Raw genomic sequence first — 57,671 nt, 5'->3', positions numbered from 1 at the left:
GGCGGCGGCGTACATGATCACCCGGGCAGAGAGGTTGATCCACACCAGCAGGCCGACCACCACGGCGAACACCCCGTAGACGGGGTTGTTCAGGGTGCTGGACAGCACCAGCGCGGCGAGCTGCTTGAGCAGGGCGAAGCCGATCGCGCCGAACAGGGCGCCGCGCAGCAGCACCGGGAACGGCTGCCGGAGGCGTCCCAGCCAGCGCAGCAGGATCAGGAAGACCACGACGTCGGCGAGCACGCTCACCGCCAGGCCGACCAGCCAGATCGTGGTGGTGGCCACCACCGACCCCGACAGCCCCACCCATCCGGCCACGGTCCCGCTGGCCTGGGTGGCGAAGCCCGCGACCAGCACCGAGGCCACCATCGTGGTGCCGACCAGGACGAGCCCGGCCAGGTCCCTGAGCTTGGCCATGGCGAAGCCGAGCGGCGCCTCGGTGGTCATGGAGATCTCGCGCAGCGCGCCGCGCAGCGCGTCGATCGCGCCGAGCCCGGCGTAGAGCAGGCCGAGCAGGCCGATGATCCCGGCGCTGGTCCGCGAGTCGGCGATCTCCTGGATCGGCAGCTTGTCGGCCAGGCCCGGCAGGTACTGGTCGATGGCCCTGCGCAGGGTGCCAGGGGCGTCGGGGGTGACGGAGAGGAAGTAGCCGAAGACCGCGAAGGCCAGCGCGACGATCGGGAAGAACGACAGGAAGGCGAAGTAGCTGACCGCCCCGGCGAGCCGGTCACCGGACTGGATCTGGTAGCGCTGGAAGGTCCTGACCAGATGGTCCAGCCAGTGCCACCTGACCCGGGCCGAGCCGAGCCGGGCCCCGAACCGTTCCTGGGCCGTCCGCACGCGTTCCCATGCACCTGTCACCTGCGCCCCCTACCCCGTCGCCGCCGTCTCGACCGCGTACGGCGACGGAAAGACCGCCGTCCGTGCGCGTGCCCGCGAGGCGGGCGGGGCAGGCCCACGGGACGGGCCGCGCGGGCTCACGGGACGGGCGGGGCGGGGTGCGATCGGGCGAGGCGAGGGGAGGACGGGACGGTGGAGCGGGATGTGACGGGCGTGACGGACGTGACGGGTACGGCGAGGCGACGACGGACCCGGGACCGGGCCCGGGACCTTCGCGGGGGTCGGGCGGGACGGGACCGCCGATCACGGGGTGGGCAGGAACCCCACCCGGTCGCGCACCCTGGCCATGGTCTCGGAGGCCACCGCGCGGGCCCGCGCGGCGCCGACGGCGAGCATCCGGTCGAGCTCGGCCTCGTCGGCGAGCAGCTTCTCGGTCCGCTCGCGGATCGGGGTGAAGGTGTCGACCACCAGCTCGGCGACGTCCTTCTTGAAGGTCCCGTACCCCTGACCGGCGTAGCGGGCCTCCAGCTCGGGGATGGGGACACCGCTCAGCGCGGACTGGATGCGCAGCAGGTTGGTGACGCCCGGCTTGTTCTCGTCGTCGGCCAGGACCTCGGAGCCGGTGTCGGTGACCGCGCGCATGATCTTCTTGCGGAGCGGCCCCGGCTGCTCCAGCAGGTCGAGGATGCCCGCGGCGGAGGAGGAGGACTTCGACATCTTCGCCGTCGGCTCCTGGAGGTCGGTGATCTTCTCGACCCCCTTGACGATGTGCGGCTCGGGCAGCGTGAAGGTCTCGCCGAAGCGGTGGTTGAAGCGCTGCGCCAGGTCGCGGGTGAGCTCCAGGTGCTGCTTCTGGTCGGCGCCCACCGGCACCCTGTCGGCCTGGTAGAGCAGGATGTCCGCGGCCTGCAGGATGGGGTAGGTGAACAGCCCCACGCTGGCCGAGCTCTCGCCCTGCTTGGCGGACTTGTCCTTGAACTGGGTCATCCGACCGGCCTCGCCCATGCCGGTGAGGCAGATCAGCACCCAGGCCAGCTCGGTGTGCTCGCGGACGTGGCTCTGCACGAAGACCGTGGAGCGCTCCGGGTCCAGGCCCGCGGCGAAGAGCTGGGCGGCGGCCACCCTGGTGCGCCTGCGCAGCTCCTCCGGCCGGTAGTCCACCGTGATCGCGTGCAGGTCGACGACGCAGTAGAACGCGTCGTGGCCCTCCTGCATGGCGACGTACTGCCGTACGGCACCGAGGTAGTTGCCCAGGTGGAAGGAGTCGGCGGTGGGCTGGATTCCCGACAGGACGCGAGGACTGGCCATGGCACACAATTGTGTCAGCTGTCCGGAGTGATCGGTGCCCCGGGCGGAGACGCCCACCGGCCACCCGGGTCCCCCGCCTCCCGTCCCCGGGTCCCCGGGCACGAGCACGGGCACCGCCCACGTTCCCCCGCGGGCGCGTCCGCGTCCGGGAACGGGCGCGGCCCCGGGTCAGTCCTCGGGGGCGGCCTTCGCGTCCTGGCGGGAGGTGTTCCGCTTGATCCTCACCCGGGAGACCCTGCGGCCGTCCATCTCGGTGACCGTCATGTCGAATCCGGGGACCTCCACCCGCTCCCCCAGCACCGGGAGGTGACCGAGGGAGGACATCAGGAACCCGCCCAGGGTCTCGTACGGGCCGTCGGGCAGGCGGACGCCGCTGGAGGTCGCCACCTCGTCGAGGGTCGCCAGCCCGTCCAGCTCCGCCTCCCCCGCGGGCAGCGCGACGTGCTCGTCCTCCACGTCGTGCTCGTCGCGGATGTCGCCGATGAGCTCCTCGACCAGGTCCTCCAGGGTGACGATGCCGGCGGTGCCGCCGTACTCGTCCACCACGATCGCCAGGTGGTGGCCCTCCTTGCGCATCTCCGACAGGGTGGCCATCAGCCGCTTGCTGGTGGGGACCAGCTTGACCGGGCGGATCGGCACCAGCTCGCTGATCGGCTCGATGGACCCGGTCAGCACCGGGTCCAGCAGGTCGCGGATGTGGACGAAGCCCACGATGTCATCGTAGGAGTCGCGGTAGACCGGGAAGCGGGAGTGCGGCATGGCCGCGGCCATGACCGCCGCCTCGGCCAGCCGCGTGTCCGCGGACATGAACTCCACCTCGGTACGCGGCAGCATGACCTCGCGGAGCTGCCGCTTGCCCGCCGCGAAGACCTCCCCGATCAGGTGGCGCTCGTCGGCGGTGAGCTCCTGGTGGCCGACCACCATGTCGCGCAGCTCCTCGGTGGAGATCTCCTCGCGGTCGGCGTCGGGGTCGCCGCCCAGCAGCTTGACCACCCCGTCGGTGGACTTCGACAGCCCCCAGATGATCGGCCGCGACAGCGCGGCCATCCGGTCGAGGAACGGCGCGACCAGCAGGGAGATCCCCTCCGCCCGCTGCCTGGCGATCCGCTTGGGGGCGAGTTCGCCCAGCACCAGCGAGGCGTACGAGATCGCCAGCGTCACCAGGACCAGCGCGAGCGGGGCCGTCACGGCCTCGGGGACCCCCCAGCCGGTCACCACCGGGATGAGGTCCTTGGCCAGGGTGTCGGCGCCGAAGGCCGCCGAGAGCATGGTGGCCACGGTGACGCCGATCTGCACCGCGGACAGGAAGCGGTTGGGGTCGCGGGCGAGCTTCGCGGCCCTGGCCCCCCTGCGGCTCTGAGCGTCGAGCCGCCGCACCTGGCTCTCCCTCAGGGAGACCATGGCCATCTCTGCTGCGGCGAAGAACCCTCCGATCAGTACGAAGATCATGACCAGGGCGATGTTCGCCAGGACGCTGTTCACGAGGTCGTCTCCGTCATGGCGGCCGCCCGTTCCGGCGGTGGCCGATATGTGATGTGCCAGCATATGCTGGCGCTAGACTTACAAAAGTCAACAAGTCCAAACATCATCCAACAGGAGGATCCGTGAAGCTGCTCGTCACCGGCGGCGCCGGATACATAGGCAGCGCCGTGGCGGCGCAACTCGTCGAAGCGGGCCACGAGGTCACCGTGCTGGACGATCTGTCCACCGGCCACGCCGACGCGGTCCCGCCGGGCGCCCGGTTCGTCGAGGGGTCGATCACCGACGCCGCCGGGGTGCTCGACGGCGTGGAGGGCGTGCTGCACTTCGCGGCGAAGTCGCTGGTCGGCGAGTCCGTACAGCGGCCGGACCTGTACTGGGCGCACAACCTCGGCGGCACCCTCGCCCTGCTCGACGCCATGCGGAGCGCCGGGGTGGGCCGGATCGTCTTCTCCTCCACCGCCGCCACCTACGGCGAGCCGGAGCGCTCCCCGATCAGGGAGACCGACCCCACCCGGCCGACCAACCCCTACGGCGCGTCCAAGCTCGCGGTCGACACCGCGCTGAGCGCGTTCGCCGGGATGTACGGGCTGGCCGCGGTGAGCCTGCGCTACTTCAACGTGGGCGGCGCGTACACCGACCGGGACGGCCGCGTCTACCGCGAGCGTCACACCGTGGAGACCCACCTGATCCCTAACGTCCTCGCCGTCGCGCTCGGCGGGCGCGAGCCGGTCAGCGTGTTCGGCACGGACTACCCGACCCCCGACGGCACATGCGTGCGCGACTACATCCACCTGGCCGACCTGGCCGGCGCCCACCTGCTGGCGCTGGACGCCTGCACCCCGGGCGAGCACCGGATCTACAACCTGGGCAGCGGGACCGGCTTCTCGGTGCAGGAGGTGCTCTCGGTCTGCCGCGAGGTGACCGGTCACGAGATCCCCTCGGTGGTACGCGAGCGCCGCGCCGGTGACCCGGCCGTGCTGGTGGCCTCGTCCGAGAAGATCCGGGACGAGCTGGGCTGGAAGCCCGAGCACCCCTCGGTCCGCGACGTCGTCGCCGACGCCTGGGCCGCCCTGACCGGCCGGGACTAGAGCCGGAAACGGGCCGTGTTGTTGGCGGGACGGCGGTCGCCCACCCGTGCCGAGTGGACGGTCGCCTCCGCCCGCCCCCCGCGGTCGCGGGCCGCGAAGGCGAGCAGCAGGCTCGCCCTCCCGCCCGCGCCGAGCGCGCGCAGCAGGCAGCCGGTGCGGCCCGGGCGGGAGTCGCACCGCGCGCCGCGCGCCGCCAGCAGCCGTGCCCCGCCGGTGTCGAGGAGGATCCCGGCGTCGTGGACGCGCCGCGGCCCGCGGTTGCGCACCACCGCGGACATCACGACGAGGCGACCGGCCCGGACCCGGCGCGACATCGTGACCGCCAGGTCCGTCCCCTCCCCCACCTCGGTCAGCGTCCGCGTGGAGTTGTTCGTCTCGTCGTCGTCCACGACCCCGGAGGAGAGCGTGGCGCTCGCCTCCAGCGGGCCCCGCGCGCCGGGCCGCACCATCGCGTCGATCCTCACCCCGCCGGACGTCCCGGCCGGGACGTCGGCGGACGAGGCGCAGACCACCTCCCCGGCCGCGATGCCGGGCAGGCACTCGGCGACGTCGGCGCCCAGCACGTCCACCTCGTCCGGCATCCGGACGGTCAGCACGGGCAGCACCGCGTCACCGGGCCCGGCGTTGCCCACCTCGGCCCGGTAGCTCAGAAGGCGGCCCGGCTGGGCCCTGGCCGGGGAGACCAGCAGCCGCACCGACAGGTCGGCGCCACCCCAGCCGTCGCCCTCCGGTGAGGCGAGCGCCGCCCGGGGCAGCGCCGCGAGCACGAGACAGAGCACACCGGCGGCGACCCGCGCCGCGGCGTGCCCCCGGACCATCGATCCCCCGACCACAAGTGATCATTGAACGACGGGACGCGCCGCCCGGCGATGAGCGACACGCCGCCTTTCCCGCCGGGCCGGGCCCGCACCGGATCGGGCCCGTACCGGATCAGGCCGGGTCCGTACCCGGATCGGGCCGGTCGCGTCAGATCAGGCCGAGCTCGCGGACCGCGGAGCGCTCCTCCTCCAGCTCGGCCACGGTGGCGTCGATCCTCTCGCGGGAGAAGGCGTCGATCTCCAGCCCCTGGACGATCTCCCACCTGCCGCCGCGCGAGGCGACCGGGAAGGACGAGATCAGACCCTCGGGCACGCCGTACGAGCCGTCGGAGGGGATGGCGGCCGAGGTCCAGTCGGTGCCGTTGACCCAGTCGAAGACGTGGTCGATCGCGGCGTTGGCGGCCGAGGCGGCCGAGGACGCGCCCCGGGCCTCGATGATGGCCGCGCCGCGCTTGGCCACGGTGGGGATGAAGGTGTCGCGCAGCCAGGTCTCGTCGACCAGCTCGGCCGCGACCTTGCCGCCGACCTCGGCGTGGAAGAGGTCCGGGTACTGGGTGGCGGAGTGGTTGCCCCAGATGGTCATCTTCTTGATCTCGGTGACCGGGACCTGGAGCTTGGCGGCGAGCTGGGACAGCGCCCGGTTGTGGTCCAGGCGGGTCATCGCGGTGAAGCGCTCCGCCGGGACGTCGGGGGCGTTCTGCTGCGCGATGAGCGCGTTGGTGTTGGCCGGGTTGCCGACCACCAGCACGCGGACGTCGTCGGCGGCGTTGTCGTTGATCGCCTTGCCCTGCGGGCCGAAGATGCCGCCGTTGGCCTGGAGGAGGTCGCCGCGCTCCATGCCCTTGCTCCGGGGACGGGCCCCGACCAGCAGCGCCACGTTGACGCCGTTGAACGCCGTGTTCGGGTCGTCGGTGACCTCGATGCCGCGCAGCAGCGGGAACGCGCAGTCGTCGAGCTCCATCGCGGTGCCCTCGGCGGCCTTCACGGCCTGCGGGATCTCCAGCAGGCTCAGCGTGACCGGGACGTCGGCGCCCAGCAACTGGCCCGAGGCGATGCGGAAGAGCAACGCGTAGCCGATCTGACCGGCGGCACCGGTGACGGTGACCTTTACGGGAGTCTGGGCCATGACCTTCCCCCACTCGAAGGATGAACTGTGACGCTCGGATGTTACCCGTCCGTCGCCGACGGCCGTCCGGCGAGTACCCCGATCGGCCCCCGGGCCGGTGGGACGGGCCTCAGCCGCAGGCCGCCATGGCCGGGAGGTCGTTCTCCCGGCCGGGGAAGCCGACCCTGGAGAAGTGCCGGTCGAGCAGCCTGCGGACCGTGCCGTTCCGGTGGAGCTCGGCGATCGCCCCCCTGACGGCCTCGCAGGTGCGCTCGTCGCCCCGCTTGAGCGCCACCGCGTAGCGCTCGTCGGTGAGCTCCAGGCCCAGCAGCCGGTGCCGGACGCTCTCCCGGTCGCCGTAGCCGGCCAGCAGCAGGTCGTCGCCGGGGACCGCGTCGACCCGGCCGTCCCGCAGCATCTCCATGCACTCGGCGTAGGTCCGCGCGGGCAGGAGCTCCAGCCGTCCCACCGCCTTCTGCAGCACGGCGACCGAGGCGCTCGCCTCGGGCCGGCACATCCGGCTGCCCTCCAGGCCCTTCACGGTCCGGATGGGCGATTCGTCCTTGACCAGCACGTCGACGTGCGCGAGGTAGTAGGGCCCGGCGAAGGTCACGTCGTCGACCTCGTTGATCGGGTAGGTGGCCAGCACCATGTCGACGTCCCCGGCCGCCAGCAGCCTCGGCCGTTCGTCACGGGCGGTGCCCCGGAAGGTCACACCGCTCTTCGGCACCCCCAGGGCCTCGGCGATCTCCAGGGCCAGGTCGACCTCGAAGCCGCTCCACCTGTCGCCGTTCCGCAGCGCGACACCGGGCAGGTGGTCGCGCATGCCGACGACGAGCCTGCCGGTCTTGGCGGCCTTGTCCACCACGGAGGTGAACACCTCGCCGGATGGCTGCACGGGCGTGCCCCCGGAGGGGGACCGCGGCCACCAAACGACGGCGGCGGCGGCCGCCCCCGCGAGCAGCAGCAGGGCCAGCGCGGCGGCGATCCGGCGTTCCCACCGCGAGCGTCCGTGCCCGTCCGGCCCTCCGGTGCGCGCGGGCCCCTGCCAGCTCGGCGGCGACACCGGGGCGCCGTGGCCGGGGTGACCGGCGTACCCCGGGTGACCGCTGTACTCGGGACCGGCGTACTCGGGACCGGCGTACTCGGGACGGGCGTACTCGGGACGGGCGTACTCGGGACGGGCGTACTCGGGACCGGCGTACTCAGGACGGGCGTACTCGGGACGGGCGTACTCGGGACCGGTGTGCTCGGGACCGGTGTGCTCGGGGTGGCCGGTCCACTCTGCGGGGTCGGGGAGCGGCGTGGTGTCCCGCAGGGGGGAGGAGAACCCCTGGGCGGCGGGAGCGCGCCGGGTGTCCCGGCCGGGCCGTGCCTCCGGGGCCGGGCCGTACCGGTCCTCCCTGCCGGGACGCCCGGCTCGACCGGGCCCGTCGAACCCCCCGGGCATACCGGGCGTGCCAGGCCGGCCGGGTCCGTCGAACGCGCCGTGCCGGTCGGACCCGCCCGACCGGTCGGGCCGGTCGGGCCGGTCGGGCCGGTCGTCGTGGGGACGCTCGGCCCGGAAGCCGGTGGACGGCGGCGGCCCGCCCGCGCCTCTCTCCGTGCCTGTCTCCGCGCCTTTCTGAGCTCCCGCACCCGGCCGGGGCATCGTCCCGGAGCCGGGAAGGCGGAGCTGGCTGGTGGCGTCGCCGTCGTCCAGGTCCGCGGCGAGGCGCGCGGCGGGGTCCGTGCCGGGACCGGTCCCCGGGCCGCGCCGGTCACCGGCCCGGGGCTCGTCGGGGGCGGCGACCTCGGCCCCCTGGGTGAGGATCGCCGGGGAGGCGCTCCCCGCGTCGGGGTGGCCGAGCAGCCGGAGCAGGAGGCGGTCGGCGGAGGGCCTGCCCGCGGGGGACTTGGCCAGCGCCGCCCCGACCACGCCGCGGAGCGGCTCCGGCAGCACGCCGAGGTCGGGCTCGTGGTTGAGGATGCGGTTGAGCACCACGGCGATCGACCCCCCTTCGAAGACCGTCTCGCCGGTCGCGGCGAACGCGATGGTCGCGCCCCAGGCGAAGACGTCGGTGTGCGGCCCGACGTCGGCTCCGGCGATCTGCTCGGGCGCCATGTACGCGGGGGTGCCGATGGCCCGGCTGGTGATCGTGCCGGTGGAGTCGAGGATGCGGGCGATGCCGAAGTCGACCACCCGCGGGCCGTCGGCGGCGATGAGCACGTTGTCCGGCTTGAAGTCCCGGTGCACGATCGAGGCGTGGTGGATCGCGGTCAGCGCGGTGGCGGTGCCGATCGCCAGCCTCTGCAGCGGGGCTCCCCGCAGGGGGCCGTCGCTCTCCACGACCTCCCGCAGCGACCTGCCCTCGATGTACTCGCTGGCGATGTAGGGGGTGTCGCCCTCCAGGTCGGCGGCGAGCACCCCGGCCGTGCAGAACGAGGCGACCCGCTGGGCGGCCCGCGCCTCCCGGGCGAACCGCGACCGGGCGACGGCGTCGCCGGAGAACTTCACGTGCAGCAACTTGATCGCCGCCCGCTCCCCGGCGGCGTCGACCCCGAGGTAGACGATGCCCTGCCCGCCCTCGCCGATGCGCCCGAGGACGCGGAACGGCCCGAGCCGGTCCGGCTCCCCCGCTCCCAGTGGGGCGATCTGCGGCATCATCGTCCTTGGGGTCTCGTAATCTTCGACGTGGCAAACTTTACGGCGCCATGACCCGCCCACCCCCACCGTTACCCCGACGTGACCGCGCACCCCTTACCCCAGGGCTCGTTCCCCGTCCGTGCCACGGCCGGGATGACGGGCGAACACGACCCCCCGATTTCCGACAATTGCCCCAATTTTTCGTTAAAGCCGCTTAGATCGCTACCGTCGTACGTCCCTTAGGCAAGCCGGAGCAAAAACGTCCATGCGCCGATATATCGGTTATCGCGAGTTCGTGCAGCGCGATCAGCGTTCCCTCGTCGGCACCGCACTGCTCCTCACCGGTAGCCACGAGCAGGCCATCCGCCTGGTGCTGCGGTCCTTCCACACCGTGGCCCTCTCCTGGCCGCCACCGGTCTGGGAGAACCCCACCACGCACGCCCAAATCGCGCTCTACCGCCGGTTCCTGCAGCGGCCGAGCGCCGCCGGGGCCACGGCGCTGGTGCGGCTCCCGGCCCGGCAGCGGCTGCTGGTCGTGGCCTGCCTGCACGACGGCAGGACCCGGGCGGAGATGGCGGCCGTCCTCGGGGTGCCCGAGGAGACCGTGCGGACGGAGATCGCCGAAGCCGTCGAGACCCTCACCAAGGGCGACGAGAAGCGCCTGGTCGCGAGGATGGCCACGGCGGCCGGGGAGGCGTCCGTCCCCGACCTGAGCGCGCTGTGCGTGCGCACGCTCAAACGCCGCCGTGCCCGCGGGGTGCTCCTCACCGTGGCGGCGGCGCTCGTCCCGGTCGCCCTCATCGTCGCCTTCACGGTGCTCCAGCGGGGCGAGGTGCTGAACTCGGCGCTGAGCGGCCGCGGCGGCGTCGAGGCGATCGAGGGCCACGAGCCCGTACGGGCGATCGCCACCCCGACGCCCGCCCCCTCCCCGTCCGGCTCCCCGGCGGAGAACGGCGCCTCCCCCGGCGCCTCCCCCGGGACCACGCCCTCGAAGGCCGCGTCCCCGAAGGCCGTCCCGCCCGGCACGACCGCGTCCCCTGCCCCGTGGCGGGCTCCGCGGACCTCCTCGGTGATCCGGTACGCGGTGCCGGCCCGCTGTCCCGGCGAGGACGTCCCCGCGCGGGACGGTGACGTGGTCTGCGCGGGCTGGACGCTGCGGCTGGCCCCCGGGGCCTCCGCGAGCGCGGCCGCCGGGGACTGCGAGGGCGGCGGACCCTGCGAGTCGACGGTCAGCGTCCCCGACGCCGCCCAGCGCCTCGCGCACGGCGACGGGAAGCGTCCCCGGCTGGATCCGGCCATCAGCCGTGACGGGCGTCGCATCGCGTACCTCAGCGCCGCGGAGCGCCGCTACGTCGCCCACGACCTCAGCAGCGGCGTGAAGCGCTACCTGTCACCGGTCCTCGTGCCGGCCGACACCGAGAAGGGCACGCTGGTGAGCGTCTCCCCCGACGGCCGCCACTTCACCGTCGTGCTCGGCGGGCGGCGCTTGCGGACCGACTTCACGACCGGCGCCCTGACCCCCGTGCCCGCGACGCGGGAGCTTCCCGCGGACAGGGCCGCCCCATGGCTCGGCGAGCGGTACGGCACCTGGGCCGGCTCCCCGAACGGGAGGTACGCCGCGGCGGTGGGCGGCGGCAAGGCGGCGCACCGGGACGCGCGCGGCCCGCTCGGCCTGCACGTGATCGACACCGCGGCGCGGCGAGTCCTGCGGCGGCTCCCGCTCCCCGACGCGGGACGGCCCGCCGAGGGGGCCGTGGTGAGCTGGCTGAACGGCCGCGAGGTGGTCGTCAGGATGAGCGCCGCGGACGGGGGCGAGCCCCTCGGCCTGTTCCGGGTGAACGCCGTCACCGGCCGCGCGCACCGGCTGGCCGGCCTTCCGGCCGACGCCGCCCTCGTCCTGGGGGCCGCGAAGGCCCTGTGACCGGCGAGCCGGTGCGCGCGGCCCCGTCACGGGAGAGCGGCAAGTCACGGGAACGCGGGAAGGGACCGCCGTCGGGCGGCCCCTTCCCGGGACGTCAGGGCGTGGTCAGCCCATCTTCTTCTTGAGGTTCTCGTCCAGCGCCGCCAGGAAGTCCTGGGTGGTCAGCCACTGGGCGTCGCCGCCGACCAGCAGGGCGAGGTCCTTGGTCATCTGGCCGCCCTCGACGGTCTCGACGCAGACCTGCTCCAGCTTGTCGGCGAAGTCGGACACCGCGGGGGTGTTGTCGAGCTTGCCGCGGTGCTGCAGGCCCCGGGTCCACGCGAAGATCGAGGCGATCGGGTTCGTGGAGGTGGGGTTGCCCTTCTGGTGCTCGCGGTAGTGGCGGGTCACCGTGCCGTGGGCGGCCTCGGCCTCGACGGTCCGGCCGTCGGGGGTGAGCAGCACCGAGGTCATCAGGCCGAGCGAGCCGAAGCCCTGGGCGACCGTGTCGGACTGGACGTCGCCGTCGTAGTTCTTGGCGGCCCAGACGTAGCCGCCCTCCCACTTGAGCGCCGCGGCGACCATGTCGTCGATCAGGCGGTGCTCGTAGGTGATCCCGGCGGCGTCGAAGTCGGCCTTGAACTCCGACTCGAAGACCTCGGCGAAGATGTCCTTGAAGCGGCCGTCGTAGGCCTTCAGGATCGTGTTCTTCGTGGAGAGGTAGACCGGGTAACCGCGTGAGAGGCCGTAGCGCATGGAGGCGCGGGCGAAGTCGCGGATCGAGTCGTCCAGGTTGTACATGGCCATCGCGATGCCGGGGCCGGGGAAGTCGTAGACGTCCAGCTCGACCGGCGCGGAGCCGTCCTTGGGGGTGTAGGTGAGGGTCAGGCTGCCCTCGCCGGGGACCTTCAGGTCGGTGGCGCGGTACTGGTCGCCGAACGCGTGACGGCCGATGATGATCGGCTTGGTCCAGCCGGGGACGAGCCTCGGCACGTTGGACATGATGATCGGCTCGCGGAAGATGACACCGCCGAGGATGTTACGGATGGTCCCGTTCGGGGACTTCCACATCTTCTTGAGGCCGAACTCCTCGACCCTGGCCTCGTCGGGAGTGATCGTGGCGCACTTGACGCCGACGCCGTACTGCTTGATGGCGTTGGCGGCGTCGATCGTCACCTGGTCGTCGGTGGCGTCGCGGTGCTCGATCCCGAGGTCGTAGTACTTCAGGTCGACGTCCAGGTAGGGAAGGATCAGCTGGTCCTTGATGAACTGCCAGATGATCCGGGTCATCTCGTCGCCGTCAAGCTCGACGACGGGGCCCTCTACCTTGATCTTGGGCATGCGTATGGTTCCCCTTCTGAACTAATTTGACCAGCACAGTCCTTTTTGAGGCTCACTGGCCGTTGAGGCTATCGGACGGGGTCGATCACCTCGCGGCGCACCCGGTCATCCGACCTATCGCATCGGCATGAGGTCCTTGAACTCCAGGATGATCCCGGCCACCATCAGCACGACGCCGAGGCCGCCCAGCGTGACGACGTCGGTGGCCTTGCGGCGGACGGCGAGCCGCCCGCCCCCGGCCAGCCGGGCGAGCGCCCCCAGGGTCATGACGGCGCCCATGGCGATCCCGCCCCAGTAGGGCAGGCCCAGCACCAGGGCGAGGACGAGCGCGACGAGCGCTCCGCCCAGCACCAGGGGGTACGCCCCCCAGCGTTCCTCGTTCACCTCGGCCGCTCGCGCGTTCACCGGTCCATCACCCGCTCCCGCCCCTGATCCCGGCTCATCGCTCGGAGATCGGCTTCCACTTCTGGTCCCGCTCGCCGATGTACTCGCTGTCCGGCCGGATCAGCCGGTTGTCGGCGTGCTGCTCGATGACGTGCGCGGTCCATCCTGACATGCGGCTGACCGAGAAGACGGGAGTGAACAGGTCCGTCGGGATGCCCAGGTAGTGGTAGACGGTCGCCGCGTAGAAGTCGACGTTCGGGTAGAGGCCCTTGGTCTCGAAGACCACCTCCTCCATCTCCTTGGACATCCGGTAGTAGGTGTCGTCGCCGGACGCCTCGCCGAGCTCCTTCGACATCTTGCGCAGGTGCGTGGCGCGCGGGTCCTCGGTCTTGTAGACGCGGTGCCCGAAGCCCATGATCTTCTCACCGGCGGCGAGCCGCTCGCGCACGTTCGCCGCGACGCCGCCCGGGTCCATCGACTCCAGACCGCGCATGACCTGCTCGTTGGCCCCGCCGTGCAGCGGGCCCTTGAGGGTGCCGATGGCGGCCACGACGGCCGAGTGCATGTCCGACAGGGTCGCGGCGCAGACCCGGGCGGCGAAGGTGGAGGCGTTCATCGTGTGGTCGGCGTGCAGGACCAGGCAGGCGTCGAAGATCTCGACCTCGCGCTCACCGGGGGTACGGCCGGTGATCTGCAGCAGGAAGTTCGCCGCCACGCTCAGCTCGGGGTCGGGATCGGCGACGGCGGCCCCGGTCCTGGCCGCGTGGTAGCGGGCCACCAGGATCGGCTGCTGCGCGGTCAGCCGGGCCGCCTTGCGCAGGTTCGCCTCGGGCTCGTTGGAGTTCTTGTCCGGATCGTCGCCCCCGGCCAGCGAGACCAGCGTGCGCAGCGCCTCCATCGGGGCCTGCTTCTCGGCGATCTCCGCGATGTTGGCCTCGGCCAGGGTGCCGAGCGTACGCCCCCGGACCAGCTCCTGCCCGTAGGCGGCCAGCTGCTCCGCGGTGGGGAGCGTGCCGTACTGCAGCAGGTGCGCGGTCTCCTCGAAGCTCGTACGGCCGGCCAGATCGTGGATGTCGTATCCGCGATAGAAGAGGCGACCGGCCTGACCGTCGATGTCGCTGAGCGCTGTTGACGCGGCTACGACATCGGCGAGACCTTTGGTGGGCTTGTCCGCCATGAGTGTTTCCTCCGCTTATCTGTGAGCGAAGTCTACCCGTGAGCAGGGGAAACCCTCCCAAGTGGTACAGGCCAATTTCACCGGGGATTCTCCTTCTGGCAAAGGCGATTCCCCATCACCTCGTTTGGGTAAGCCGGAGCTGTAGGAATAGTTACGGCGGGCTACCTGGGGAGGAACTGCCGTGGAGGGGCCGTTCATACGCATCGAGGACACAGGCGAGGTGGTCCCGTTGCGCCCCGAGATCACGACGATCGGACGTGGCCGGGGAGTGGACATCCGGCTCACCGATCCGAGTGTTTCCCGGCTGCACGCGGAATTCGTCCGGCGCGGACCCTACCTTTACGTCGTTGATCTGGGCCTGTCCCGCAACGGCACGCGGGTCAACGGCCGGCCGATCGCCCGCAGGGTGCTGGACGACGGTGACGTGGTGTCCTTCGGCGCGGCACGAGGCAGGATCGGCGGGGTCCCGCGTGAGGACTTCGCCCCGGAGGTCGAGCTCCGCCGCGCCGCGGCACCGGAGCTGACCAGGCGGGAGGTGGACGTCCTGACGTCGCTCTGCCGTCCGGCGCTCTCGGACGAGGCGTTCGTGGCACCGGCCACGGCGCGGGAGATCGCCGACGACCTGGTGGTGACGGAGGCGGCCGTCAAGCAGCACCTTCTGCGCCTCTACCAGAAGTTCCGGATCCCGGAGGGGACCAACCGGCGCACCAGGCTGGCGAACGAGGTCGTCGCCCTGGGGCTGGTCAGGCCCACCCCGGTGGTGCCCCCGCAACGGGCCTCCGGCGCGGCGGAGCCACAGACGGCGAGCAGCGGCGCCAACCGCAGGGCCTCGTAACCGGCCCCGCCCGCGGGACGGTTCGCCCGCGGGCCCGGATCCACCCGTCACCCGGCCGAGCCCCTGACCCGGCCGGGAACCTGCGGCCCGCGAGCCCACGGCGAGCGCGGTCCGCGAGCCGGCCCGACCGGACTCACGACCCGGCCGGACACGGGTCGGCCGGACACGGACCGCCGATCCCATCGGCCGCGTCCGCCCGGGACGGCTCCGCCCGGTGGTCAGCCCTGCGCGCGGACGCGCCTCTCGGCGGCCTCGACCACGTTGGTGAGCAGCATGGCCCGGGTCATCGGGCCCACGCCTCCGGGGTTGGGGGTCAGGAAGCCCGCGACGTCCCCGACACCGGGCGCGACGTCACCGGCGATCTTCCCGTCGACCCGGGAGACGCCGACGTCGAGCACCGCGGCCCCGGGCTTCACCATGTCCGGGGTGATCAGGTGCGGCACCCCCGCTGCGGCGACGACGATGTCGGCGCGCCGGGTGTGGGCCGCCAGGTCCCGCGTCCCGGTGTGGCAGAGGGTGACCGTGGCGTTCTCCGAACGGCGGGTCAGCAGCAGGCCCAGCGAGCGGCCCACCGTGATCCCCCGGCCGACCACGACGACCTCGGCCCCCTTGATCGGCACCCCGTACTCCTGCAGCAGCGCCACGATCCCGTACGGCGTGCAGGGCAGCGGCGCGTCGACCATGTGGACCAGGCGGCCCAGGTTGACCGGGTGGAGGCCGTCGGCGTCCTTGGCCGGGTCCATCCGCTCGATCAGCGCCTGGGTGTCGAGGTGACGGGGCAGCGGGAGCTGGACGATGTAGCCGGTGCACTCGTCCGAGGCGTCGAGCTCGTCGACGACCGCCTCGACCTCTGCCTGGCCGGCGTCCTCGGGCAGGTCCCTGCGGATGGAGGAGATGCCCACCTCGGCACAGTCGCGGTGCTTGCCCGCCACGTAGATCTGGCTGCCCGGGTCGGCCCCCACCAGCACGGTTCCCAGCCCCGGGACGACGCCCCGCTCCGCCAGCGCGGCCACCCGCACCGCGAGGTCCGCCTTGATCTTCGCCGCCGTGGCCTTGCCGTCGAGAATCCGCGCGCTCATAGGGGCCACCCTCTCACGGGATCAGCCGCGCTCCGCTTCCCTGCGCTCGATGATCCTGCGGGTGAACGGGATGAGCTCCATGGCCCGTCCGCTGAGGTAGGCCGCGCCGAGCGCGATGACGATCATCATCAGGGGACTTCCCCAGAGGCCGTGCATGATCACGAAGGCGTACAGGGCGTGGTCGAGCAGCGGCATAGGGGGACTCCACGATTCGGACGAAAGAGGATGCTTCACCCTAACCGCGTTTCAAACCAATTTCAGCTGACCAGTCCTGTCCAAACGGCCACTTTCCTATCTCCCGTGTACGGCCGCCACGGTGACGCGACGGCCGTACCCCGGTGCAGGTCAGTGGAAGAAGTGACGGGTCCCGGTGAAGTAGAGGGTCACCCCGGCGGCCTCGGCCGCGGCGACGACCTCCTCGTCCCGGATCGAGCCGCCCGGCTCCACGATCGCCCTCACCCCGGCGTCGATGAGGATCTGCGGGCCGTCCGCGAAGGGGAAGAACGCGTCGGAGGCCGCCACGGCCCCCCGCGCGCGCTCCCCGGCCCGGGAGACCGCGAGCCGCGCCGAGTCGACCCGGTTGACCTGGCCCATGCCGACGCCGACGCTGGCCCCGTCCGCGGCGAGCAGGATCGCGTTGGACTTCACCGAACGGCACGCCCTCCAGGCGAAGGCCAGGTCGGCGAGGACCTCGGCAGAGGCGGCCGATCCCGCCTTCAGCTCCCAGGAGGACGGGTCGTCCCCGGGCGCGTCGATCCGGTCGGCGGCCTGCACCAGCAGCCCGCCGTCGATCCGGCGGAACTCCGAGGGGTTGGACGGCCCGCCCGGGCAGGCGAGCAGCCGGATGTTCTTCTTGGCGGTGAGCGTCGCCAGCGCCTCCTCGGTGAAGGAGGGGGCCACCACGACCTCGGTGAACACCTCGGCGATCTGCGCGGCCAGCTCGCCGTTCACCTCGGCGTTGACCGCGATCACGCCACCGTACGCCGAGACCGGGTCGCAGGCGTGGGCCTTGCGGTGGGCCTCGGCGACGTCCGCGCCGACCGCGACGCCGCACGGGTTCTGGTGCTTGATGATCGCCACGGCGGGCCCGTCGAAGTCCCACGCCGCCCGCCAGGCCGCGTCGGCGTCCAGGTAGTTGTTGTAGGACATCTCCTTGCCGTGCAGCTGCTCGGCCGCGGCCAGGCCGTCCTTCTGGTCGGCGTACAGGGCCGCGCCCTGGTGCGGGTTCTCGCCGTAGCGCAGAGGCGAGCGCAGCTCCCAGGCGGCGCCCATGTAGCGCGGCCAGGCGCCCTCCTCGGCCGCGTAGACCTCGGCGAACCAGGAGGCCACCGCGGTGTCGTAGGCGGCGGTGTGGGCGTACGCGGCGGCGGCCAGGCGGCGGCGGTCGGTGAGGGTGAAGCCGCCCGCCTCGATCGCGGCGAGCACGTCTCCATAGGAGGCCGGATCGACCACGACCGCTGCGGTGGCGTGGTTCTTGGCCCCGGCCCGGATCATCGCCGGACCGCCGATGTCGATCTGCTCGACGCACTCGGTGTCGGAGGCGCCGGAGTCGACGGTCTGCCGGAACGGGTAGAGGTTGACCACGACCAGTTCGAACGGCTCGATCTCCAGCTCTTCGAGCTGCTTGACGTGCGAGGGGTTGCCGCCGTCGGCGAGCAGGCCCGCGTGCACCCGCGGGTGCAGCGTCTTGACCCGGCCGTCGAGGCACTCGGGAAAGCCGGTCAGGGACTCGACGGGAGTGACGGGGACGCCGAAGGAGGCGATCCTCGCGGCGGTGCCCCCCGTGGAGACGATCTCCACGCCCGCGGCGTCGAGGCCGCGGGCCAGTTCCTCCAGCCCGCTCTTGTCATACACCGCGATCAACGCGCGCCGGATGGCGATGCGGGTCACTTCGTGCTCCTCATGGTCGTTTCCGGGTCTCTCCCGGGGATCCGGCTCATTCGCCGGTGCGTCCGAGTCGGACGGTTCTGCCGGTCACGGTCCAGCCCTCGCGGGCCATCCGTCCGACGGTGTCGACGAGCAGGTCGCGCTCGACGGTCTTGATGCGTTCGTGCAGGGTGGCCTCGTCGTCGCCGTCCAGCACCGGCACGGCCTGCTGCGCGATGATCGGCCCGGTGTCGACGCCGGCGTCGGCGAGCATCACCGTGCAGCCGGTGACGCGCACGCCGTACGCCAGCGCGTCCCGAACGCCGTGCGCGCCCGGGAAGGAGGGCAGCAGCGCGGGATGGGTGTTCAGGACGGGGAAGGCCCGCAGGGTCGGCTCGCCGAGGATCTTCATGAAGCCCGCGCAGACCACCAGGTCGGGCCGGTGAGCGGCGATGCGTCCGGCCAGGGCCAGGTCCCACGCCCCGCGGTCCGGGTGGTCGGCCAGCCGCTCCACGAAGGTCGGCACCCCCGCCCGCTCGGCGCGGGCCAGCCCTTCGATCCCGTCGCGGTCGGCCCCCACCGCCACCACGCGGGCGCCGTAGGTCTCGTCTGCCACGGCGTCCAGCAGGGCCTGTAGGTTGGTCCCAGAACCGGACACGAGGACCACGAGCCGAACGGCCTGGGATGACACCGACGCTCTCCATTCGGACGGGGACTCACGCCGCTGCAAGGGTATCGGCTGTCCGTACGAACGATACAAGGAGGTCAGGTGACACTACCGGTCCAGGTGCGGCCCGCCGAGAGTGCCGGCCGCAGGGCGCTGTGGCTCGCCGTCGCCGCGGTGGTGATGACGCTGGTGCTCCCGCTGGCGGGGGTCGTGATGGCGTTCTTCGCCCTGGTCACCTCGGTACGCGCGATCCGGACGCTGCGTTCCGTGCCCAAGCCCGCCGGCATCGCCGTGGTGGGCGTCGTGCTGTCGGCCGGCGCGCTGGTGGTGTCGGTCGCGATGTCCGCGCTGCAGTTCTACTTCAGCGACGAGCTGGCCGCCTACGCCGAGTGCGGCAGGGGCGCGGGCACGGTCGCGTCGCAGAACGAGTGCGTCGAGCAGCTCGAACGGGCCCTTGAGAAGAAGATGCCCTTCGTGCGGCCGGGGCAGATGCAGTTCCCCTTCCCGCCCTGAGAACCGTCCCGGACGGCCCCGCGGGAGCCGTCCGGAGCACCGGGGACGTCGTGAGAACCCCGCGCGCCCGCGGGAAGGCCCTCCTGGACGACCACCTCCGCGGCCGACGACGGACGCGGGCGGTGGGTCGTCCGGCGGCTCCGGCCGCGAGGTCGTTCAGTCGCGGTCCCAGGCGTAGGGGTCGACGTAGATGACGTGGCCGCCCTTGTCGTCGGACTCGTCGACGATGTCGCGCCGGGGCGGGCGCGGCGGGTCGGGGCGGCGGGTCGCGAGCGTGTCCTCCGCGGCGGCCGAGGCGTGCTCGTCCTCCCAGTCGTCCCGGATGACCGGGATCGGCTGGGTGTCGCACTCGGTGGCGTCCAGCCAGTGACCGGGAAGCCTGCGCAGCTCCTCGGGCTCGGCGAGACCGGCCTTGCCTGCCACCGACCCGGCGGCCCGCGCGAGCTTGACGCCGGCCTTGCGGACCGGCGCGGTGGCCGTGCCGACCTTGGCAGCCGCCTTGGTGACGGCCGTACCGTGCCCGCGGAAGAGCAGCCACCAGTTGGCCAGCCCGGCCGCGATCCCGGCCGCGACGCCCACCTCCAGCGTCACCGAGAGCATCACCTCCCAGGCCGCCGGGCCCACCTCGGAGAGCCGCGCGCCACCGAGCGAACCGCCCGAGAGCGCCGCCAGCAGGCCCGCCGCGGCCCCGGTGCCCAGCCCGCAGGCGAGCCCCCACAGCGGAGCCCCCTCGTACGAGGAGGAGGGGGAGATCCGCACGACCAGCACGCCCGCCACGGCACCGGCCACGAACGGCACCGCGACCACCGCCATCACCCAGGCCGGGGTCGGGCCCGCCTCCGGCAGCGCGCCCAGGATCGGCAGGCTCGGCACCGTGCCCAGCTGCACCCCGGTCGGCGCGACGAGCGTGCCGGTACCGACCGCGAAGCCGGGACCGGCGATGTAGGCCATCGCCCAGATGACGGCGTTGAGCAGGTAGAGCCCCTGGATCAGCAGGAGCAGCAGCCCGCCCACGAATCCCGGGGCCAGGATGCCCGACAGCTCACCGACCTGGCCGAAGTTGGCCACGGTGGCCCCGGTCACCAGGATCGCGCCGGCCACGAGCATGATCGTCAACGCGGCCGACGTGCCGGCCACGACCGAGCGCAGCCGCTCGGGCAGCAGGCGCAGCATGGACCGCCAGGGTCCGATCGTCCTGGCGACGGCCACCGAGCCCGCGATGAAGGCCAGCACGAGATGGCTGATCAGCACGTCGCCGAGGAAGGGCTGGGTGATCTCGTTCCTGGTGATCAGCGCGATGAGCCCGGCCAGCAGCGCGTACGGCGCCGCCAGCGAGATGCCCGCCTGGGCGACCAGGACCAGCTGGGCCCTGCGGCGCGCGTTGGACACCTCCCTGGGGGTGTTCTTGGGCAGCCGGGCCGGAAGGCGGAGCCGCAGGTCCGCGTCGCGGGCCATCCACATCCCGGCGCGGTACAGCAGGAAGGCGGGCAGGATCGTCAGGCCCAGGGGGAGCAGTCCCACCGAGCCGCCCGGGATCGCGAAACCCGCGTGATGGGCGGCCAGCCAGAGCTGGGACGCGGTCCGGAACACCGCCGGCAGACCGACTCCCAGCGCGCCACGCGGAGCGGCGATCCAGCCGACCAGGGTGAGCGTGGTGAGCACCGCCAGTCCCACGCCGAGCGTCCAGGCGGCGGCGAGCATCCCGGAGACGGGAAGCGGCCGGCGGACGTCGTCGTCGTCACCGGTGAGGCCGGGCAGGGGGATACGGCTGAGGACGTTGCGGGGAGCCGTCCGTAGCTGATCGAAAAGGGCCGTCACAGTAGTCGATGGTCTCAGCATCTCCGGTGTGGAAGGGACTCCTGCGCCCCGCGTGTCGCGCACCGCCCCTCGGCGGGGACGTGTGGTATCCGGGCCGTGGCCGGAACCGGGAGCGGGAGCGGGAGCGGGAGCGGGACCATGGTCGGGGGCTGTGGCCAGGACCGTGGCCATGGTCGGGACCGGGACCATGGTCGGGACCGGACGGCGAAGGGCGCCCGGCGAGATGCCGGACGCCCTTCGGTGGTACGCGATCCCCGCGCGCGGTTTCCGCGCGGTCTCTCTTGCGCTTCTCGTGCGCGTTTCTCATGCGCTCCGGCGCGCGGTTCTCGTGCGCCCCGGTGCGCGGTGCCCGCCCCGGTACGGCTAGAGCGCCTGGACGACCTCGCGCATCAGCCGCGCGGTCTCGCTCGGGGTCTTGCCGACGCGCACGCCGACCTTCTCCAGGGCGTCCTTCTTGGCCTGCGCGGTGCCGGCCGAGCCGGACACGATCGCGCCCGCGTGGCCCATGGTCTTGCCCTCCGGAGCGGTGAAGCCCGCCACGTAGGCGACGACCGGCTTGGTGACGTGCTGCTCGATGTAGGCGGCGGCCCGCTCCTCGGCGTCGCCGCCGATCTCGCCGATCATCACGATCGCGTCGGTGGCCGGGTCGTCCTGGAACGCCTGGAGCGCGTCGATGTGGGTGGTGCCGATGACCGGGTCACCGCCGATGCCGACCGCGGTGGAGAAGCCGATGTCGCGCAGCTCGTACATGAGCTGGTAGGTCAGCGTGCCCGACTTCGAGACCAGGCCGATACGGCCCGCGCTGGTGATGTCGGCCGGGATGATGCCCGCGTTGGAGGCGCCGGGCGAGGCGATGCCGGGGCAGTTCGGCCCGATGATCCGGGTCTTGCCACCCTTGGCGACCGCGTAGGCCCAGAACTCGGTGGTGTCGTGGATCGGGACACCCTCGGTGATCACCACGCAGAGCGGGATCTCGGCGTCGATGGCCTCCTTGACGGCGTCCTTGGTGAACGCCGGGGGCACGAAGACGACCGACACGTCGGCGCCGGTCTCCTTCATGGCCTCGGCGACGGCGCCGAAGACGGGCAGGCCCTCGTGGACGGTACCGGCCTTGCGGGCGTTGACCCCGCCGACGACGCGGGCACCCGAGGCGAGCATGCGCCGGGTGTGCTTGGTGCCCTCACCGCCGGTCATGCCCTGGACGATGATCTTGCTGTTCTCGGTCAGCCAGATGGCCATTACGCACCTACCGCGGCGAGTTCGGCGGCCCGCTTGGCCGCATCGTCCATCGTGTCCACCAGTTCGACGCCGGAGAGCTTGGCGTCGGAGAGAATCTGACGCCCGAGTTCGGCGTTGTTGCCGTCCAGCCGGACGACCAGCGGGCGGCTCACGCTCTCGCCGCGGGTCTGCAGCAGCTCGAAGGCGGAGACGATACCGTTGGCGACCGCGTCGCAGGCGGTGATCCCGCCGAAGACGTTGACGAAGATCGACTTGACCGCGGGGTCGGAGATAATGATCTCCAGGCCGGCCGCCATCACCTCGGCCGAGGCGCCGCCGCCGATGTCGAGGAAGTTGGCGGGCTTGGGCTTGCCGGGGAACGCCTCGCCGGCGTAGGCGACGACGTCGAGGGTCGACATGACCAGGCCCGCGCCGTTGCCGATGATGCCGACGGAGCCGTCCAGCTTGACGTAGTTGAGGTCCTTGGCCTTGGCCGCGGCCTCCAGGGGGTCCTCGGCCGCCTTGTCCTCGAAGGCCTCGTGGTCCGTCTGGCGGAAGGCCGCGTTGTCGTCGAGGGTCACCTTGCCGTCGAGGGCCTTCACCTGGCCGTCGGCGGACAGGATCATCGGGTTGACCTCGACGAGGGAGGCGTCCTCGTCGACGAAGGCGCACCAGAGCTTCTCGATGAGCTCGGCGGCACCGTCGAGCGCCACCTCGGGCAGCCCGCCGGCCTGGGCGATCTCACGGGCCTTGGCCCGGTCGACGCCGTCCAGCGGGGAGATCGGGACCTTCGCCACCTTCTCGGGCGTGCTGTGCGCGACCTCTTCGATGTCCATGCCGCCCGCGGCGGAGCAGATGGCGAGGAACGTACGGTTGGCGCGGTCGAGCAGGAAGGAGAAGTAGTACTCCTCCGCGATCGCGCTGGCCTCCTCGATCAGGACCTTGTGGACCGTGTGGCCCTTGATGTCCATGCCGAGGATGTCGGTGGCCTTCCGCTCGGCGTCGGCCGCGTCGTCGGCGACCTTCACGCCACCGGCCTTGCCTCGACCACCGGTCTTGACCTGGGCCTTGACGACGACACGGCCGGTCAGCTGCTCGGCTGCCGCCCGTGCCTCCTCCACGGTGTGCGCGACGACGCCGCGCGGCACCGGGATGCCGTACTCCGCGAAGAGCTCCTTCGCCTGATGTTCGAACAGGTCCACGAGGGTCCGTCCTTGCTTGTCCGGCTGGTGTACAGATGTGAGCGGGCCGGCTCCACGATCCAAGGGGGAGCCCGGCGGTTTTGCGCCAATGAAGCCTAGCCCGCCTGATGACATGACCAGGCAACCGGGTCCATGATCGCCTGGCCGAATGTTGTTCGTGACCTCGCGGGGGTGCGAGGGACGCGAGAAACCGCCCGCGCCGGTCCGCCGGAGACGTCCGCGACGGCGTGGCCGATCCACGCGCCGATCCACGCGCCGATCCGCCGGAGACGTCCGCGACGCCCCGACGGGTCCACGCGCCGCCTGACCCCGGCAGGTCCGTGCGCCGTCCGGCCCGGACGGGTCCGCGCCGGTCGTCAGACCGGCGAGGGGATCGCGCTCCGGACCCAGTCGACGATCTCCTGCGTGGTGGCGCCCGGTGTGAAGATGCGCGCGACGCCCATCTCCTGGAGCGCGGGCATGTCGGCCTCGGGGATGATCCCGCCGCCGAAGACCACGATGTCGCTCGCGTCGTTCTCCTTCAGCAGCTCCAGCACCCTGGCGAAGAGCGTCATGTGCGCGCCGGACAGGATGGACAGGCCGATCGCCGCGGCGTCCTCCTGGATCGCGGTGCGCACCACCTGCTCGGGCGTCTGGTGCAGGCCGGTGTAGACGACCTCCATCCCCGCGTCCCGCAGCGCGCGCGCCACGATCTTCACTCCCCTGTCGTGACCGTCCAGCCCCGGCTTGGCGATGACGACGCGGATCCTCGGCACGGCATCCATACAGACCTCCTTGTCTGCGCTCCCCCGCAACATGGGAGCTGTCGGCAGCGTAACCGGCCCCGTCCCGGTACCGTCCAGCGACCGGTTCGATTCTCCCTCCGGGCCCTTCCCCGGCGCGCGCCACGGCCCGGCGTCGCCACCTCCGGAATCCCACCGCTTTCCCGGTACGGCGAACGCGCCGTGAATTCCACGGAACGGCGAAAGAAAGCCGGGCTCCCATCACGTTCGAAAAACGGGAAAACAACGTTCCGTGATCGCGTGGAAACAAGAATGCCCATCCCGGCCCTCCGGACGGAATCCCGGAACACGAGGAGGCGTTCTGCACGGAATATGCACGATTAATTCAAGACGAACGTCCGCATGCGCTATCTTTTCGTGATCTAGCACTGCGAGAGTGTGCAGACCCTTCGCCGTCAGGGCGCGGGGCACCATCAGGAGGACTTCCCTTGAAGCGATACATCGCCGGGCTGGCGTGCGCCGCAACGGCCGTGCTGGGCGTCCCGGCGCTGGCATCGACCGCGCACGCGCAGGTCGCCGATCCGGTCACCGCGCTGAAGAGCCAGTTCAAGAACGGACGCGGTGTCACCTACACCGACACCATCAAGATTCGTCGGCAGCAAAAGACCGAGGTCCTCGGCAAGCGCGTCGGTGAATTGCAGTTCGGCGCCTCCGGGGTGATCGCGTCCGACCACACCACCACGCTGCGCATCAAGGAGGGCGACCTCGGGCTCGGCCTTGAGTCGAACGACGAGGAAGACAGCCCGGAGAGCAAGCGGTTCAACAAGCTGATGGCCGGGCTGGCCGAGCCCGAGCGGGTCGTCCGGATCGGGAACAAGGCCTACATCTCAGGCGGGGCGTTCAGCCGGTTCATGCCGACGGACAAGCCCTGGCTGCAGTATCCCGAGGACACGCACGGCGTGACCGGCTCGATGGGCCAGCCCGTCAACGCGGCCGAGCCCGCCACCCTCAAGGCCCTGCTCGCGCACGCCACGGTGAAGCAGACCTCCGCCTACGCGGGGAAGATCACCTACGGTGAGCTCTACAAGATCTCACCGTGGTTCCGGGCGTTGGCGGAGAAGAAGCCGTCCGACCGTCTGATCAAGATGAAGCTCAACTGGAAGCTGTTCCTGGACGGCCGCGGGCTCCCCGCCAGGCTGACCACGTCGGTCGGAAGCGGAGCGGCGGTCCACACCGCCTACACCAACTGGGGTGCCCCGGTCGCGATCACCGCTCCGCCGGCCGACCAGATCGCCACCGTCAAGGACGCCCAGGCGGGCTTCGAGGCCGTCGAGGCCATCCCCCTGCTCAGCGGCAAGTGAGCTCCCTCGCCCCCGGCAGGTGCCACCTGCCGGGGACGGGGCCGTCCGGGCGTCCGGGCGTCCGGCCCGGCGCCTTCACCGATTCTTGATCCGTTGTTTCGCCGTATAGGCAAGAATCTTTTCCTCCTCCGCGACGACGCGCGGACACCTACGGGAGGACCCCCTCGATGAGGCGAACGCTCGCCGCCCTGACCGGCGCGACCCTGGCAGCCCTGATCGCCCCGCTGCCCGCCCTGCCCGCTCCGGCCGAAGCCGCGAGCGGACCGGCCGCCCTGACCCCGGAGGCCGGTCGGTCGGCCTCGGCGGCCGACCCGGTCTCGGCGCTCACCCGCCGGTTCAAGGCCCACCGGGGCGTGAGGCTCGCCGAGAACACGAAGATCATCGGTGAGGGGAAGAAGTACCGGACGATCTTCACCCGGCGGTCCGGCGTGCTGGAGTTCGGCGGGAAGGGCCTGGTCGCCTCGGACCTGACCACCCGGTTCACCGTTCCCAGCAAGGGCGAGGACGGGCTCGCGGGCGTGTTCGCCCCCTCGCGGACCATCTCGGTGAAGGGCACCGCGTACACCTCGGGCGGCATCTACGCCGACTCGATGCCCGAGGGCAAGAAGTGGCTGCGCACGCCCGGCGACACGGGTTCCCTGGTCAGCGCCGTTCAGCAGATCATCAGCACCGTCGAGCCGGGCACGCTGCGGGCGACCCTGGCCCGCACCGCCGCCAGGCGTCCGGGAGGCACCTGGGACGGCACCCGGACCACGGTCCACTCGGGCACGATCACGCTGGGCGAGCTCTTCAGGGTCTCCCCCGCGGTGCGCGCGATGCTCGGCACGAAGCCCACCGGCAGGTCCGCCACGCTCCCGGTGAGCTGGAAGATCTACCTCGGCTCCGACCTGCTGGTCCGCCGGGTCGTGTCGTCGTACACGGAGTCGACCAGGGGCCTGAACAGCACCGAGCTGACCTACGTCAACGACACCCGCTACACCGGATGGGGCACCAAGGTCACGATCAAGGCGCCGCCCGCCGACCAGGTGGCCGACTTCGACGAGCTCACCGTCGGCGCCGACGAGGCCCGGGGGGCCCAGGACCCGGTCCGGGGGTTCTTCGAGAACTGACCGGGCCGGTCCGGCCCGCGCCACGCCTCCGGGGAGCGGCACCGGCCGCTCCCCGGACGCCCGGCGACGGGACCCGCTTCTCGGACGTCCCCGCTGTGATCCGCTTCTCGGACGTCCCCGGAGCGACCCGCTTCTCGGACGTCCCGGGGCGACCCGGATGGCCCCTTCCCGGCCCCGCTCACGGCAGGACTCAGAGCTTCTCCAGCGGCGCGTACGCCAGCAGCAGGGTCTTCTCCCCGCCACCACCGAAGTCGATCTTGACCTTGGTCTTCTCGGCGACGCCGTCCACGGACACGACCGTGCCCAGGCCGAACGCGTCGTGGGTGACCCGGTCCCCCGGGGTGAGGTTCGGGATCGTCCTGCCGCCGGGCCTGCGGGCCGGGGCGGGGCGGGACTCGCGGCGGGTGGCGGCGCCCCAGGCGTTCTTCTCCGGGTCGCTGCGCCAGTCGACCAGCTCGGCCGGGATCTCCGAGACGAACCGGGAGGCCGGGTTGAACGCGGGCGAGCCCCAGGAGCTGCGGACGGCCGCCCGGGAGAGGTAGAGGCGCCGCTCGGCCCGGGTGATGCCGACGTAGGCCAGGCGGCGCTCCTCCTCCAGTTCCTTGGGCTCGCCGAGCGAGCGGGTGTGCGGGAAGACGCCGTCCTCCATGCCGGTGAGGAACACCACCGGGAACTCCAGGCCCTTGGCGGTGTGCAGCGTCATCAGCGTCACCACCCCCTGGCCCCCGTCGGCCGCCGGGATCTGGTCGGCGTCGGCCACCAGGGAGACCTGCTCCAGGAACTCCACCAGCGTGCCCTCGGGGTTGGCCTCCTCGAACTCCGAGGCGACCGAGATCATCTCGTCCAGGTTCTCCAGGCGGCTCTCGTCCTGCGGGTCGGTGGAGGCGGCGAGCTCCAGGCGGTAACCGGTGCTCACCAGCACCTCCTGGGCCAGCTCCGAGGGCGACAGGGCGTCGGCCTTCACCATGAGCTCGTCCATCAGCGCGACGAAGTCCTTGATCGCCTTGAGCGAGCGGGTGGCCATGCCCGGCGCCTCGTCCGCCCGGCGCAGCCCCTCCCAGTAGGGGATGCGCTCCCTGGTCGCGAACGCCTCGACCATCGCCTCGGCACGCTCGCCGATGCCGCGCTTGGGCACGTTGAGGATGCGGCGCAGCGAGACCACGTCGTTCGGGTTGGACAGGAACCGCAGGTAGGCCAGCAGGTCACGGACCTCCTTGCGCTCGTAGAAGCGCACCCCGCCCACGACCTTGTACGGCAGGCCGGTCCGGATGAAGATCTCCTCGAACACCCGGGAGGCGGCGTTGGTCCGGTAGAACACCGCGACCTGGCCCGGCACCACGTCCTCCTCGTCGGTGAGCCGGTCGACCTCCTGGGCGACGAACATGGCCTCGTCGTGCTCGTTGTCGGCAACGTACCCGATGATCTTCGGCCCGGCACCCTGGTCGGACCAGAGGTTCTTGGGCTTGCGGCTCTGGTTGCGCGAGATCACCGCGTTGGCCGCGGACAGGATCGTCTGGGTGGAGCGGTAGTTCTGCTCCAGCAGGATCGTCCTGGCCTCGGGGTAGTCGCGCTCGAACTCCAGGATGTTGCGGATCGTCGCGCCCCGGAAGGCGTAGATCGACTGGTCGGCGTCCCCCACCACGCACAGCTCGGCCGGGGGAAGGCCGCCGCCCTCCCTGACCGGCTCCCCATCCGCGGTGAGCGGCTCGGCCCGGCCGGTGAGCTCCCGGATCAGCGTGTACTGCGCGTGGTTGGTGTCCTGGTACTCGTCGACCATGATGTGACGCCAGCGGCGCCGGTAGTGCTCGGCCACGTCGGGGAAGATCTGGAACAGCGTCACGGTCAGCATGATGAGGTCGTCGAAGTCCATCGCCCCGGCCTCGGTGAGCCGCTGCTGGTAGTTCCGGTACGCCTCGGCGAGCTTGCGCTCCAGGTGGGTGGACGCCTGCTCGGACGCCGTCTCGTAGTCGATCAGCTCGTTCTTGAAGTTGCTGACCTGGGCGGAGAACGACCTGGGCGGGTAGCGCTTGGGGTCGAGGTCCATCTCCCGGCAGACCATCGCCATCAGGCGCTGGGAGTCGGCCTGGTCGTAGATGGAGAAGCCGCTGGGGAAGCCCAGGCGCTTGGCCTCGCGGCGCAGGATCCGCACGCAGGCGCTGTGGAAGGTCATCACCCACATCGCCGCCGAGCGCGGGCCGATGAGCCGGTCGACCCGGTCCTTCATCTCCCGCGCGGCCTTGTTGGTGAAGGTGATCGCCAGGATCTCCTGCGGGTGCACGCCGCGCTCGCCCAGCAGGTAGGCGATGCGGTGGGTCAGCACCCGGGTCTTGCCCGACCCCGCGCCCGCGACGATGAGCAGGGGGCTGCCGTGGTGCACGACGGCCTCGCGCTGCTGGGGGTTGAGCCCGTCGAGCAACGGGTGGGTCAGGGAAGAGGCTGGGATCGACACGCCACCTAGGTTAGAGCGACCGGCCGACAACCGGGTCCGCCGACCGCAAGGAATGCGGACGGACTCCCCGGCGGTTGTGCTGATCGAGTGGTACGCGAAAGCGACGGAAAGGCGTTCCCATCGTGTCCGAGGACCAGATCGACCGCGTGCTGGTGGTCACCGCGCACCCGGACGACGTCGACTTCGCCGCCGCGGGCGCGATCGCGCAGTTCACCGACCGGGGCGTCGAGGTGACGTACTGCGTGGTCACCGACGGTGACGCGGGCGGTTTCGACCGCGAGCTGGACAACGGCGGCATGGCCGAGCTGCGCCGTACCGAGCAGACGGACGCCGCCAAGGTGGTCGGCGTGACCGATCTCCGCTTCCTCGGCTACCGCGACGGGACCGTGGTGCAGAGCCTGGACCTGCGGCGCGACATCACCCGGGTCATCCGCCAGGTCAGGCCGGACCTGGTGATCACCCACAGCCCGGAGCGCAACCACCGGTTCATCGCCCCCAGCCATCCCGACCACCGCGCGGTCGGCGGCTGCACGCTGGACGCCGTCTACCCCGACGCGCGCAACCCCTACGCCTTCCCCGAGTTGCTGCGCGACGAGGGGCTCCAGGCGTGGACCGTCCGCGAGGTCTGGCTGAACGGCGGCCCGACGCCCGACCACCACGTGGACGTCACCGACACCTTCGACCGCAAGCTCGCCGCGCTGCGCTCGCACGTCAGCCAGGTCGGCCACCAGAGCGACTTCGAGGCGTCCCTGCGGGGCCACTTCTCCCGGATCGCCGTCGAGGCGGGGTTCGGCGAGGGCCGCTACATCGAGTCCTTCCAGCGCGTCTCCACCGCCTGACCTTTTCCTTTCAGCGCGTTCTCGATCGCCTGATCCTCCCGCGCGGGGCGGGCCCCCTCCTGTGCGGAGGGGAGCCGCGTCGCGGCAGGAGCCCGCTTCATGAGGCGGGGTCCGCCTCCGGCGGGGCCAGGCGGGCGAAGAGGTAGCCCAGGGAGTTGGTCGCCACGTGGAGCATCGCGGGCGCGGCCAGACCGCCCCGCCTGCGCAGCTCGGTGAAGAGCACCCCGGCGAGCCCGGTCGCGACCACCGAACCGGCCACGACGCGCACCACCTGCCGGACGGACGCCTGCCCGGCGCCGGTCCCGGCGGGGACCGCCCCCGGCAAGACGGGTGCCGTCGCGCTCCCGGGAGCCGCCCCCACCGGGACCGGCGCGGGCCCCGGCCCGGAGACGGGCCCAGAAACGACTTCGGAGACGGGCCCAGGAACGGCCCCGGAGAGAGGCCCGGACGCGGCGGCCTCGTCAGGGGCGCCGGAGGCCAGGCCGCTCAGAGCGGGGTTGGCGGCCATCATGTCGATGGCGGGCAGGACGTGCCAGAGGCCGAACAGGGCCGAGGAGACCGCGGTCGCCGTACCGTGGCCGTGGGAGCGGGCGACGAGGGCGTGCATCACCCCGCGGAAGCCCACCTCCTCCAGCAGGACCGTGCCGATCGGCACCTGGAGCAGGGCCTCCTCCAGCGCGCGGGCGCGGGAGAGCGACAGGGCCCGCTCGTCGCGGAAGAAACGGCGGGTGGCCGGGATCGCGATGCCCACGGCGTAGGAGCCGGCCACCGCGGAGGCGAGCGCCCCGCCGATCCTCAGGCCGCGCGCCCGCTCGTGGAACCCCAGCTCGGCCCAGGAGATCCCGGAACGGCGAGCCATCACGAGCAGCGCGCCGACGGCCGTGGCCGAGGTCAGCGGTGCCAGCCTGGGGGCCACCCGGTTGTTGAGCACGTTGGCCGCCACCAGCACGGCCACCGCCCCGGCCTGGACGGCGAGCCCGGAGGAACCCCGCGCCGGGGCCACGGACCGGGATCCGGCCCGCTCCGCATCGGTCCGCTCCCCGGCGGTCCGTGCCGGATCGGCCGACCCGGCATCGGCCCGCTCCGCACCGGTCCGCCACGATCCGGTCCGCTCCGCACCGGCCCGCCACGATCCGGCCCGCCATGATCCGTTCCGTGCCGGCCTGTGTTCCATGGTCACGCCCCCCTCGGACGTCCCGCGTCCCGCGTGCCGGGGCGCGCCGGGAGCCGCGCGGCCCGGAAGGGCGCCCTCCGCCCCGCCCGTACCCCGGGTCCCTCGAATCCGACTCGAGGCTACGTGATCGACGGCCGGACCGCGGTGGCCCGGCACCGGTCCCGAGGAAGCGCGGTCCCCGGCATCCGCGTGCGGCAGGCCGTCCCCGAGTCCCCGGGGGCCGGGCCGAAGGGGTTCAGCAGGCCGACGTCCCCTGGTCGTAGCCCTTGGCGAACATCGTCTGGCGCTGCTGGGCCGTGCCGTGGGCGTCCGGGCGCAGCCAGTCGTCGGTGGGGTCGCCCGCGGCGGCCAGGTTGACCAGGAGCTCGTCCTCGTCCCCGGGCTCGGTCTGCAGCGAACCGCCCTTGACCAGAGCCCCCAGCGTCCCACCGGCGAAGCAGTCGGCCTGCAGCTCCCGCTCGACGTTCAGCCGGAAGGCGGTGTTCAGCTGGATCTGCACGGCGTGCCCGAACTCGTGCGGGATGATCACGTACACCGAGCCGTCGCCCATCTGACGGTAGAGCTCGCGCATCCAGTTCTCGTCGTAGGCGATGAAGTGCCCGGCCGGGCAGTAGAAGGCGTTGTTCGGCACGGCCTGCTGGTCGCCGCAGGCGGGGCCGTTGTCCCCCTGGTAGGCGATGAAGTCGGTGACCGGCCGGTAGGTCAGGCCGGACGCGGCGAACGTCTGCTTCCAGTAGGCCTCGGTGAGCTCCCTGGCCAGCTCGACGTCCGAGGCGAACGTCTGGCCTCGCGCCTCGGCCGTGGCCCTGCTCCCGGCGCCCCCGTCGCCCTCGACCGGATCACCCTGCCCGCTCCCGCCCCCGACCACGACCCCGCAGGCGGTGAGGGCCGCCGTCACGAGCACCAGAACAAGGAGGAGCGCTCTTCTCATACCCCCATCGTGACCGAAGCCGTCTCCCCGCGTGAAGGGGACCCCCGCCCGCGCGGCGCTCCGAGGGCACGGCGCGTCTCAGAGGTACGGGTCTCAGGGGCACGACGTCTCAGGGGAACGGCCAGGTGTGGACGGGCTCGTTGGTGTGCATGTTCTCGATGTAGTGCAGCGTCATCCGGCGCAGCGCCTCGTGCCTGTCGATGTCGCCGAGCGCGTCCACGGCCGCGATCTGCCAGCTCGCCCCGGTCGTGCCGGTCAGGCAGCGCTGCTCGACGATCCCCAGCAGCCGGTCCCTGGCCTCGGGGTTCACGCCCCACAGGTCGAGCCCCTCGTAGGCGAGCGGCAGCAGGCGGCGCAGGATCAGCTCGGAGGCGGCCACCTCGCCGAGGCCGGGCCAGTAGAGCCGGGCGTCCAGGCCGTGCCGGGCGGCGGCGTGCAGGTTGTCCTCGGCCGCGGCGAACGACATGCGCGTCCAGATCGGGCGTTCGGCGTACGGCAGGACGCGCATGAGCCCGTAGTAGAACGCGGCGTTGGCGGCGACGTCCGCCACCGAGGGGCCGGCCGGCAGCACCCGGTTCTCCACCCGCAGGTGCGGGGTGCCGTCCACGACCGCGTAGACCGGCCGGTTCCACCGGTAGACGGTGCCGTTGTGCAGGGTCAGCTCGCCGAGCGCGGGGATGTTCCCCCGGGACAGCTCCTCGCGCGGGTCCTCCTCGTCGCAGAGCGGCAGCAGCGCCGGGAAGTAGCGGGCGTTCTCCTCGAACAGGTCGAAGACCGAGGTGATCCACCGCTCGCCGAACCACACCCTGGGCCGTACGCCCTGGGCCTTCAGCTCCACCGGCCGGGTGTCGGTGGCCTGCTCGAACAGCGGGATGCGGGTCTCCTGCCAGAGCCTGCGGCCGAACAGGAACGGGGAGTTGGCCGCCATCGCCACCTGGGGTCCCGCGATGGCCTGGGCGGCGTTCCAGTTGGCGGCGAACGCCTCGGGGCTGACCTGGAGGTGCAGCTGGAGGCTCGTGCAGGCCGCCTCGGGGGTGATGCTGTCGGCGTAGGTCTCCAGGAACTCGTCGCCCTCGATCGACAGGTGCAGGTCCTCGCCCCTGGCGGCGAAGATCTGCTCGTTGAGCAGCTTGTAGCGGGGGTTGGCCGAGAGCGTGCCCTCGTGGACGTCCCCCTCGCGCAGGGTGGGCAGGATGCCGACCATGACCATGTGCCCGCCGACGGTGTTGGCCCGCTCCTCGGCGTGGTTGAGGCGATCCCTGATCACCTGTTCCAGCCGGGCCGCCCCGTCGCCCTCCAGGGACTCGGGCAGCACGTTGATCTCCACGTTGAACTGGCCCAGCTCGGTGGCCCAGTCGGGCTCCGCGATGGCCCGGAGCACCTCGGTGTTGCGCATGGCGGCCTCGCCGCGGTCGTCCACCAGGTTGAGCTCGATCTCCAGCCCCGCCTTGGGCTCGTCGAACTCGAACCTGGACTCGCGGAGCATCTGCGCGAAGACGTCGAGGCACCGGCGCACCTTGTCCCGGTAGCGCCGCCTATCCTCGCGGCTGAACACCATCGCTGGTACATCACGTCCCATACTTCGCAGAGTCGCACATAAGTCACTGCTCGTACAGGAGATCGCGACCGATTCGAGGACAAGAATCCGGTACGGCTCCGGGCGGTCCCTTCGGAGCCGAAGCCGGAGCCGCGTCCCCGGAGGGCGCGGGGTCGGCCGGGACGGCCCCCGCGGTCCTCCCTGGCATCCGGCCCGGGTCAGACCAGGCGCCGTGCCGTGGCCCAGCGGGACAGCTCGTGGCGGTTGGAGAGCTGGAGCTTGCGCAGCACGGACGAGACGTGGGTCTCCACGGTCTTGACCGAGATGAAGAGCTCCTTGGCGATCTCCTTGTAGGCGTACCCCCTGGCGATCAGGCGCAGCACCTCGCGCTCGCGCTGGGTCAGCGAGTCGAGCTCGGGGTCGATCGGCGGGGCCTCGCTGGAGGAGAACGCGTCCAGCACGAACCCGGCCAGCCTGGGCGAGAAGACCGCGTCCCCCTCGGCCACCCGGCGGATGGCGTCGGTGAGCTCGCGCCCGCTGATGTTCTTGGTCACGTACCCCCGGGCGCCGCCGCGGATCACGCCGATGACGTCCTCGGCCGCGTCGGAGACCGACAGGGCGAGGAAACGGACCGTGGAGCCGGAGCCCAGGACCTTGCGCAGCACCTCCTGCCCGCCGCCCCCGGGCATGTGCACGTCGAGCAGGACCACGTCCGGGCCGAGCTCGGCGATCGCCTTGACCGCGGACTCCACGTCCTCGGCCTCGCCGATCACCTCGATGGAGTCGCCCAGCTCGGCGCGGACGCCGGAGCGGAACAGCCGGTGGTCGTCGACGATCAGTACCTTCACCGTGCTCATCGCGTCCCCCGCAGCCGTGTCATGACTCGCCGCTCGTTCACGCCTTCTCCAGTTTCATGGTCAGCATCACTTCCGTACCCTCGCCGGGTTCGGTACGCACCCGGGCGCTGCCCCCGTGGCGTTCCATCCTGCCGATGATCGACTGGCGGATACCCATACGATCCTCGGGTACCTCGTCCATGTCGAACCCGGCCCCGCGGTCCCTGACGAAGACGGTGACCTCGTCCGGCTCCGTCTCGGCGTAGACGGAGACGACCTCGGCCCCGGAGTACTTGGCGGCGTTCACCATGGCCTGCCTGGCGGCCTGCATCATCGCGGACAGCTCGGGGGTCAGCGGGCCGTCGCCGACGCAGACGACCTCGATCGGCACCCCGTGGGCGTCCTCCTCCTCGGCCGCGACCCGCCGCACGGCCGCCGCCACCGAGGCGTCGGCGTCCTGCTGGGGCTGGTACAGCCAGTTGCGCAGCTCCCGCTCCTGGGCGCGGGCCAGCCGCATCACCTCGCGGGGGTCCTGGGCCCTGCGCTGGATCAGCGTCAGCGTGTGCAGCACCGAGTCGTGCACGTGCGCGGCGACCTCGGCGCGCTCCTCCTGGCGGATGCGCTCGCGGCGCTCGCGCTGCAGCTCCTTCCACAGGGCGGCCAGCCAGGGGGTCGCGATCAGCGCGACGCCGCCCACCACCACCAGCGTGAACACGATGCCGGGACGCGCCTTGCCGAGCTCGTCGTTGGCCACCAGGAAGCCGATCGCGCCGACCACCACGAGCACCAGCCCGAGGAAGGTGCGGACCCGGTTCTGGCGGACCTGCCCCACCGTGTGGCTCATCCAGCGCTGCCGCCGGTCGGGGTCGGCCTGCTGCCACAGGATCAGCGAGCCGATGCCGCCCACGGCGAGCGGCCAGGCGCCGAGCCCGGCCCCCGAGGTCCCGGTGAGCCAGCTCAGCGCGACGAGCGCCAGCCCGATCGCGCCGTATGCGGCGATCTGGCTCCAGTCCCTGGCGGGCTCCCTGCCCTCGTGGGGTTCGCGCGAGGTGAACATCCACAGGGCGGCGTAGGCCACGGCACCGAAGCCGTCCACCACGGTGAGCAGCACGAAGGCCAGCCGCAGCACGACCGGGTCGAGCCGGAGCTGGGCGGCGGCCCCCTGGGCCACCCCGGCCACCAGCCGCCCCTGCACCGGCCTCACGAGGCGGGGAAGGGGCGCGTCCTTGGACGTCACGGGCGCCGTGTCGAGAAGTGTCTGTCGGTCAGCCATATCGTCAGCATCGTCACACGAACCAGCGTGCCACCGCATCAGGCGTTCCCCTGAAGCGACCCTGAGGGAAGGGCCTGCTCTCCGGGGTCACTCAGGGGTCTCCCGGATGCGGCGGGGAGCCGGAAAGGCCACGATGAGAGCATGAAAGACACCGGCCGGGCCCAGGAGCACAGGATCGGCGTGCCCGGCTCCGCGTCCGCCCTCCCCGAGGGGGAGCGGAACCTGGGGCGCAGCGATCAGGGGCGCATGCTCACCGGCGTCTGCGCCGGCCTGGGGCGGTACGCCGGTATCGACCCGGTGCTGTTCCGCGTCGGCTTCGCGGTGCTGGTCCTCGGCTCGGGGATCGGCATCATCCTCTACATCGCGGCCTTCCTGCTGATGCGCGAGACCGACGGCGGCCCCGGCCACCTGGAGCAGTGGACCCGGCGCGACTTCGACGGCGAGACGGTCCTGACCCTGCTGACCGGCGTCTTCGTCCTCGGCCTGGTGATCAACATCTCCTCGGACGGCGTCGGCACCGGGACGATCGTGGTCGGCACCGTCTTCGCCATCGCCCTGCTCGCCGCCCACGCCCGGGGGGTCGACCTGCTGGCCGTGGCCCGGTCGCTGCCCGACCGGCTGCGCCGCCGCGGGAGGACGCGTCCCGGCGACTCCTGGCCGGGAGCCTCCGACGGCCCCCGGCCGGTCGGGGAGCACGACCACGCCGCCCGCGCCGCCTGGGCCGACGGGCACGCGGGACCTCCCGTGCCCGGGAACGCCAGGGACGCCGGGGGCGGCGGGGACCTCCGGGACACCGGGACCTCCCCCGGGAACGCCGCGCGGACCTCCGCGTTCACCTCCGCCCATGCAGCGGAGTCCGTCACCTCGACCGTGAACGCCCCCGGCCCCGCGGACGCCCCAGGCTCCGCCCACGCTCCCGGTCCGGCGCACGCCTCCGGGAACGCCGCTCACCCCCCGGCCCGCGCCGTCGCCGGGCCGGGTGGTGAGCCGGCCTCGGAGCCGCCTGGCCCCGGCTCCCCGGGCGGGTACGCCCCGGGTCCGGGTCCCGCCGGCCCGTCCGGGGGGTTCCCCTCGGCCCCCTTCCGCGCCGCGTCGGCCCCGTACCGCACCGCGGGCTCGTCGTTCGACTCCTCGGGCGAGCCCTTCTCGCCGTACGGGCCCTACCAGCCCCTCGACCCCCGCAGGCGGGCACAGCCGCACGACCCCTACGACCTGTCCGGGTACGGCCAGGCGGTCCAGGCACCGCCCAGGCCCCGCCGGCCGAGGTCGTTCGTGGGGGTCGTCACCATCATCCTGGCCATGATCGTTGGAGGGATCACCGTGGCGATCCAGTCCACCTCGGGATCGGTCGACATGACCGTCGCCGGAGGCGCCGCGCTCGCCGTCATCGGCGCCGGCCTGCTGGTCGCCGCCTGGGTCGGCCGGGGAGCGGGGCTGGTCGTGATCGGCACCGTGCTGTCGATCGCCCTGGTCGGCGGGTCCCTGCTCGCCGGCATGCCCAAGAAGTTCGGCAACTACCGCTGGGAGCCCGTCGCCCTGTCGGAGGTGGCCCGCGGCTACGAGGTGGGCGTGGGCGAGGGCACCCTGGACCTGAGCGAGCTGGTGCTGCCACCGGGCTCGCGGACCGTCCTGGACGCGTCGGTCACGGTCGGGGAGATCAGCGTGGTCCTGCCCGCGACGGTCAGGGCCGAGGTGAACGGCTACACCAGGTTCGGCGACGTCAAGATCGACCACACCGTGGAGGGCGGTGCCGACATCCGGCACAGCAGGGTCCTGGAGCCGGAGGTGGACCCGGAGGAGGACGTGGCGACCATCGTGCTGAACATCAAGGCGGGCATCGGGGACGTGGAGGTGCGCCGTGCCGCATGATCCCGAGCGTCCCGGGTCCCGCGAGCTCCACGAGCGCCGGCGCGTGCACCGTACGGACTGGATGGCGCTGCTCAGCGGCATGCTGTTCGTCTCGGCCGGGGTCGTGTTCGTGAGCCGGCCGTCCGTCGAACCGCTGATCATGCTCACGATCCTGGTCGGCGGCCTGGGCCTGGCGGGCCTGGTCGCCATCCTGGCCAGGGTGATCCGGCGCTGACCGGGAGGGCCCGGAGCCGGCCGTAGGGCCGATGCCGGCCGACGGGCTCTGTACCGGCCGTGGGGCCCGGCACCGGCGTGGCGTGGCGCGGAGGGGTTGACCGACAACAGCAGGGGCGTACGTTCACTTTTGTCGGCTTCCACAGCTCCATGCCCACCGGGTCACCGGGAGGACGTATGCCTCGAACATCCCTCACCGTCGACGGAGTCCGCTACGAGGAGGAGGTCGAACCGCGTCTCCTCCTCGTCCACCTGCTGAGAGACCGGCTGGGCAGGACCGGTACGCCCGTCGGCTGCGACACGAGCAACTGCGGCGCCTGCACCGTGCTGCTCGACGGGGTGAGCGTGAAGAGCTGCTCCGTGCTGGCCGTACAGGCCGACGGGAGCGACGTCGTCACCGTCGAGGGCCTGGCGGAGGGCACCGACTGGCACCCCATGCAGCGCGCCTTCCACGAGGAGCACGCCCTGCAGTGCGGGTACTGCACCCCCGGCATGATCATGGCCGCGATCGACCTGCTCAGGGACGACCCGAACCCGTCGGAGGAGGCGGTCCGCGCGGGCCTGGAGGGCAACCTGTGCCGGTGCACGGGCTACACCAACATCGTCCGGGCGGTACGGCGCGGCGCCCGGGAGATGGCGCGGCCGGACGGGGAGCGGGAGACGGCCGGCACGCCGGGGCCCGGGGCGGCCCGGCAGGAGACCGAAGGGCAGGTGCGGACGCCGTGACCGAGCAGCTCGACGCGGGCCTGGTCGCCGAGAGGATCGCCGAGAGCGACGCGCTCGGCACCCCGTCCGCCGCCCACGAGGTCGGCCGGGCGCGCAGGCGCAAGGAGGACGCCCGGCTGGTCACCGGCCGCACCACCTGGACCGACAACATCCAGCTCCCCGGCATGATGTACGTGGCCTTCCTGCGCAGCCCGATGGCCCACGCCAGGATCACCCGGGTGGACACCTCGGCCGCGCGCGACCGGCCGGGCGTGGTCGCCGTCTACGGCGGCCGGGATCTCGCCGACGAGCAGGGCAGCCTCCCGTGCGCCTGGCCGGTCAGCGAGGACGTCCTGATCCCCGAGCACCCGCCCATGGCGGTCGACGAGGTCCGCTACGTCGGCGAGGCGGTGGCCTGCGTGGTCGCCACCGACCGCTACCGGGCGGCCGACGCCCTGGAGGCGATCGAGATCGACTACGAGCCGCTGGACGCGGTGCTCGACATGACCGAGGCGCTCACCGAGGGCAGCCCCAGGGTCCACGAGGGCGCGTCCGCCGGAAACCGGGCGTTCACCTGGAGGTTCTCCGGGGGTGACATCGAGGAGGCGTTCCGCGACGCCCCGGTGGTGATCGAGCGCACCTACGTGCAGCAGCGGCTCATCCCCACGGCCATGGAGCCCCGCGCGGTGGTGGCCACCACCGACGGCGACTCGTTCACGCTGTACTCGGCCACCCAGATCCCGCACGTGCTCCGCGTCATGCTCGCGCTGACCACCGGCATCCCCGAGCACAAGCTGCGGGTGGTCGCGCCGGACGTGGGCGGCGGCTTCGGCTCCAAGCTGCAGGTCACCGCCGAGGAGGTGCTCGCCCTGCTGCTGACCCGGCGGCTGGGCAGGCCGGTGAAGTGGACCGAGTCCCGTTCCGAGGGCAACCTGACCGCGCACCACGGCCGCGACCAGCTCCAGCGGATCCGCCTCGCCGCCGACCGGGACGGGCGGGTGCGGGGCGTCCAGGTGAACCTGCTGGCCGACATGGGCGCCTACCTGATGCTGATCACGCCGGGCGTGCCGCTGCTCGGCGCGTTCATGTACAACGGCATCTACAAGATGGACGCCTACGACTTCACCTGCACCGGCGTCTTCACCACCAAGGTGCCGACCGACGCCTACCGGGGTGCGGGGCGGCCTGAGGCGACGTTCGCGATCGAGCGCGCGATGGAGGAGCTCGCCCACGAGCTGGGCATGGACCCCGTCGAGCTGCGCCGCCGCAACTGGATCACCCACGAGGAGTTCCCGTACACCACGATCTGCGGGCTCACCTACGACTCGGGCAACTACGAGGCCGCGACCGAGCGGGCCCTGGCCCTGCTCGGGTACGACAAGCTCAGGGCCGAGCAGGCCGACCGCCGCGACCGGCGTGATCCGGTGCAGCTCGGCATCGGCGTCTCCACGTTCACCGAGATGTGCGGGCTGGCCCCCTCCCGGGTGCTGGGCAGCCTCAGCTACGGCGCGGGCGGCTGGGAGCACGCCTCGGTCAGGATGCTCCCCACCGGCAAGGTCGAGGTCGTCACCGGCTCCTCGCCGCACGGGCAGGGGCACGAGACCGCGTGGAGCCAGATCGTCGCCGACGCGCTGGGCGTGCCGTTCGAGGACGTCTCGGTGCTGCACGGCGACACGGCCGTCTCCCACAAGGGCATGGACACCTACGGCTCCCGTTCCCTGGTCGTGGGCGGCGTCGCCGTGCTGGCCGCCTGCGAGAAGGTCAAGGAGCGGGCCAGGATCCTCGCCGCGCACATGCTGGAGGCGTCCGCCGACGACGTCGAGTTCGCCGACGGCACGTTCACGGTCCGCGGCACCGGGGTGGGGAAGACCATCCAGGAGCTGGCGCTGGCGACCTTCGCCGCGCACGACCTGCCCGAGGGGTTCGAGCCCGCGCTGGACGCCGACGCGACCTTCGACCCGGACAACTTCTCCTTCCCGCACGGCACCCACCTGTGCGCGGCCGAGGTGGACACCGAGACGGGCGCGGTGCGGATCCGCGCCTACGTGGCCGTCGACGACGTGGGATCGGTGGTGAACCCGCTGATCGTCGAGGGACAGGTGCACGGCGGCATCGCCCAGGGCGTCGCCCAGGCGTTGTTCGAGGAGGCCGTCCACGACGCCGAGGGCAACCTGCTCACCGCGACCATGGCCGACTACCTCATCCCGTCCGCGTCCGACCTCCCGGCCTTCGTCACCGACCGTACGGAGACCCCGTCGACGACCAACCCGCTGGGCGTCAAGGGCGTCGGCGAGGCCGGGACGATCGCCTCCACGCCCGCGGTCGTCAACGCGGTCGTCGACGCGCTGCGCCCCTTCGGGGTGAACGACGTGCGGATGCCCTGCACCCCCGAGCGCGTCTGGCGCGCCGTCACCGAGGCGGGCGCTCCGGCGGCCGGGCCCGAAGCCGGACCGGGGACCGAAGCCGGGGCCGAACCGGCGACCGAAGCCGGGACCGCCCGTCCGGCCGGACCGGACTCCGAGGGAGGCGACCGATGATCCCCGCGTCGTTCGACTACGTCAGGCCCGAGTCGCTGGAGGAGGCCTGCCGGGTGCTCGGCGAGGCCGCGGACTCCGGCGACGACGTCAAGGTGCTGGCCGGGGGGCAGTCGCTGCTGCCGCTGCTGCGGCTCCGGCTGGCCTACCCGTCCACGCTGGTGGACCTCGGGCGCCTGCCCGGGCTGCGCGGCATCGACGACCGCGGCGACCACGTGTTCGTCGGCGCGCTCACCACCCACGACGAGGTGCTGCGCTCCGCCGTGATCAGGGACCGCGCCCCGCTGCTCGCCCTGGCCACGGCCACGGTCGCCGATCCCGCCGTACGGCACCGCGGCACGCTCGGCGGCTCCCTGGCCCACGCCGACCCCGCCGGGGACCTGCCCGCGGTGGCGCTGGCGCTCGACTGCGTCCTCGTCGCCCGCTCCGGCGACGGCGAGCGGGAGATCCCCGCGGCCGACTTCTTCGTCGACTACCTGGAGACCGCGCTCGGTCCCGGCGAGGTGCTGACCGGCGTCAAGGTGCCCGTCCTGGGCCCGGGGTGGGGGTTCCACTACGAGAAGTTCCACCGGACCGCCCAGGCGTGGGCGATCGTCGGCGTCGCCGCGGCCGTGCGGCGGGGTGACGGGATCGTCGAGGAGGCCAGGATCGGGCTGACCAACATGGGCTCCGTCCCGGTACGGGCCGGGGCCGTGGAGGAGGCGCTGCGCGGGGTGGATCTCGCCTCCCCCGGCTCCGACGGCACGGCCGACCCGGTCGCGGAGGCGTGCGCGCGGGCCGACGAGGGCACCTCGCCCTCGGCCGACCTGCACGCCAGGCCCGACTACCGCCGCCATCTGGCCCGGGTGCTGACCCGGCGGGCGGTCAGGAGCGCGATCGGCTGAGCCCTGCCCGGCTCGGGACCGGGGCGATCGGGTCCCGAGCCGGCTCGGGGACGGCCTCCCGATCCGGCCGGGATCACCGGGTGCCGAGGCATCGTCCACGCCCAGATGGGCAGTACCAGAGATACGGACACCGACCGGCTCGGACCGTTACGAGCCATTGTGGTCCGATATAGAGGCATAAAGACAACTATGGGTTGCGTTGGGTCCTTCGACCGCTTCCGCAGCGGTGTACTGGAATACGACCCCGTGTAGTCGTAATGTCGCAGCAGCGACCGATCGACAAGGAGCGGATCGATGGCGATGCGATTCGAGCACGAGTTCACGGTCCCGGTGCCGGTCGAGCAGGCCTGGCCGGTGCTGCTCGACGTCGAGCGCGTCGCGCCCTGCCTGCCCGGCGCCACCGTCGACAAGGTCGAGGGAGACTCCTTCACCGGCAAGCTGAAGGTGAAGGTGGGGCCGATCACGGTCACCTACCAGGGACGCGCCTCCTACGAGAAGGTGGACGAGGACGCCCGCTCCATGACCCTGGAGGCCTCCGGCAAGGAGGCCAGGGGTTCGGGCACCGCCGGTGCCACGGTCGTCGCCCGGCTGCACCCCGAGGGCCGCACCACCCGCGTCACCGTCGAGACCTCCTTCACCGTGACCGGCCGCCCCGCCCAGTTCGGCCGGGGCGTGATGACCGAGGTCGGCGGGAAGCTGATCGACAGGTTCGCGGCCAACCTCTCCCGGCTGCTGGGCGAGAGTCCCGGCGTGGAGACCGCCGCCGAGACCACGCCCGACACGGGCGGCGTGGGCGGCTGGAGCGCCCCCTCGGCACCGGAACCGGTGCCCGCCGAGCAGTCCGGCGAGCAGTCCGCCGAGCAGTCCGGTGAGACGCCGGCGACCCCGGGCGGTGCGAAGGGCTCCAAGGGCCCGAAGCGCCCCAAGGGTTCGGACGGCGCGGACGCGAGGACGGCGGCCCCCGGCCCGGCGGGCGCGACGGCCCCGGCTCCCGGGTCCCCCGCCGCGGAGACGCTCGCCACGGAGACCTCCGGTCGGGAGGACCCGCCCACGGGCTTCCCCGGCCCCGCGGGCGCCACCGCCCCCGCGGCTCCCGCCGAGGGGAGCACCACCGGCCCGGGCACCGCAGGAACCGCGGGTGCCACGCCCCCCGCCCCGGACGACACCGGCACCGCGGATTCCGGCACGCCGGGCTCCGGCACGGGTGATGTGGACGGCCCCGGTACGAGTGGTACGAGCACGCGTGGTGGCGGCACGGACGGTCAGAACCCGTCCGAGACGGGCACGACCGGTGCGGGCACGGCTGCGGGCACGGCTGCGGGCACGGCGGGTGCGGGTGCCGCCGCCTCCGGGCTGGGCGGCCCGGACGGCCCGGAGGGGATGAGCCCTCCGGCGGCCGTCCCCGCCGCTCCCGCCGCTTCCGGGCCGGGTGGGACCGGAAGGCACCTCAGCGCGGTGCCGACCCCTCCCGACGTGGTCCTCGGCGAGGAGGCCGACACACGCCGGAGCCACCCCGCCGGTACCTCGCGCACCTCGCTCAGCCCCGACGAGGAGGCCCTGAACCTCCTGGAGGTGGCGGGCCTGCCGCTGCTCAAGCGTGCCGCCCCGGTGGTCGCCGCCCTCGCGTTCCTCATCCTGGTCACCTGGCTGATCCGCCGAGTCCTGAACCGGCGCTGAGCCGTCCCCGAACCGGCGGCCGGGCGCGCGACGCTCCGCTTTCCACGGCTCGCGCCCCACACGGGGACGGCGAAGCGGAGCCGCCCCGTCCGAAGCCCGCCCGGAGCCGCCCGAGGTCTGCCCGGCCTCCGTCCAGGGGCCCGGGAGGCCCGTTGGCGGCAGGAGCGCGCCACGGGTTCCCGGCGCCCTCCGTTACGGTCGGCCAATGAGCGTCGAAGACTATTTCCGCGGCCTCGCCCGCCATCCCTCGGCGGCCGCGTTGTTCATCACGGACGAGGCCGACCGGGTCCTTCTCGTCCGGCCGACGTACAAGGAGGGGTGGGAGTTTCCCGGCGGGACGGTCGAGGACGGGGAGACGCCGTGGGAGGCGGCCACGAGGGAGGCCGTCGAGGAGCTCGGGCTGACCCTCCCGCTCCCCGCCCCGGTGCTGTTGTGCGCGGACTGGATGCGTCCTGGTGCGGGGCGGCCCGGCGGGTTCCGGGTGCTCTTCGACGGCGGGGTCCTGGACGAGCGGGGACGGGCCGCGATCCGGCTGCCGCCGGAGGAGCTCAGCGAGTGGCGGATGGTGGACGCGGCGGACGCGGACGCCTTCCTGCCCCCGGCGCGTGCGCACCGGCTGCGGGCCTGCCTGTCGGCGCGCCGTACGGGACGGACCGCGTACCTCCAGGACGGCGTCCCGCTCACGGGGAACGGCCCGTACGGCTGAGGCCGGACCCGCGCGGCCGGGGGAAGGGGAACGGGCGATCGTCTCACCCTTGTAAATTCACACAACGCCCAAAACAGCGTCATTACTGCACAAGAGGGACAACTAACCATTTTTCTCGGGAATACCTCAGAATGTGATCAATATCCCTGAATGCAGCGTTGTGGTCATCACCTACAACGACGCCACCCGGCTGCCCAGGGCCGTACGATCCGTGCTCCGGCAGTCGCTGCGCGGCGTCGAGGTGATCATCGTCGACGACGCGAGCACCGACGGCACCGAACCCGTCGCCCGCGCGCTGCAGCGCGAGGACCCCCGGGTCCGCTACCTGCGCACCGAGGTCAACAGCGGGGGCTGCGGCACCCCGCGCAACAGGGGCGTGGCCTCCGCGCGGGCACCGTACGTGATGTTCCTCGACAGCGACGACGAGCTGACCAGGCACGCCTGCAAGAGCCTGCTGCTGGAGATCGAGCGGACCGGCGCCGACTTCGTCACCGGGCAGATCTCCCGGCTGTACGAGCGGACCGGCAAGACCGCCCGCTACTACCCGGCCCTGTTCGCGCGGCGCAGGACCGTCGAGGGGATCGTCCAGGAGCCGGAGATGTTCCTGGACTCCTTCAGCACCAACAAGCTCTACCGGGCCGAGCTGCTGCGACAGGTGCCGTTCCCGGAGGACATCCACTACGAGGACCACGTCTTCAGCACCGCCCTGTACTGCGCGGCGCGGCGGTTCGCCGTGGTCCCCTGGGTGGTCTACCTCTGGCACCGGGCCGCGGCCGGTGGCGAGACGCGGCCGTCGATCTCGCTCAGCCTGACCGAGATGGCCAACGTCCGCTCCCGGATCCAGGCGGCCAGGATGAGCGACGACATCCTGCGCGAGAACGGCCTCGGCCACCTGGTGCACGAGCGCCAGCGCCGCTTCGTCCGCCAGGACCTGCGGGTCTACCTCAACCCGCTGCCCGCCCGCGACCTGGCGTGGATCGCCGAGTTCGTCTCGGTGGTCCGCCCCTACCTGGCCGAGCTCGACCCGGTGGTGTTCGAGACCGTGGACCCGCTCATGCGGGTCTGCTGCAGCTTCATCACCGACGGCCGGCCCGACGAGCTGCTGATCGCCACCCGGTCGCTGAACGGGCCCAAGGCCCCGCCGCGCGCCGCCCTGCGGCAGGACGGGCACACCTACTGGGGCACGGAGGCGGATCCCAGGCGGGAGATCACCCCGCTGCGGATGGCCGAGCTGCCCTACACCGCCTCCCGGCTGCGTCACGAGGCGGTCGTCACCGGCGAGGGCACGACGCTCAGGCTGTCCATCAGGACCTACGACCCGTTCGGCGTCCTGGAGGCCACCCCCGGCTGGACCGCGTTCCTGCGGTTCCGGGACCACCGGGTGCCGCTGAGGCCGCGCGCGCAGCCCGGCGGCGAGTACCTGGGCGAGGTGACGGTCGACCTCGCCGGGATCAGGCACGGCCGCCTGGGGTTCGACGGCCGTTACGACCCGGTGGTCGAGGTCGTCCGCCCCGACGGGAGGACCACCTGCGACCGGCTGCTCGTCGACCCCGCCGCCGCGCCGTTCACGGCCGCGGTCCCCCACCACGACGTGACCGTCAGGGCCGAGGGGTCCGCGGCGTTCCTGCGGGTGGTCTGGCGCCGCCGTGGCCCGCTGCGGAGGCTCCCGAAGCTGCGGCGGACCGGCGTCCGGCTGCTGCGCAGGATCGGCGCGCCCGAGGTGAAGCTCCGGGTCTACAAGGGGCTGATCTCGGCGCTGCCGCCCCGCAGGGACCTGGTCCTGTTCGAGTCCGACGTCGGCGCCGGCTACACCGGCAACCCCCGTTACGTGTACGAGGAGCTCAGGCGGCGGGGCACGCCGCTGAGGACGGTCTGGTCGGTGTCCCGGAACCGGCGGAACTTCCCGCCCGGCACCCGGCTGGTGCGCCGGATGAGCTGGCGCCACGTCTGGACCATGGCCAGGGCCGGCTACTGGGTGGACAGCCACGGCATGCCGCTGGCCTACCCCAAACCGTCCGGCACCCGATACCTGCAGACCTGGCACGGGCAGGGCATCAAGTCGGTCGGCTTCGACGCGCCCGACCTGCGCGCCGACTTCGACGCGCCCAGGGCGGCCTGGCGGGCGGCGGTGGAGCGCTGGGACGCCCTGGTCTCGCCCAGCGCCGAGTTCGAGCGGGTCTTCGTGCCCTCCAACGGCTACCGGGGGCCGCTGCTGCGCCACGGCTCGCCCCGGTGCGACGTGCTCGTGCGCGGCGACCCGGAGGCGGCCGAGCGGGCGCGGGAACGGCTGGAGATCCCGCCCGGCTCCCGGGTGCTGCTGTACGCCCCCACCTACCGCGACCGGGCCAGGGGGTCGGGCCGGTCCGTCAGGGCGGACCTGACGGCGATGGCCGAGGCCCTGGCCGGCGAGTGGACGATGGTCCTGCGGACCCACCCGGTCGAGCGGTTCCGGGTGCCCGAGCACCTGCGCCACTTCGTCCGCCCGGCCGGGTCGTACCCGGAGGTCAACGATCTGATGCTGCTCTCGGACGCGTTGCTGACCGACTACTCGTCGCTGATGTGCGACTACGCGGTCACCGGGCGGCCGATGCTGTTCCTGATCGACGACTGGGACGAGTACCGCCACCTGGAGCGCGGCGTCTACCACGACCTGCCGGCCATCGCCCCCGGCCCCTGCCTGACCACGACCGGGGAGCTGATCGAGGCGCTGCGGGACCTGGAGGGCGTGACCGCGTCGTTCGCCCCCAGGTACCGGGCGTTCCGCGAGCTGTGGTGCGCCGAGGAGAGGGGGCACGCCTCGGCGAGGGTGGTGGACGACTTCTTCGGCCCCTCCCCGGAGCGCGTCCCCGGACCGGCCGTCCGGTCCGTGCCGGAGCGCGCCGGTGAGCCGCTCCTCGTGCCGGGCGTACCGGACGGGCGCGCGCGGGACCGCGCGGGTGCGGACGGCCGGGCGGCGGGCCGGGCGCGCCGGGCCGGGTGGCGGTCGCCGATCCGGCTCCCGATCCCGGGGTGGTTCCGGTGAACCGCCGCGGCCGGGAGGCGGTGGTGTTCGCCTGCCTGGACGCCGACACCCTGGGCGGCGTGCAGCGGGTCACCCACACCGTGGCGCAAGGGCTGGCCGAGCGGGGCCGCGAGGTGCACGTGATCGGGCTGCACCGGGCCGAGAGCCCGTTCCGGTACGTGGAACACCCGCGCTACACCACCCACGTGATCCACCGGACGCCGGTGGGCAGGCTCTCGCGGCCGGACCGGAGGCGCGAGCGCAGGACGCTGGAGCGGCTGCTGCGCGACGTGGGGCCGGGGTTCGCGGTGCTCGCCTCGCCCAGCGTGGTCACCCGGATCCGGCGGCTGCTGCCCGAGCGGCTGCTGCCGATCGGGCAGTACCACGGCTCCTACGAGCACGCCCGGGGGTCGTGGCACCTGCGCTCGGTCCGCGGCCACTACGGCTCCCTGGAGAAGGCGGTCTTCCTCAGCGAGGAGGACGCCTGGCTCTTCTCCGAGCACGCGCTGCTGCCCAACACCTGGTCCATCCCGAACCCGCTGCCGGTCTGGCCGTCGCGGACCGCGGAACTGAGCGCCCGGCGGGTTCTGGGGATCGGCAGGCTGGGGGGTGTGAAGCGGTTCGACCGGCTGATCTCCGCCTTCGCCGAGGCGTGCGGCGGAACGGGGGGCGGGACGTTCCCCGGCGCGAACCTGCCGGCGGACGGGCGGCCCGAAGGCCCCGGGGACCGCGCAGACCGCGGGGAGCGCGAGCGGGCGGGTGAGGGCTGGGAGCTGCATCTGATCGGTGAGGGCCCGGAGCTGGACCGGCTCCGCTCGCACGCCGCGGCGTGCGAGGTGAGCGACCGGGTGGTGTTCCGCGGCCCGGTGCCGGCGGCCCTGATGGGCCGGGAGTACCTGGGCGGTTCGGTGCTGGCCCTGTCCAGCGAGCACGAGGGGCTGCCGCTGGTGGTCGGCGAGGCCGCGTCCTACGGGATCCCGGCGGTGGCGTTCGACGTGTCGTGCGGGCTCAGGTCGCTCGTCCTGGACGGGCGGACCGGGCTGCTGGTGCCCCCGTCCGACGTGAGCGCGCTCGCCACCGCGCTGGCCGGGCTGATGGCCTCGGCCGCCGAACGGCGGCGGCTGGGCGCCGCCGCCCGGGCGCACGTCGAGACGTTCCGGCCGGACCTGGTCCTGGACCGGTGGGAGACACTGTTCGAGGAGATCACCCGGTGACCCGCACCGGCTCGGTGCGCGGCATCGGCACCCCGGCCAGCACGATCTGGGCCGCGGTGAGCCGCGCGCCCAGCGGGTTCGGCTCGCGCAACCGGATCAGCCGGTCGAACGTGAGCCGCTTGACCCGGGCCAGCCTGCGCTTGGCCACGGTCCGTTCGTAGCCGACGATCCGCGAGGTGTCCGCCTTCGGCGCGCCGCTGAGCTCGTACCCGTAGGTCTTCAGGCGGTCGGCGAGCACGCTCTCGCAGAGCGAGATCTCGGCGCGGTCGAGCCGCTCGCGCCACGAGCCGGCCCGCGCCGTGGTCACCTCGCCGTGGGTGAGCGCGTGCCAGGTCTTGCGCGCGGGCACGGCCACGCCGGCCACCGCGGCCGGGTCGCACATGGCGGGGTCGTAGTCCTCGCCGAGGAACTCGCACAGCCTGCGCAGGTGGGACTCGGGGTCGGCGGTCAGGTCCTCGTAGCGCAGCTCGTGGTAGCTGCCGCCGGGCAGCCTCGGCGCGCCGTGCCGGGCGAAGTCGATCGCCTCGGCCCAGACGGAGACCGCGCTGTAGAGGCTCCCGTTGTACCAGGGCATCTCCTTCAGCGACGCCACGCAGTCGCGGCCGTCCCTGATCAGGTGGACGAACTGGGCGTCGGGGAAGAGCCGCAGCAGCACGTCGGTGTACTGGAAGTACGAGGGCCGCTTGTCGCCCCAGCGCGCCTTTCCCTGCGCGGCCGCGTAGGCGCGCAGCACGATGCCCAGCGCCGAGCCCAGCGTCGGCGGCCCCGTGACGATCTGCCCGAGCACCTCGTCGCGGTCCAGGTTCAGCTCGTGGAAGCGCGTCTGGCGCCGGTCGACCACCCACTCGGCCAGTTCGCGCCTGCGCCCGGCGTCCTCCAGGTCCCCGAACCGGAGCCGCCGCTGGTAAGCCGAGATCATGAAGCGGGTCTCCGGCGGGATGGCGATCCGCGGGTGGGCGTGCAGCATCAGCTGAAGCATCGTCGTCCCCGAGCGGGGACAGCCCAGGATGAAGATCGGGCGATCGGGCTTCATGGTCAGACCTTCGCCAGTTCGCCCAGCTGCCGGCTGGTGAGCCTGGCGGCCACCGGGCTCGGCTCGCGCAGCCGGTTGACCCGGTCGCGCAGCTCCTTGCGCCGGCGCGTCCAGCGCCGCTTGGAGGCCGCCTTCTCGCACGCCGCGATGTGGGCCTTGCTCGCCCTGGGCGCGCCGCTGAGCTCGTAGCCGTTGGCGGTCAGCCGCTCGGCCAGGACGGTCTCGCACACCGAGATCTCCCACGGGTCCAGCCTGGCCTTCCACGAGCCCGCCCTGGCGGTGGTGACGTCGCCGTGGGTGTTGCTGTGCCAGACCTTGTGCTGCGGGATCGCCACCCGGGCCACGTGGTACGGCTCGGCCATCGCCGGGTCGTACTCCTCGCCGAGGAAGCCGCAGAGCTTGCTCAGCTCGGTCTCGGGGGAGGCCGTCAGGTCCTCGTAGCGCAGCTCGTAGTAGCTGTCGGCGGGGAGCCTCCTGGCGTGCCGGCGCCCGAAGTCGATCGCCTCGCTCCAGTTGACCACCGCGTGGAAGACGTCCTTGGTGTACCAGGGCATCTCCTTCAGCGACGCCACGCAGTCGCGGCCGTCCCTGATCAGGTGGACGAACTGGGCGTCGGGGAAGAGCCGCATCAGCAGGTCGACGTGGTGGTAGTAGCTGGGCCGCTTGTCGCCCCAGCGGCTCTTGCCGTACTGCTCGGCGTAGGAGCGGAAGGTGATGCCCATCGCGGACCCCAGCGTCGGCGGACCGGCGATGATGTCCTCGATCAGCTTCTCCCCGTCGAGCTTGAGCTCCTTGAACTTGGTGTCCTTGTCGTTCACGATCCACCGGCCGACCCTGCGGCGGTTGCGCTCCTCGCGCAGGTCGCCGAAGGAGAACCTGCGGTAGTAACCGGGCACCACGAACCGGGTCTCCGGCGGCACCGCGATGCGCGGGTGCGAGTGCAGCATGAGCTGCAGCATGGTGGTGCCGGAACGCGGACAACCGATCACGAAGATCGGGCGGTCGGACTGCATGACAACGAACCCCCGTAACGCTTGGTCAAACAGATACGCGCGGCGCCTTCTCCACGAGGGGCACGACGGGTGCCACCCGGGCGAAGAGCCACATTCGGTAGATCAGGAAGACCTCGTTCAGCAGAAGCAGCGCCCCGGCCCCGACCGCGACGGGCACCAGCGCGGCCGTCCCGATCAGCGGGGCGACCACGAACACCGCGGCGTGGAACTCGATGCCGCTGATCAGGTGGGTCCGCACCCGGTGGCGGGCCAGCAGGCGGCCGACCCGCCGGGGCAGCCTGGAGCGCCTCCCCGCCCGCCGCACCGGCTCCCCCGGCGCCGGCGACGACGCCGACAGCGACGCCGACAGCGGCACGGCCTCGTCGCCGAACCCGGCGTCCCGCAGCGGCTCACGCGGGGTGATCGGCTCGCGGGGCGTGAGCGGCTCGCGCGGGGTGATGGGCTCGCGGAGCATGACGACCTCGGCGTCCCCGGCGCGCCCGGCGCGCCCGTTCTGCCCGGAACGGCCGGCGGCCCCCTGCTCGACGGAACCGACGGAACCGACGGGGCCGACGGACGCCAGGTGCCCGAGCCGGTTCTCCTTGACGGTCTCGCGCACCCGCTTCATCTGCGGCGCGTTCACGTACCGGAACAGGTCGAGCACGGCCACCCCGGCGCCGAGCAGGATGTAGGAGACGTCACCGGTGACCGCGTACTGCCCGGAGGCCAGGCCGGAGGCGCAGCAGACCACCCTGATCCGGTCGCCCACGTAGTCGAGCCAGAGGCCGAACGCGGTACCGGTCCCCTTCAGACGGGCGATCTTCCCGTCCATGCAGTCGACCGCGAAGCTCACGTAGAACAGCAGGGCCCCCGCGACCAGCCGTCCGCCCGCGAAGCAGATCGCGGAGCACATCCCGAGGATCAGGGAGAGGCGGGTCAGGCCGTTGGGGGTGACGGACGTGTGGTTGGCGACGAGCAGGGTGAGCCTGCACGCCACCGGGTCGACCAGGAAGACGGTCCACCAGGAGTCTTTTCGTTTCCGGGTCGCGTGAACGTCGTCCAACGAATAGGCCCTCATGTGTTCCAGCATGGCCACGCCGTGTCTCCTGTCATCTACGCTCTGTAACTACTAGAAGATCTCCATGCCACTTCTTGACCGGCCCGCGCCGAAGCGATCGGGCGCTTTGAGGGCGCGAAAGGCCGGGGAGAGAGCTCCCCGGCCTCCGGATCGCGCCACCGGCCCCGCCCCGCCGCACGGGCGGGGCGCGCCGCTAGCCGAACAGCCGGTCCACGGCCCGCGCCGCCGCGCCGCCGTCCTCCAGCGGGCAGAACCGCGCGGTGAACGCCTCGTACGCCCCGCGGTACCCGGCGTGGGTCTCATCGGCGTCCCGCACGGCCGCGACGAGCTCCTCGGTGGTGCGCAGCAGCGGACCGGGGGCCTCGGCCTCGAAGTCGAAGTTGAAACCGCGCACCTCGTCGCGGTAGCGCTCCAGGTCGTAGGTGTAGAACAGCAGCGGCCTGCCGGTCACCGCGAAGTCGAACATGGCCGACGAGTAGTCGGTGACCAGCATGTCCGCGACCAGGTAGAGCTCCTGGACGTCCGGGTACATCGAGACGTCGCGGACGAAGCCGTCGCCGACCCGCGGCACCCGGTCGGTCACGGTCGGGTGCTTGCGCAGCAGGAACACGTACTCCTCGCCGAGCTCGTCGGCCATCCGCTGCAGGTCCAGGTGCAGGTCCAGGCGGTAGCGTCCCCTGCTGTAGAACTTGTCGTCCCGCCAGGTCGGGGTGTAGAGGACGACCTTCCTCCCCTCGGGCAGGCCGAGACGGTCGCGGACCCGCGCCGCCCGTCGCGCGACCTCCTCGGGCCCGCCGCGGCGCAGCAGGTCGTCACGGGGGGAGCCGATCTCCAGGATCTCCCCCTGGAAGCGCAGCGCGCTGTCCAGGACCGAGCTGCACCAGGGGCCCGGCGAGATCAGGTGGCTCCACTGCGCGACGGTCCTGGCCAGCCGCTCGTGGTGGTCGGGCCGGGCGAACGGCACCTTCTCCACGTCGAAGCCGACGCGCTTGAGCGGCGTGCCCCGCCAGGTCTGCAGCACCGTCTGCCCGGGCCTGCGCTCGAACCAGGCGGGCAGGTCGCTGTTGGTGACGACGTACCGGCAGCGGGCCAGCGCCTCGTAGAACTCGCGCCCGTAGCGCCGGACCGGAACCGTCCCCTCGGGCAGTTCCACCTGGCCGTCCCGGACGAGCCACATGAACTCCAGGTCGGAGCCGCGCCTTCGCAGCTCCTCGTAGATCGCCCTGGGGCTGTCGGAGAACTGCCTGCCGCCGAAGCTGTCGAACAGGACGGCGGGCCGCAGCGGCTCGGCGCGGCGCGCCGGGTAGAAGTCCTCGCGCAGCAGCCGCTGCTGCTTGGGCCTGCCCGAGGCGCGCAGGTCGTCGCCCACGGTGAACACGGCCTCGGCCATCACGTCGGTCTCGAAGGTGAACGTCCGGGTGGCCGAGATGTGCTCCAGCGGCGCGGACGGGCGGAACTCCACCCGCATGTCACCCAGGCCGGTACGGACCGAGAAGCCGTGCGTGCCCGCGGGCAGCGGCAGCCGCCCGGCGAGCGTGTCGCTCCCCTCGGGCGTCACCGTGACCGTGCCGTCGACCAGCGGGAACAGCCGCTCGGTGAACCGGCTGCGGGAGGTGACGACCAGCCAGGCCGGGCCGTCGATGGGCCGCATCGGCGCCCCGGTCAGCCTCAGGTGCCCCTGCTCGTCCCAGTGCACCCGCTCCACGTAGAAGGTGGGCCGCTGCTCGCGCAGCACGAACCCGCCCCGCTGCGACCGGTCCAGCACCAGGTCGCGCCCGCGCAGGCGGTGCAGGCCGCGCTCCACCCCGTCGGCGACGATCAGCGGCCGGGCCGGACCCTCCTCGGGGAGGATCTCGAAGTGCCACTCGGCGCCGGGGTGGAGCGCGCTCATCTCCAGGCTCGCCGGGTCCAGGGCGGGCCAGCGTTCCGACAGCACGTCGTCGAGGTCGATCGTCACCTCGAAGGCGTCGCCGGTGACGGTCATCGGATAGCGCCGGTCCCGGCCGCCCTGGGGCCGGACCAGCCGCAGCACCGGCGCGGCGCCGAGGCCGGTCCCGCACCGGCCGGTGACGCGCAGCGCGCCCTCGGCCACCCGGTGCCCGGTGACCCGGCCGCCGGGCCGCTCCACCCGGAGCCGGAACTCCTCGCCGGCCGTCCACTCGGTCCACACCACGTTCCCGGACTCGCGGCCGGAGAACTCCAGCCGCCGCGCGGCCGGGCTCGGCCGGCCCAGCGCGCCCTGCCGCAGCAGGCCCCGGGAGAGCACGCGCAGCTCGATCCGCCAGGTCGAGCCGGCCGGAAGCCGGTCCGGGTCGACGGTCAGCCGGAACCCGCACCAGTCCTTGCGCCTGCGCGGGCCGGTGTCCACCAGCGACAGGCTCCGCCTGGCCGTCACCGGGAGCCGGATCCTGCGGCCCGGCCCCTCGGGGACCAGCCAGGCGAGCACGTGCTGCTGCATCCTCCTGCGGGCCCGCAGGTAGCGGACCGAGACCCGGCCCTCGATGACCAGGGCGTCGTCCCGCCAGTCCATGGTGTCCACCCGCTGGCGCAGGTCCAGCTCCTCGCGCATCCGGGTCACGGACCGCCCGACCTGCACGGGGGTGTTGAGGTGGTAGCCGCGCACCCCGCCGCCGACGACGCGGGCGGTCGGCTTGACCGTCCTGTCCCACTCCAGCACCTGGACGAGGTCGTCCAGGCGGCGTTCGCGCACCAGGGCCCACTTCACCCGCCGCTGCGCCGGGACGAGCGAGAGGACCTTCGGCCCGGCCTGCTCCAGGTAGGCGCAGGCCAGGTCCAGGAAGCGGTTCTGGAACGCCTCACCGGCCTGGTCGAAGACCTGCAGGAAGGTCGGCAGGTCGCCGTCGAGGACCATCCGGTCCCACGCCGCCAGGTGCGCGGTCCTGCCGGTGCCGGCCAGGAAGTCCCGCACCGAGGCGATCGCGGCGAACCGGTCCTCGATCCCCTTGACGTGTCCCCGGTTCTGGGTGATCGAGACGTCCTCCCCCTCGCGCTCGCGCCACAGGTAGACCGGGGTGGACAGGACGTCCACCGACGCGGCCAGGAAGTGGGCGGGCAGCGAGACCGCGATGTCCTCCCACAGCACCCCCTGGGGGAAGCTCATGCCGTGCTCGTCCCAGAAGGCGCGGCGCCAGAGCTTGTTGGTGACCAGCCTGTCCTTGAGCAGGGCCTGGTCGGCGCTCACGTGGGTGCGCCGGGCGGAGCCGGCGAAGATCGCCTTGTGCATCGGCGACTGGCGCACCCCCTTGCCGCTGAAGCGGAGCACGTTGCCCGTCACCAGGTCGGACCCGCTGTCGGTCAGGCTGCACACCATCGCCTCGACGGCCGTCAGCGGGAGCATGTCGTCGCTGTCCACGAACGCGAGGAAATCGCCCGTGGCGTGCGCGACGCCGGTGTTGCGCGCGCCGCCCAGCCCGGTGTTCTCCTGCCGGATCAGCCGGAACCGCGCGTCGCGCGCGGCGAAGGTCTCGGCGATCTCCGCGCTGGAGTCGGGAGAACCGTCGTCCACCATCACGACCTCGATGTCGGCCCAGGTCTGCGCGACCAGCGACTCCAGACACGCCTCAAGGTACGGTTCCACGTCGTAGATGGGCACGATGATGCTCACTGGGGCCACGATCGGTCCTCCGGTAGTCGAAAGCTCACGGTCCGGTCCATCGGCTCGAACACCGGAGACGGCACGCAGGTGAAGATCCACTTCTCGTGGACGACGTCCCGGGCGGGGGCGGGGACCGGACGGCCGCCGGGGAGCGGCGAAGAAGGCCCGTCCGTCCGCCGACACCACCCGGCGACCCCGGACCCGAGGTGGACGTCACGTCAGCAGCATGGCTTCGCGGAGGGAAGGGCGAGCCCGAAACATGACGGCCATGAACTGCGCTGACCGAGTCTTGACCGTCCCGGCCGCCGGGCCGGGCGGACCCCGCGGCCGGTCGCCCCGTGCCGCGGCAACGCCTTCCCCACGGTGCGGTCAAGGCTGGGAATGCACACGTCCTGGTAAGTCGTAATGACCCCTCGTTCCCCCCTCGGCGTCCGACACGATCGGTGACCGAGACGGGCGGGATCGCAACGAACGGTATTCGCGGGGGGAGACGCATGGAGTCAACAGTCGTCGTGGGAGCGGGGCCGGCCGGGCTCACCGCGGCCTACGAGCTGGCCCGGCGAGGACGCCCGTGCGAGGTCTTCGAGGCCGACCTGGTGGTCGGCGGCATCAGCCGTACCGAGGAACGCGACGGCTGGCGCTTCGACATCGGCGGGCACCGGTTCTTCACGAAGGTGCCCAGGGTGAGGGAGTTCTGGCACGAGCTCCTCGACGAGCGGGACTTCCCGCTCCGGCCGAGGATGAGCCGCATCCACTACCGCGGCCGTTTCTACGACTACCCGCTCAAGGCGTCCAACGCCCTGGCCAACCTCGGCCTGGTCGAGTCCGTGCGGTGCGTCGGCTCCTACCTGCGGGCCCGGATCCGGCCACCGGCCGACCAGTCCACCTTCGAGGGCTGGGTCACGGCCAGGTTCGGCCGGCGGCTGTACGGGATCTTCTTCAAGACCTACACCGAGAAGGTCTGGGGCGTTCCGGCCGCGAGCATCCAGTCCGACTGGGCCGCGCAGCGGATCCGGGACCTCTCGCTGGGCAGGGCCGTCGCCGACGCGCTCACCCCCGGCAGGAGGCGCAAGGAGATCACCAGCCTGATCGAGGAGTTCCACTACCCCCGGCTGGGGCCGGGGATGATGTGGGAGGCCTGCGCCGACCGGCTCCGCGAGCAGGGCTGTGCCGTGCACCTCGGCGCCCGGGTCGAGCGCATCCGCCGCCACGGCGACCGGCTGGCCGTGACCGTCCGCTCGGAGGGGCCCGCCGCGCGGGACGGCTCCCCGGGCCCGCACGCGTCCCGCGGCTCAGGGGACGTCGTCCGCGAGGTGCACTGCGACGACCTGATCTCCTCGATGCCGCTCGGCGCCCTGATCCGCGCGTTCGGGCCGGACGTGCCCGACGTGGTCTCCGAGGCCGCGGCCGGGCTGAAGTACCGCGACTTCCTCACCGTCGCGCTGGTCGTCCCCGAGCGGTTCTCCTTCCCCGACAACTGGATCTACATCCACTCCCCCGAGGTGCGCCTCGGCCGGGTGCAGAACTACGGCTCCTGGTCGGCGGACCTGGTGCGGGCCGGGCGGACCTGCCTGGGCCTGGAGTACTTCGTCACCGAGGGCGACGACCTGTGGCGGATGCCCGACGACGACCTCGTGGCGTTCGGCACCCGGGAGCTGGAGCGCCTGGGCCTGGTCGCCTCCGGCGCGGTCGAGCGGGGATACGTGGTGCGGATGCCGAAGGCCTACCCGGTCTACGACGCCGGCCACGTCCACAACGTGGAGGTGCTCAGGAAGTACCTCGACGTGGAGTGGCCCCGCGTCCACCCGGTCGGCCGCAACGGCATGCACCGGTACAACAACCAGGACCACTCCATGCTCACCGCGATGCTGACCGTGGAGAACATCGCCGAAAGGGCCCGGCACGACGTCTGGAAGGTCAACGTCGACGCCGACTACCACGAGGAGTCCACGGCCCGCGGCCCGCGCGGCCCGCGCGGGGGCACCGGCCGCGACGCCCCCGTGCCGCGGGAGATCCCGGCCCGATGACCCGGTGACCCTCCGGCCGGACGGGGGCCGTACCGTCCCCGTCCGCCCATACGAACCATCGCGACCCGTCGCGACCTGTCGCGACCCGTCGCGAACCACTGTCGACCCCTGCGGACCGGTGCGGGCCGGCGTACGCCACCCGGCGGCCGGCCCCCGTCCGGTGAGCACCGCACGGACGCCCGCACGGGCCTCCTGCGGTCCCGTCACGCCCCCTCCGGCTCCCGCCGCCCGGGAGCCGTCGCAGATCAAGGCTTTCCTCCCAGCCGTCTGGAGTTGCGCACCATGACACAGCGTTTCACGGTCCCCGACGTCAGCGTGATCGTCATCACCTACGACGACGCGCCCCGGTTACCCCGGGCCGTACGGTCCGTTCTGGGCCAGACGCTCAAGAACCTCGAAGTGATCATCGTGGACGACTGTTCCGGCGACGACACCCCGGCGGTGGCCAGGGCGCTCACCGAACAGGACGACCGGGTCCGCTACGTGCGGCTGCCGGCCAACAGCGGCGGTTGGGGGGGGGGCCCCAACACCCAGACAGAAGCCCCCCCCGCGCCCCCTCCTGCGTTTTCTTCCCGCGACAAAGAGATCTCCCCCACCGCCTCCCCAAAAACTCTTCTTGGGGGC

General features: G+C 72.4%; 44 protein-coding genes and 1 pseudogene (1 of these 45 running past the window's edge). 18 read left to right on the top strand and 27 right to left on the bottom strand.

The features are described 5' to 3' along the window. From ACZ6RT_RS15755 to ACZ6RT_RS15745, 3 genes are all read right to left on the bottom strand, one after another. Positions 1-861, bottom strand: partial view of a YihY/virulence factor BrkB family protein gene (locus ACZ6RT_RS15755; protein ID WP_470154128.1) — the 5' portion only. It extends 72 nt beyond the left edge of the window; the window shows 861 of its 933 coding nt (coding positions 1-861); the start codon lies at positions 859-861; its stop codon lies beyond the left edge, outside the window. Between the two features lie 282 nt (positions 862-1,143). After that, entirely contained in the window at positions 1,144-2,148 is a 1,005-nt protein-coding gene (trpS, locus tag ACZ6RT_RS15750) for a tryptophan--tRNA ligase (protein ID WP_399185851.1), read from the bottom strand. Positions 2,149-2,316: 168 nt separating this feature from the next. Then, positions 2,317-3,630, bottom strand: a complete 1,314-nt coding sequence (locus ACZ6RT_RS15745; RefSeq protein ID WP_399185850.1) for a hemolysin family protein — start codon at positions 3,628-3,630, stop codon at positions 2,317-2,319. 122 nt (positions 3,631-3,752) lie between these two features. Here ACZ6RT_RS15745 and galE point away from each other — a divergent pair, with 122 nt between their 5' ends. Then, positions 3,753-4,718, top strand: a complete 966-nt coding sequence (gene galE, locus ACZ6RT_RS15740) for a UDP-glucose 4-epimerase GalE (RefSeq protein WP_344889697.1) — start codon at positions 3,753-3,755, stop codon at positions 4,716-4,718. On the opposite strand, the gene ACZ6RT_RS15735 is transcribed toward galE, so the two are convergent. The 3 genes from ACZ6RT_RS15735 to ACZ6RT_RS15725 all read right to left on the bottom strand — a co-directional run bounded on the left by ACZ6RT_RS15735 (position 4,715) and on the right by ACZ6RT_RS15725 (position 9,285). Continuing rightward, positions 4,715-5,551 (bottom strand): hypothetical protein, encoded by an 837-nt coding sequence (locus ACZ6RT_RS15735; protein ID WP_470154125.1) that lies wholly within the window; start codon positions 5,549-5,551, stop codon positions 4,715-4,717. The two genes, galE and ACZ6RT_RS15735, sit on opposite strands and share 4 nt — an antisense overlap. A gap of 133 nt (positions 5,552-5,684) precedes the next feature. Next, positions 5,685-6,662 carry a malate dehydrogenase gene (locus tag ACZ6RT_RS15730; protein ID WP_470154124.1) on the bottom strand — a complete coding sequence of 326 codons (978 nt, stop codon included), beginning with the start codon at positions 6,660-6,662 and terminating at the stop codon, positions 5,685-5,687. Positions 6,663-6,771: 109 nt separating this feature from the next. Beyond that, positions 6,772-9,285: a serine/threonine-protein kinase gene (locus tag ACZ6RT_RS15725; RefSeq protein WP_470154122.1), complete on the bottom strand. Its 2,514-nt coding sequence runs from the start codon at positions 9,283-9,285 to the stop codon at positions 6,772-6,774. A 277-nt stretch (positions 9,286-9,562) separates the two neighbouring features. Here ACZ6RT_RS15725 and ACZ6RT_RS15720 point away from each other — a divergent pair, with 277 nt between their 5' ends. After that, entirely contained in the window at positions 9,563-11,188 is a 1,626-nt protein-coding gene (locus ACZ6RT_RS15720; protein WP_470154120.1) for a sigma factor-like helix-turn-helix DNA-binding protein, read from the top strand. A 105-nt stretch (positions 11,189-11,293) separates the two neighbouring features. On the opposite strand, the gene ACZ6RT_RS15715 is transcribed toward ACZ6RT_RS15720, so the two are convergent. From ACZ6RT_RS15715 to ACZ6RT_RS15705, 3 genes are all read right to left on the bottom strand, one after another. Beyond that, on the bottom strand, positions 11,294-12,508 hold the full coding sequence (locus tag ACZ6RT_RS15715; RefSeq protein ID WP_399185845.1) for an NADP-dependent isocitrate dehydrogenase: 1,215 nt from the start codon (positions 12,506-12,508) through the stop codon (positions 11,294-11,296). Positions 12,509-12,622: 114 nt separating this feature from the next. After that, positions 12,623-12,913, bottom strand: coding sequence for a hypothetical protein (locus tag ACZ6RT_RS15710; RefSeq protein ID WP_470154117.1), 291 nt, complete (start codon positions 12,911-12,913; stop codon positions 12,623-12,625). Between the two features lie 34 nt (positions 12,914-12,947). Next, positions 12,948-14,069: a citrate/2-methylcitrate synthase gene (locus tag ACZ6RT_RS15705; RefSeq protein ID WP_470154116.1), complete on the bottom strand. Its 1,122-nt coding sequence runs from the start codon at positions 14,067-14,069 to the stop codon at positions 12,948-12,950. Between the two features lie 181 nt (positions 14,070-14,250). Between ACZ6RT_RS15705 and ACZ6RT_RS15700 the strand changes: the two genes are divergently transcribed. Continuing rightward, positions 14,251-14,904: an FHA domain-containing protein gene (locus ACZ6RT_RS15700; protein WP_344889718.1), complete on the top strand. Its 654-nt coding sequence runs from the start codon at positions 14,251-14,253 to the stop codon at positions 14,902-14,904. Between the two features lie 218 nt (positions 14,905-15,122). Here ACZ6RT_RS15700 and ACZ6RT_RS15695 read toward each other — a convergent pair whose 3' ends face one another. The 4 genes from ACZ6RT_RS15695 to purN all read right to left on the bottom strand — a co-directional run bounded on the left by ACZ6RT_RS15695 (position 15,123) and on the right by purN (position 18,540). Next, positions 15,123-15,983 carry a bifunctional methylenetetrahydrofolate dehydrogenase/methenyltetrahydrofolate cyclohydrolase gene (locus tag ACZ6RT_RS15695; protein ID WP_399185842.1) on the bottom strand — a complete coding sequence of 287 codons (861 nt, stop codon included), beginning with the start codon at positions 15,981-15,983 and terminating at the stop codon, positions 15,123-15,125. A gap of 21 nt (positions 15,984-16,004) precedes the next feature. Next, on the bottom strand, positions 16,005-16,178 hold the full coding sequence (locus tag ACZ6RT_RS15690; RefSeq protein ID WP_399185841.1) for a hypothetical protein: 174 nt from the start codon (positions 16,176-16,178) through the stop codon (positions 16,005-16,007). A 150-nt stretch (positions 16,179-16,328) separates the two neighbouring features. Then, positions 16,329-17,873: a bifunctional phosphoribosylaminoimidazolecarboxamide formyltransferase/IMP cyclohydrolase gene (purH, locus tag ACZ6RT_RS15685; protein WP_399185840.1), complete on the bottom strand. Its 1,545-nt coding sequence runs from the start codon at positions 17,871-17,873 to the stop codon at positions 16,329-16,331. Between the two features lie 46 nt (positions 17,874-17,919). Further along, the gene (gene purN, locus ACZ6RT_RS15680) at positions 17,920-18,540 is read right to left on the bottom strand and encodes a phosphoribosylglycinamide formyltransferase (protein WP_399185839.1); all 621 of its coding nucleotides are present in this window, start codon (positions 18,538-18,540) and stop codon (positions 17,920-17,922) included. A gap of 78 nt (positions 18,541-18,618) precedes the next feature. Here purN and ACZ6RT_RS15675 point away from each other — a divergent pair, with 78 nt between their 5' ends. After that, positions 18,619-19,029 carry a hypothetical protein gene (locus tag ACZ6RT_RS15675; RefSeq protein WP_399185838.1) on the top strand — a complete coding sequence of 137 codons (411 nt, stop codon included), beginning with the start codon at positions 18,619-18,621 and terminating at the stop codon, positions 19,027-19,029. Between the two features lie 156 nt (positions 19,030-19,185). Here the strand turns inward: ACZ6RT_RS15675 and ACZ6RT_RS15670 are convergent, their stop codons facing one another. The 4 genes from ACZ6RT_RS15670 to ACZ6RT_RS15655 form a co-directional block, all read right to left on the bottom strand. Then, positions 19,186-20,847, bottom strand: coding sequence for a cell division protein PerM (locus tag ACZ6RT_RS15670; RefSeq protein ID WP_399185837.1), 1,662 nt, complete (start codon positions 20,845-20,847; stop codon positions 19,186-19,188). A gap of 363 nt (positions 20,848-21,210) precedes the next feature. Next, on the bottom strand, positions 21,211-22,086 hold the full coding sequence (gene sucD / locus ACZ6RT_RS15665) for a succinate--CoA ligase subunit alpha (protein WP_399185836.1): 876 nt from the start codon (positions 22,084-22,086) through the stop codon (positions 21,211-21,213). After that, positions 22,086-23,267: an ADP-forming succinate--CoA ligase subunit beta gene (gene sucC / locus ACZ6RT_RS15660; protein WP_399185835.1), complete on the bottom strand. Its 1,182-nt coding sequence runs from the start codon at positions 23,265-23,267 to the stop codon at positions 22,086-22,088. Before sucC ends, sucD begins: the two co-directional genes overlap by 1 nt. A gap of 356 nt (positions 23,268-23,623) precedes the next feature. Continuing rightward, positions 23,624-24,031, bottom strand: coding sequence for a cobalamin B12-binding domain-containing protein (locus tag ACZ6RT_RS15655; RefSeq protein ID WP_344889743.1), 408 nt, complete (start codon positions 24,029-24,031; stop codon positions 23,624-23,626). Positions 24,032-24,477: 446 nt separating this feature from the next. Between ACZ6RT_RS15655 and ACZ6RT_RS15650 the strand changes: the two genes are divergently transcribed. Then, the gene (locus tag ACZ6RT_RS15650) at positions 24,478-25,350 is read left to right on the top strand and encodes a hypothetical protein (RefSeq protein ID WP_470154111.1); all 873 of its coding nucleotides are present in this window, start codon (positions 24,478-24,480) and stop codon (positions 25,348-25,350) included. 167 nt (positions 25,351-25,517) lie between these two features. Further along, positions 25,518-26,459: a hypothetical protein gene (locus tag ACZ6RT_RS15645; RefSeq protein WP_470154109.1), complete on the top strand. Its 942-nt coding sequence runs from the start codon at positions 25,518-25,520 to the stop codon at positions 26,457-26,459. Positions 26,460-26,649: 190 nt separating this feature from the next. Here ACZ6RT_RS15645 and pcrA read toward each other — a convergent pair whose 3' ends face one another. Then, the gene (gene pcrA, locus ACZ6RT_RS15640; protein ID WP_470154108.1) at positions 26,650-28,908 is read right to left on the bottom strand and encodes a DNA helicase PcrA; all 2,259 of its coding nucleotides are present in this window, start codon (positions 28,906-28,908) and stop codon (positions 26,650-26,652) included. 119 nt (positions 28,909-29,027) lie between these two features. On the opposite strand from pcrA, the gene ACZ6RT_RS15635 reads away from it, so the two are divergent. Beyond that, on the top strand, positions 29,028-29,747 hold the full coding sequence (locus ACZ6RT_RS15635; protein ID WP_399186091.1) for a PIG-L deacetylase family protein: 720 nt from the start codon (positions 29,028-29,030) through the stop codon (positions 29,745-29,747). A gap of 97 nt (positions 29,748-29,844) precedes the next feature. Here the strand turns inward: ACZ6RT_RS15635 and ACZ6RT_RS15630 are convergent, their stop codons facing one another. From ACZ6RT_RS15630 to ACZ6RT_RS15610, 5 genes and pseudogenes are all read right to left on the bottom strand, one after another. Next, positions 29,845-30,750 carry a CPBP family intramembrane glutamic endopeptidase gene (locus ACZ6RT_RS15630; protein WP_470154106.1) on the bottom strand — a complete coding sequence of 302 codons (906 nt, stop codon included), beginning with the start codon at positions 30,748-30,750 and terminating at the stop codon, positions 29,845-29,847. A 406-nt stretch (positions 30,751-31,156) separates the two neighbouring features. Further along, positions 31,157-31,864, bottom strand: a pseudogene (locus ACZ6RT_RS15625) (neutral zinc metallopeptidase); the annotation flags it as partial. Positions 31,865-31,961: 97 nt separating this feature from the next. Continuing rightward, on the bottom strand, positions 31,962-33,431 hold the full coding sequence (locus tag ACZ6RT_RS15620; protein ID WP_470154104.1) for a glutamate-cysteine ligase family protein: 1,470 nt from the start codon (positions 33,429-33,431) through the stop codon (positions 31,962-31,964). A 176-nt stretch (positions 33,432-33,607) separates the two neighbouring features. Continuing rightward, positions 33,608-34,246: a response regulator transcription factor gene (locus ACZ6RT_RS15615; RefSeq protein WP_344889767.1), complete on the bottom strand. Its 639-nt coding sequence runs from the start codon at positions 34,244-34,246 to the stop codon at positions 33,608-33,610. A 37-nt stretch (positions 34,247-34,283) separates the two neighbouring features. After that, on the bottom strand, positions 34,284-35,498 hold the full coding sequence (locus tag ACZ6RT_RS15610; protein WP_344889770.1) for an ATP-binding protein: 1,215 nt from the start codon (positions 35,496-35,498) through the stop codon (positions 34,284-34,286). Between the two features lie 141 nt (positions 35,499-35,639). Between ACZ6RT_RS15610 and ACZ6RT_RS15605 the strand changes: the two genes are divergently transcribed. The 9 genes from ACZ6RT_RS15605 (at position 35,640) to ACZ6RT_RS15565 (ending at position 48,301) form a co-directional block, all read left to right on the top strand. Beyond that, positions 35,640-37,367: a PspC domain-containing protein gene (locus ACZ6RT_RS15605; RefSeq protein WP_470154102.1), complete on the top strand. Its 1,728-nt coding sequence runs from the start codon at positions 35,640-35,642 to the stop codon at positions 37,365-37,367. Further along, positions 37,357-37,581, top strand: coding sequence for a hypothetical protein (locus ACZ6RT_RS15600; protein ID WP_399185827.1), 225 nt, complete (start codon positions 37,357-37,359; stop codon positions 37,579-37,581). The genes ACZ6RT_RS15605 and ACZ6RT_RS15600 overlap by 11 nt, the downstream gene beginning before the upstream one ends. Positions 37,582-37,757: 176 nt before the next feature. After that, entirely contained in the window at positions 37,758-38,306 is a 549-nt protein-coding gene (locus ACZ6RT_RS15595; protein ID WP_470154100.1) for a (2Fe-2S)-binding protein, read from the top strand. After that, the gene (locus tag ACZ6RT_RS15590; RefSeq protein WP_470154099.1) at positions 38,303-40,822 is read left to right on the top strand and encodes a xanthine dehydrogenase family protein molybdopterin-binding subunit; all 2,520 of its coding nucleotides are present in this window, start codon (positions 38,303-38,305) and stop codon (positions 40,820-40,822) included. The genes ACZ6RT_RS15595 and ACZ6RT_RS15590 overlap by 4 nt, the downstream gene beginning before the upstream one ends. Continuing rightward, entirely contained in the window at positions 40,819-41,703 is an 885-nt protein-coding gene (locus ACZ6RT_RS15585; RefSeq protein WP_470154097.1) for an FAD binding domain-containing protein, read from the top strand. Before ACZ6RT_RS15590 ends, ACZ6RT_RS15585 begins: the two co-directional genes overlap by 4 nt. A gap of 294 nt (positions 41,704-41,997) precedes the next feature. Beyond that, the gene (locus ACZ6RT_RS15580; RefSeq protein WP_470154095.1) at positions 41,998-43,380 is read left to right on the top strand and encodes an SRPBCC family protein; all 1,383 of its coding nucleotides are present in this window, start codon (positions 41,998-42,000) and stop codon (positions 43,378-43,380) included. A 205-nt stretch (positions 43,381-43,585) separates the two neighbouring features. Continuing rightward, positions 43,586-44,086, top strand: coding sequence for an NUDIX domain-containing protein (locus tag ACZ6RT_RS15575; protein WP_470154093.1), 501 nt, complete (start codon positions 43,586-43,588; stop codon positions 44,084-44,086). Positions 44,087-44,219: 133 nt separating this feature from the next. Next, positions 44,220-47,108, top strand: coding sequence for a bifunctional glycosyltransferase/CDP-glycerol:glycerophosphate glycerophosphotransferase (locus ACZ6RT_RS15570; RefSeq protein WP_470154091.1), 2,889 nt, complete (start codon positions 44,220-44,222; stop codon positions 47,106-47,108). Then, positions 47,105-48,301, top strand: coding sequence for a glycosyltransferase (locus ACZ6RT_RS15565; protein WP_470154089.1), 1,197 nt, complete (start codon positions 47,105-47,107; stop codon positions 48,299-48,301). The genes ACZ6RT_RS15570 and ACZ6RT_RS15565 overlap by 4 nt, the downstream gene beginning before the upstream one ends. On the opposite strand, the gene ACZ6RT_RS15560 is transcribed toward ACZ6RT_RS15565, so the two are convergent. The 4 genes from ACZ6RT_RS15560 to ACZ6RT_RS15545 form a co-directional block, all read right to left on the bottom strand. Further along, positions 48,291-49,334 (bottom strand): sulfotransferase family protein, encoded by a 1,044-nt coding sequence (locus ACZ6RT_RS15560; protein ID WP_399185817.1) that lies wholly within the window; start codon positions 49,332-49,334, stop codon positions 48,291-48,293. The two genes, ACZ6RT_RS15565 and ACZ6RT_RS15560, sit on opposite strands and share 11 nt — an antisense overlap. Positions 49,335-49,336: 2 nt before the next feature. Then, complete coding sequence (locus tag ACZ6RT_RS15555; protein WP_470154087.1) at positions 49,337-50,347, bottom strand: sulfotransferase family protein; 1,011 nt, start codon at positions 50,345-50,347, stop codon at positions 49,337-49,339. Positions 50,348-50,372: 25 nt separating this feature from the next. Continuing rightward, positions 50,373-51,404 carry a CDP-alcohol phosphatidyltransferase family protein gene (locus ACZ6RT_RS15550; RefSeq protein WP_470154086.1) on the bottom strand — a complete coding sequence of 344 codons (1,032 nt, stop codon included), beginning with the start codon at positions 51,402-51,404 and terminating at the stop codon, positions 50,373-50,375. Between the two features lie 193 nt (positions 51,405-51,597). Next, positions 51,598-55,029 carry a bifunctional glycosyltransferase/CDP-glycerol:glycerophosphate glycerophosphotransferase gene (locus ACZ6RT_RS15545; RefSeq protein WP_470154084.1) on the bottom strand — a complete coding sequence of 1,144 codons (3,432 nt, stop codon included), beginning with the start codon at positions 55,027-55,029 and terminating at the stop codon, positions 51,598-51,600. Between the two features lie 485 nt (positions 55,030-55,514). Between ACZ6RT_RS15545 and ACZ6RT_RS15540 the strand changes: the two genes are divergently transcribed. After that, entirely contained in the window at positions 55,515-57,047 is a 1,533-nt protein-coding gene (locus tag ACZ6RT_RS15540) for an NAD(P)/FAD-dependent oxidoreductase (protein ID WP_470154082.1), read from the top strand. A 282-nt stretch (positions 57,048-57,329) separates the two neighbouring features. Further along, the coding region (locus tag ACZ6RT_RS15535) for a glycosyltransferase family 2 protein (protein WP_470154080.1) at positions 57,330-57,671 on the top strand (342 nt) is incomplete at its 3' end.

This window comes from Streptosporangium sp. NPDC050148 (genome assembly GCF_055586505.1).
Note: the sequence above shows the minus strand (reverse complement) of the source record. Positions and strands in the feature narration are given on the sequence as shown.

Coding starts and splice junctions, on each gene's coding strand:
- trpS (WP_399185851.1), bottom strand. CDS start 2,148: ATGGCCAGTCCTCGCGTCCTGTCGGGAATCCAGCCCACCGCCGACTCC.
- ACZ6RT_RS15730 (WP_470154124.1), bottom strand. CDS start 6,662: ATGGCCCAGACTCCCGTAAAGGTCACCGTCACCGGTGCCGCCGGTCAG.
- ACZ6RT_RS15725 (WP_470154122.1), bottom strand. CDS start 9,285: ATGCCGCAGATCGCCCCACTGGGAGCGGGGGAGCCGGACCGGCTCGGG.
- ACZ6RT_RS15715 (WP_399185845.1), bottom strand. CDS start 12,508: ATGCCCAAGATCAAGGTAGAGGGCCCCGTCGTCGAGCTTGACGGCGAC.
- ACZ6RT_RS15705 (WP_470154116.1), bottom strand. CDS start 14,069: ATGGCGGACAAGCCCACCAAAGGTCTCGCCGATGTCGTAGCCGCGTCA.
- ACZ6RT_RS15695 (WP_399185842.1), bottom strand. CDS start 15,983: ATGAGCGCGCGGATTCTCGACGGCAAGGCCACGGCGGCGAAGATCAAG.
- ACZ6RT_RS15690 (WP_399185841.1), bottom strand. CDS start 16,178: ATGCCGCTGCTCGACCACGCCCTGTACGCCTTCGTGATCATGCACGGC.
- sucD (WP_399185836.1), bottom strand. CDS start 22,086: ATGGCCATCTGGCTGACCGAGAACAGCAAGATCATCGTCCAGGGCATG.
- ACZ6RT_RS15655 (WP_344889743.1), bottom strand. CDS start 24,031: ATGGATGCCGTGCCGAGGATCCGCGTCGTCATCGCCAAGCCGGGGCTG.
- ACZ6RT_RS15645 (WP_470154109.1), top strand. CDS start 25,518: ATGAGGCGAACGCTCGCCGCCCTGACCGGCGCGACCCTGGCAGCCCTG.
- ACZ6RT_RS15620 (WP_470154104.1), bottom strand. CDS start 33,431: ATGGGACGTGATGTACCAGCGATGGTGTTCAGCCGCGAGGATAGGCGG.
- ACZ6RT_RS15615 (WP_344889767.1), bottom strand. CDS start 34,246: ATGAGCACGGTGAAGGTACTGATCGTCGACGACCACCGGCTGTTCCGC.
- ACZ6RT_RS15610 (WP_344889770.1), bottom strand. CDS start 35,498: ATGGCTGACCGACAGACACTTCTCGACACGGCGCCCGTGACGTCCAAG.
- ACZ6RT_RS15605 (WP_470154102.1), top strand. CDS start 35,640: ATGAAAGACACCGGCCGGGCCCAGGAGCACAGGATCGGCGTGCCCGGC.
- ACZ6RT_RS15595 (WP_470154100.1), top strand. CDS start 37,758: ATGCCTCGAACATCCCTCACCGTCGACGGAGTCCGCTACGAGGAGGAG.
- ACZ6RT_RS15585 (WP_470154097.1), top strand. CDS start 40,819: ATGATCCCCGCGTCGTTCGACTACGTCAGGCCCGAGTCGCTGGAGGAG.
- ACZ6RT_RS15580 (WP_470154095.1), top strand. CDS start 41,998: ATGGCGATGCGATTCGAGCACGAGTTCACGGTCCCGGTGCCGGTCGAG.
- ACZ6RT_RS15575 (WP_470154093.1), top strand. CDS start 43,586: ATGAGCGTCGAAGACTATTTCCGCGGCCTCGCCCGCCATCCCTCGGCG.
- ACZ6RT_RS15560 (WP_399185817.1), bottom strand. CDS start 49,334: ATGAAGCCCGATCGCCCGATCTTCATCCTGGGCTGTCCCCGCTCGGGG.
- ACZ6RT_RS15555 (WP_470154087.1), bottom strand. CDS start 50,347: ATGCAGTCCGACCGCCCGATCTTCGTGATCGGTTGTCCGCGTTCCGGC.
- ACZ6RT_RS15550 (WP_470154086.1), bottom strand. CDS start 51,404: ATGAGGGCCTATTCGTTGGACGACGTTCACGCGACCCGGAAACGAAAA.
- ACZ6RT_RS15540 (WP_470154082.1), top strand. CDS start 55,515: ATGGAGTCAACAGTCGTCGTGGGAGCGGGGCCGGCCGGGCTCACCGCG.